The following is a 55,236-nucleotide window of genomic DNA, read 5'->3' as shown; positions in this document are numbered from 1 at the left end:
GAGGCGTGGCTCGACGCCGTCCACATCAACGAGTGGGCCCAGGGCACCTGGACGAACCACCCGCCGCGCCGCAAGCGCAAGCTGCTGCTGCACAAGGCGCAGATCCTCAAGATCCACAACAAGGTGAAGGAGGGCGGGTACACGCTGATCCCGCTCTCGCTGTACTTCAGCGACGGCAAGGCCAAGGTCGAGCTTGCCGTGGCCAAGGGCAAGAAGGACTACGACAAGCGCCAGGTCCTCCGAGAGCGCCAGGACCGCCGCGAGGCGGACCGTGCGATGTCGACCCGCCGCCGCCTCGGAGAGTAGGCCCCGGCGGGCAATGTCCGACGGGTGCCGCGCAAGCCTCTTCTTCGCGCCCCGTGCTTTGGGAGACTGGGGCGCGTGACCTCCCCCGAGAACAGCGCCCCCGCCGCCCTGAGCGCCGCCGACGAGAAGACGCGGTGGCGCGCCTTCGCGGTGAGCGTCGGAGTCGCGGCCATCACGATCCTCGACCTCTCGAAGGTCAACGTCGGCCTGCCGTCGATCGAGCGCTCGCTCGGAGCGGACGCGAGCCAGCTGCAGCTGATCGTCGCGGGCTACGCGCTCGCCTTCGGACTGGCGCTCGTGCCGGCCGGTCGGCTGGGCGACATCCGCTCGCGCCGCCTGCTGTTCCTCATCGGGCTGACCGCGTTCACGGTGACGAGCCTGCTCTGCGCGCTCGCGCCGTCGATCGAGCTGCTCGTCGTCGCGCGCTTCCTGCAGGGCGTCGCCGCGGGAATCCAGATGCCCCAGGTCCTCGGGCTGGTGCAGCAGATGTTCACCGGCGCCGAGCGGGCCCGGGCCTTCGGGGTCTTCGGCGCGACCATCGGCCTGTCGACCGCCTTCGGCCCGACCCTCGGCGGCCTCCTGATCGCGATCGGCGGCGAGCAGGACGGCTGGCGCCTGCTGTTCTGGATGAACATCCCGCTGGGCGTCGCCGCGCTGGTCTTCGCCTGGAAGCTCATCCCGAAGAAGCGCTCGCGGCCCGAGGGGGACCGGTCCCTCGACCCGGTCGGCCTGCTCCTGCTGGCGGTCGCGATCTTCGCGTTCATGCTGCCGTTCCTGCTGACCACGGGCTCCTCCTCGGACTCGCCCTACCGCTGGTTCTGGCTGGTGCTCGCCGCGGCCGCCGCCGCCGTCTTCGTGCGCTGGGAGGCGCACTACGCCGCGTCGGGGCGGACGCCCGTCATCGACTTCCGCATCTTCCGGACCAGCTCCTATCGCAACGGCATCCTGGTCGCGACCTCCTACTTCGCCGCGATCCCGGCGACCTTCCTCCTCACCACGCTCTTCCTCCAGCAGGGGCTCGGCCTCGAGCCGGTGTTCGCCGGCATGGTGAGCATCCCGTTCGCGCTGACCTCGGCGGTGACCGCCTGGTACGGCGGCAAGCTCGTGCAGCGCTATGGCCGCGCACTGGTGGTGCTCGGCATCGTGCTCGTGGTCATCGGCTTCACGCTCGTGCTGCTCGCCGCCGAGCTCCTCCCGGCCGAGACCGCCGCCTACGGCATGGGTGCCGCGATGCTCGTCGCCGGGGCCGGAGGCGGCTTCGTCGTGTCGCCGAACCAGACGCTCACCCTCGCCGAGATCCCGCCGGCGCAGGGCGGCGTGGCGGGCTCCGTGGGCCAGCTCGGCCAGCGCGTGGGCACCGCGGTCGGCACCGCCTGCGCCTCCGCCGTCTTCTTCGCGACCCTGGCGAGCGAGCAGGGGATGGCGGAGGGGCTGGACCGGTACCACGACGCCTTCCGCAACGGCTACTTCGTCACCCTCGGGCTGATCGCGCTCGCGCTCGTGCTGGGTCTGCTCGATCTGCGCCGCCGCCGGGTGACCGCCCGCGGAGCTGAGGTAGACTAGGACCCGTAACTCCACAGTGTGCGACGAACGACCCACTCCAGCGGCCTCCGGGCCGTCGAGTGCTCGCGGGGATGATCGGTTTCGACATTGCCTGCGAAACTGCGAGAAGCGGGTCGAGGATCCAGGGTCATCTCGTCAACGATCCCTGGAAAACACAGGTGCCGAACAGAAGCGCACCGACTTCGCTCTCGCTGCCTAAGCCAGAGTAGATAGTCCGTCAGCCCGTGGGTGCGTCCTCGCCCCGGATCCTGGCGTCATCTAGAGGACTTGCTGCGTCGTTACGCCTGAGGGCGACGCGGGACTTGCACTCGGGCTGGGCCCGTCGACCGATGCGCCGATGGTAACGGTCGGGGCCGAGCAGAACGCTCTCATCGGCTACACCCGTAGAAGGCGCAGAATCACAGCGATGGACGGGGGTTCGATTCCCCCCATCTCCACCACCGGTCGTCGTCGCACACTGGGAGCTCCGCTCCGCCGCCCTCACGACGGTCGCACGTCGAGCTGTCTGATCCGCCCGTAGAGGGTGAGCATCGCCAGCCGGTCGTCGTCGTCGTGCGCCGGGCCGGCGAGAGCCTGCGGCGGGGCCCAGTCCCGGTAGAGCACGCCCGGCGCCAGCACGGCGACGGCGGTGCCGGCCGGGTAGTGGGCGCTGCGGTCCACCGGCAGCTCGGCGAACGCGTCGGGCAGGAGCCGGTGCAGCACGTCCAGCAGAGGACGGAGCCGTGCTGCTCGCGCCTCGTGCACGGAGAGGGTCACGGCGTTCATCGCGGCGAGCGCGGCCACCAGGTGCTCGGCGGCGTCGTCGTCGTCGCACCGCTCGGTGACCAGCAGCGAGACCACACCGCGCGGCTTCAGCCAGCCGAGCGGGGCGGCCTCGTCGTCGCCGTCCACCGAGACGACGCGGTCGGAGGCGTGGGCGTAGTCGTGCAGGAGCCGCGACCAGACGTCGCCCGGGCCGGGCCCGTCGACCTGCGCGACCGCCTCCGCCGCGGCGAGCAGGGAGCTCTGCCGGTGGAGCCTCGGGAACAGGCTGTCCGCCGGTCCCCAGTGCTGCTCGGCCGTGCGCGAGCGCTCGGGGGGTTCCTGGTCGTGCCGGTCCTGCATGTCGACTCCTGAGCCGCCGGTCTCCGCGCCCCCTCGCGCCTGCCGTTCGTCCCTTCACCCTGCGCTCCGACGGAGCGCGTGTCAATGAGCCGAACGGGGGTCGATCGGAGCCGTGGTCAGCGAGCGGAGCCGAAGAGGCTGCCGGTGGTGGAGTCGTCGGCCGGATCGAGGACCGCGCAGACGATCGTGCGGTCTCCATGGCGCCAGCCGACCTCGGAGGGGACGAGCGAGCGGTACTCGAGGGCGGAGTCGCCGTAGGCGATCCCCATCACGGCGCCGAAGTCCGGCTCGCAGCCCGCCTCGGCCTGGGCGAGCAGCGTGTTGCGGCTGGAGTAGCGGTCTCCGGGCTGCGCGAACGTGTGGAAGACCTCCAGTGCGTGCTCCTCGGCGCACGGGACGACGTCCACGTCGGCGATGCGGTCGTCGCCCGGGTCGGCCAGGCAGTCGCCGCGCCGCAGCGAGAACACGTCGGTGACGCCGGCGGTCGCCACCGTGCCGCCCTCGTCACGCACGGCCTCCGGGCCGTCCGGCCCGACGACGGAGGAGCAGCCCGAGAGGAGCAGGAGGAGCGCCGCCGAGGCGAGCGCGGCCGTCCGGCTCCTCATCGCGGCGCCACGATCGCGAGCACCTCGTCGTGCAGCAGGCCGTTGGTGGCGACGGCGCTGCCGTGCCACGGCCCGTCCTCCCCGTCGGCGGAGGTGAAGCGGCCGCCCGCCTCCTGCACGATCGGCACCAGGGCCGCCAGGTCGTAGGGCTTCACGTCGAACTCGCCCGCACCGTCGAGGAGACCCTCGGCGACGAGCATGTAGGGCCACGCGTCCCCGTACGCCCGGTCGCGCCAGACGGCGCCGGCGAGCTCGAGCAGCTGCGGGAGACGGCCCGCGCCCTCCCACTGCTGGATGCTGTTGTAGCTGAAGGTCGCCGAGGCGAGCGTGTCGATCCCCGAGACGCGCAGCGGTCGCGGCTCGGCCCCGGCCTCCAGCTCGACGGCCCAGGCGCCGGAGCCCTCGGCCGCCCACCAGCGCGTGCCGAGAGCGGGAGCGGAGACGACTCCGACGACGGGGACGCCGTCGACCGCGAGCGCGATCAGGGTCGCCCAGATCGGGACGCCGCGGAGGAAGTGGGCGGTGCCGTCGATCGGGTCGAGGATCCACTGCCGCGAGGCCTCGCCCGAGGTGCCGAACTCCTCGCCGAGGATCGCGTCGTCCGGACGCTCGGCGGCGAGCAGCGCGCGGATCGCCTCCTCGACGGCGCGGTCGGCGTCGGTGACCGGGGTGCGGTCGAGCTTCGTGTCCACGACGAGGTCGAGCGCGCCGAACCGCTCCCGCGAGATCGCATCGGCCGCGTCCGCCAGGCGGAGGGCGAGTCGGAGGTCGTCGTCGAAGCTCTGGTCACTGCTCTGCGGGGTCACGCGACCACGATACCGGTGGGTCCCGCGGAGCCTCCGATCGCTGCCGCGGGCGTTCCGTCGCGCTCGATTTGACGAGACGGGGGGAGACGCTGGTAATGTGATCCCTCGGTTCGGCACGCACGATCAGCCGGCCGGAACGCACCTCTAGCTCAATCGGCAGAGCAACTGACTCTTAATCAGTGGGTTCTCGGTTCAAGTCCGAGGGGGTGCACCACCAGCCCCGCACCTCCTCGTGAGGTGCGGGGCTTCGTCGTTCCCGGTCCGAGTCCGTTCCCGACCTCCTCGGAGCGCCCGCGGGGGGAGCGCCGGCCCGTGCTCACTCGCTGGAGGGTGCGGCGGTCGACGGGTCGAAAGGCGGCAGGACTCCGCGGAAGCCGGCGCTCGTGGAGCCGATCCCGACGTCGAGCGCGTCTAAGGCCCGGGCCTGGTCGTCTGCGGCGGCGGTCAGGCTCAGGGTGATGCCCGTCCGCGTGAAGGTCCGGGCGACGGTGCTCCAGGCGAGGTCGACGTCTCCGTCCGCCGACGCCAACAGGCGCCTGAGCATCCGCACGGTGTCCGGCGCAGAATGCGGACCGACCCCCGTTCGCGTGGCAGGATCTCCGTTCGCTTCCGTTTCCCCTCCAGAAAGGACCGATGTGCCCGAAGACGTCCTCCCCGTGATCGGCTCGATCGCGCTCGCCGTGGTGATCGCGGTCGTGATCGCCGTGGTCGCGACCGCCGTCGTCGCCCTCGTGCTGCGCTCGGTCGGCAAGCGCAAGACCTGGGCGCGCCTGCTGATCCGGCGTCTGCGCATCCCGTTCCGCGTGCTGCTGATGACCATCGCGGTCTGGGCCGCGCTCGCCGCCACCGTGTCGGGCGACCCCTGGCCGGGTCTCGTGCAGCGGGTGTTCCAGATCGCCACGATCGGCGCGGCGGCGTGGGTGATCGGATCCCTGTTCGTGTTCCTCGAGGACCTGGGCGCCGAGCGCTACCGGACCGACACGGCCGACAACCGCCGGGCACGCCGCCTCCGCACGCAGATGACGATCATCCGGAGGGTCGCCGTGGCGGCCGTCGTGGTCATCGCGATCGGCGCCTCGCTGCTGACCTTCCCCGAGGCCCGTACGGCCGGTGCGAGCCTCCTGGCCTCGGCCGGCGTGCTCTCGATCGTGGCGGGCCTGGCCGCGCAGTCGAGCCTCACGAACATCTTCGCCGGGATGCAGCTCGCCTTCAGTGACGCCATCCGCCTGGACGACGTGGTGATCGTCGAGACCGAGTGGGGGCGGATCGAGGAGATCACGCTGACCTATGTCGTCGTCCACCTCTGGGACGACCGCCGCCTGGTGCTGCCCACGAACTACTTCACGACCCAGCCGTTCCAGAACTGGACCCGCACCGGGTCCGAGCTGCTCGGCGCCGTCGAGCTCGACCTGGACTGGCGGGTGAGCCCCGAGCAGATGCGCGACGAGCTGCACCGCATGCTCGAGGAGACGGACCTCTGGGACCGGCGCACCAGCGTGCTGCAGGTGACCGACGCGACGGGCGGCTTCGTCCGGATCCGGGTGCTCGTCACCGCGAAGGACGCGCCGACGCTCTTCGACCTGCGCTGCTACGTGCGCGAGCGGCTCGTCTCGTGGCTGCACGAGAACGACCCCGTCGCCCTGCCGCGTCAGCGCGTCGAGATGGAGCGGGAGCCCGCTCGCGCCGCGACCCCGCGCCGGCACGGGTCCTCCGCCCCGGACAACCTGTTCTCGGGCGACGAGCGCTCGAACGAGCGGGGGGCGATGTTCACAGGTCTCATCGACCTGCGGGACACCCCGAAGCGGGACACCCCGAAGCGGGAGCTGCCGCCGCGGGACTGACTCCTGCGAGGACGCCGCTCGCACGGCCGCGCCCGGGGTGCGCGCGGCGAGCGGCGTCCCGCAGAGCGGTCAGCGGTTCACGGAGCTCATGTCGGCGTAGCGGTCGCCGACGGGGGCCTCGAGCGCGCCGAGGACGTCGAGCTGCTCCGCGGTCAGCACGAGGGCGTCCGCGGCCGCGTTCTCCTCGATGCGCGAGACGCGCTTGGTGCCCGGGATCGGAGCGATGTCCTCGCCCTGGGCGAGCAGCCAGGCGAGCGCCACCTGCGCGGCGGTCGCGTCCGCCTCTGCCGCCACACGGTCGACGGCCTCCACGATGCGGAGGTTCGCCTCCAGCGCTCCGTCGGCGAAGCGGGGGTTGTCGCGGCGGAAGTCGTCGCTGCCCAGCTCGGCGACCGAGCGGATGCTGCCCGTGAGGAAGCCGCGGCCCAGCGGCGAGTACGGGACGAAGCCGATGCCGAGCTCGCGGAGGACCGGCAGCACCTCCGCCTCGGGGTCGCGGGTCCAGAGCGAGTACTCGGACTGCACAGCGGTGACCGGGTGCACGGCGTGAGCGCGCCGGATCGTCGCTGGCGCCGCCTCCGAGAGGCCGTAGCCGCGGAGCTTGCCCTCCTGGATCAGCTCCGCGAAGGCCCCGGCGGTCTCCTCGACCGGGACGCCCGGGTCCATGCGGTGCTGGTAGTAGAGGTCGATGCGGTCGGTGCCGAGGCGCGCGAGCGAGCCCTCGACGGCGAGCCGCAGGTTCTCCGGGGAGCCGTCGAGTCCGCGGCCCCCGTCGCCGCGGTGGCGGATCATGCCGAACTTGCTCGCCAGCACCACCTCGTCGCGGCGGCCTGCCAGCGCGCGGCCGAGCAGCTCCTCGTTGGTGTACGGGCCGTAGATCTCGGCGGTGTCGAGGAACGTGACGCCGAGCTCGAGGGCGCGGTGCACGGTGCGGATCGACTCCGCGTCGTCGGTGCCGGCGCCGGTGTAGAACGCCGACATGCCCATCGCGCCGAGACCGAGGCGCGAGACCTCGAGAGCGGCGACGTCGGATCCGAGGGTGATCGTCTTCATCAGTGGGTGGTCCTCTCCTGGTACGCCGCGATCTTGATGTCGATCGCAGCGAGGCTGGCGTGTGTCCGGGCGAGCTGCGCCTCGACCTCCTCGCGGTGCGTCCGGAGCAGCGCGAGGCGCTCCGGCTCCGTGGCGGGCCCGATCCGGAGGAGCCGGGCGTACTCGCGGATCCTCGCGATCGGCATCCCGGTCGCGCGGAGCTTGGTGAGGAAGTCGACCCAGCCGACGTCGGCCGGCCGGTAGCGGCGGTGCTGCGACGAGGCGCGCTCGACCGGGTCGAGCATGAGCCCGGCGCGCTCGTAGTAGCGCAGGGTGTGCACGGTGAGACCGGTGACGGCGGCGACCTGCGAGATCGACAGCACCTCCGGCTCGGCCGGGGCGGCGGTGGCGGTGGACATGGCGTCAACCTACGACTTCGAGTGCGCTCGAGGTCAAGCGGGAGCGGGCGACTCAGCCGACCTCGCGGCTGAAGCCCAGGAGGGCCTCGGCGATGCGGGCGTCCGCCTCCTCGTGGCTGATGGTCGCCTCGCCGTCGCCCGCCTGCGGCCCGTACCAGCCGAAGTCGGCGTGGTTGGCGCCGTCGATCTCGACGAGGTCGGCGGAGGAGGGCAGCCGGACGCTCGCGTCGGCGACCTTCTCCGGCGTGCTGAGCCCGTCCTCCGATCCGCTGACACTGAGGACGGGGAGCCCGGAGCCCGAGAGGTCGTTCGCGCAGTAGCTGCCGAGCAGCACCAGGCCCGCCACCGCCGGGTCCTCGGCCCACTGGCATGCCTTGACGCCGCCGAGGGAGTGGCCGCCGACGAGCCAGCGGTCGACGCCCTCGGCCTGGCTGGTGAAGGTCTCGAGCGAGCGGAGATCGAAGAAGGCCAGGTGCAGGATCGGCCGCGTGATCACGACGGTCGCCCCGGCCTCGACCAGCGGAGCCAGGGTCGCCTCGTAGGAGGAGGCGTCGACCTTCGCTCCGGGGATGAAGACCAGGCCCGTGCCGGCCAGCTCGCCGGTCGAGGTCGGCGTCATCACGTGCGCGTCGTCCGTGCGCTCGACCGCGATCGCCGGATCGGCGCGCACGCGGGCGAGGGCGTCCTCGTCGGGGCCGCTGACGATCGAGCTCCAGGTGAGGAAGCCGAGGACCGCGACTCCGAGGACTCCGCCGATGCTCGCGAGAACGACGCGGCGGCGCCTCATCGGGCTGCCGCGATCGCGTCGGCCGCCTGCACCAGGGCGAGGTGGGAGAGGGCCTGGGGAGTGTTCCCCGCGTGCCGGCGGCCCTCGACGTCGTACTCCTCCGAGAGGAGGCCCACGTCGTTGCAGAGCCCGACGAGCCGGTCCATCAGGGTCCGCGCGTCGTCGATCCGGCCGGAGTCGGCGTACTGCCGGACGAGCCAGAAGGAGCAGGCGAGGAACGGGTGCTCGCCGCCGGCGAGGCCGTCGACCGAGGACTCGGTCCGGTAGCGGTGCAGCAGGCCGTCCTGCAGGAGCACGCGCTCCAGCTCGGCGACGGTGCCCAGCATCCGCGGGTCGTCGGCGGGGACGAAGCCGACCATCGGCAGCACGAGGAGCGACGCGTCGACCTCGGGCGAGCCGTAGGACTGCACGAAGTGGCCGCGCTCGGCGTCGAAGCCCTGGGCCTCGATCTCGGCGCGCACCTCGTCGCGGAGGCGCTCCCAGGTCTCGACCGGACCGGGCAGACCGTTCTCGCGCACGGCGCGGACGCCCCGATCGAGCGCGGCCCAGATCATGACCCGCGAGTGCGTGAAGTGCCGCGGCTCGCCCCGGATCTCCCAGATGCCGTTGTCCGGCCGCTGCCAGTTGGTCTCGACGAAGCCCAGGAGCGCGCGCTGGAGCGGCCAGGAGAACTCCGTCTCGTCCACTCCGGCCACGCGGGCCTCGTGCAGAGCGACCATCACCTCGCCGATCACGTCCGCCTGGTACTGGTCGACGGCGGCGTTCCCGATCCGCACGGGGGAGGCGCCGTCGTAGCCGGGCAGGCTCGGCATCTCCCGCTCGGGCAGGTCGCGCTCGCCGGCGAGGCCGTACATGATCTGCACGTCCTCCGGCGCGCCCGCGACCGCGCGGAGCAGCCAGGCCCGCCACTTCTGCGCCTCCTGCTCGAACCCGTGCGCGAGCAGGGCCTGCAGGGTGAGCGAGGCGTCGCGGAGCCAGACGTAGCGGTAGTCCCAGTTGCGGGCGCCGCCGAACTGCTCCGGGAGCGAGGTGGTCGCCGCCGCGACGATGCCGCCGGTCTCGTCGTCGGTCAGGGCGCGGAGGGTCAGCAGCGAGCGGACGACGGCGTCGCGGTGCGGCCCGTCGTAGTCGATCGCCGACGCCCACTCGGACCACCAGGAGAGCGTGCGCTCCAGCGCGCGGTCGACGTCGAGGCGCTTCGGCGCCCGCTGGTGCGAGGGGAACCACGCCATCGAGAGGTCGACGACCGCGTCCGCGTCGACGTCGAACTCCGCCGCGTGGGCGTGGTCGACGGCCTTCAACCGCACTCCGCGCACCACGACCGCGTCGGGCCCGGCGACGGCGACGAGCAGCGGATCCTCGTCCGTCCCCTCCTGCCGCACCCACGGCATGGTGCGGGCGTAGTCGAAGCGGATGCGCACCTCCTGCCGCATCCGGACGGTCCCCGACACTCCGCGCACCCGGCGCACCAGCTCGGCGCGCTCGTCGCGCAGCGGCATCACGTCGACCACCTCGACGACGCCGGTGGGAGTCGTCCACCGGGTGACCAGCGCGAGCGTGTCGCCGAGGTAGTGGCGCTCGCTCGTCGCCTCCCCGTCCACCGGCCGCAGCGACCAGCGCCCCTGGTCGTCGCCGCCGAGGAGGGCGCCGAAGACGGAGGCGGAGTCGAAGCGCGGCAGGCACAGCCAGTCGATCCCCCCGTCGCGGGAGACGAGAGCGGCCGTGCGGCAGTCGGAGAGGACGGCGTAGTCCTCGATCGGGGAGACCATGCGGCGATCCTCTCAGGTGCGGCTGTGGCCTCCCAGTCAAGGCGGAGCGGGGCTCTTCAGCGCCGCCGTAGGGTGAGCCGCATGGCACAGACCGTCTCGACCCTGCTCATCCTCGGAGCGACGGGGGACCTGTCCTCGCGGCTCCTCCTCCCCGCCGTCGGCCAGCTGCTGACCCGCGAGACCGACCGGCGGGTCCATCTCGTCGGCGCGGGACGCGAGGACTGGACCCAGGAGCACTGGCACGAGGTGCTGACCGCCTCCTTCGCCACCGTCGAGGCGCAGGGCGAGGGCGTGGACGCGCTCACCTCCGGCACGCGCTACCAGCAGATCGACGTCACCGATCCGGAGGCGCTCGCCGCACTGCTCGCGAGCTGCGACGGTCCGGTGGCGGTCTACTTCGCCCTCCCGCCGGCGATCGCGGCGAAGGCCTGCGAGGCGCTCGCCGCCCACGACCTGCCGGAGGGCACCGTGCTGGCGCTGGAGAAGCCGTTCGGGACCGACGAGGCGAGCGCGCACGCCCTCAACCAGCGCCTCGCCGCGCTGGTCCCCGAGGACCGCATCCACCGCGTCGACCACTTCCTCGGCCGCGCGACCGTGATGAACGTGCTCGGCCTGCGCTTCGCGAACCGGATCCTCGAGCCGCTGTGGTCGGCCGAGCACATCGAGAGCGTCGAGATCGTCTACGACGAGCAGCTGGCCCTCGAGGGGCGGGCGAGCTACTACGACGGCGCGGGCGCGCTGACCGACATGATCCAGAGCCACCTGCTGCAGGTCCTCGCGGTGATCGCGATGGAGCCGCCGTCCTCGCTCGACGCGGCCGACCTCCGGGACGCGAAGTCGATCGTCCTGCGCGCCACCCGCCTGCACGGCGACGACCCCGCCGCGAGCTCGCGCCGCGCCCGCTACACGGCGGGGACGATCGACGGGCGCGAGCTGCCCGCCTACGCGGACGAGAAGGGCGTGGACCCCGCTCGCCGGACCGAGACGCTGGCCGAGCTGGTCGTCGAGATCGACACCTGGCGCTGGGCAGGCGTGCCGTTCACCCTCCGCTCCGGCAAGGCGCTCGGGGAGCGGCGGCGCGAAGTGGTCATCCGCTTCAAGCCGGTGCCGCACCTGCCCCGCGGCTTCGTCGGCACCGAGGCGCCGTCCGTGCTGCGGCTGTTCCTCGCGCCTGACCAGATGTCGCTCGAGCTGAACATCAACGGCCCCGGCGACCCGTACACGCTCGAGCGCGCCTCGCTGGAGGCGACCTTCGGCGCGGGCGAGCTGCTGGCGTACGGCGAGGTCATCTCGGGGATCCTCGACGACGACCCGTCGCTCTCGGTCCGCGGGGACGCCGCAGAGGAGTGCTGGCGCATCGTGCAGCCCGCGATCGACGCGTGGCACGCGGACCGGGTGCCGCTCGACGAGTACCCGGCGGGCAGCGAGGGACCCGGGAGCTGGCCGACGCTCTGACGGGCGGCCGGGGGAGGGGCGGCCGCGGGGGATCTCGGGACGGCGGCCGCGCCGCCTCCTCGATCAGCGGGAAGGGCGACGTCGCTCGTCGGGTCGGCCGGAGGGCGAGCCCGCCGGCCGACCGCTCGGGTCAGGAGCGGGTCGCGACGGGGGTGTCGACGGCGACGTCGGCGGGGGCCGGCTCCGCCCAGACGGCGATCGGCTTCGGCTCCCAGGTGAGGGCGGCCGGCTCCACCGGGGGAGTGGAGGCGCGCATCACGGGGATCGCCTCGGTGACCGGGGACGACGTCCGCTCGGCGCCGGCGCGGAGCTGCTCCTCCTGGATGGCGGCGGAGAGCTCGTGGGCGAGGGAGCGCGCGAGCATCCCGTGGAAGATCGGGTCGCGGTCGTCGTGGCTGCGGCGCGTGACGACCCAGGCGCCCTCGGACCCGACGAAGGCCGCGAGCCGCTCGTGGACGACGGCGAAGAGCTCGTCCTGCGTGAGGACGGGGGCCGCCTCGACGACCTCGGGGGCCGCCTTGCGACGCCTCAGACGAAACCTCATGACGAACCCCGTTTCCCGTGCCGGCAGCGACTGGGAACAGTGTCGCCGCCACCGGGTCGGGAGACCGGCTGACACGCCGCCCCGCGGGGAGGCGGCGCGTCAGGAGGGCCTAGCGGTCGCGCTTCCTGCCGCGCTCCTCCTTGACGATCTCCTTCGAGTCGTAGGACACGGAGCCCAGGGCGACGGTGACCGAGATGGCCCAGCTGACCCACTGGAGGGCCAGGCGCCAGTCGCGCGGGCCCTTGCGCGTGGTCTGCAGGATCGACCAGCCGCCGACGATCGCGCTGATGACGCTGGAGTTGAGGATGAACTTGCGCATGCGTGTGCCTCCCGTGTTCACCCCGACGCTAGCGGGTGCGAAAGCTCTCAGAGGAACGCTTGACAGCACCGAGGGGTTGTCCCGCTACGGTGGACCGCCGCCGGGACCCGAATCCTCGAGCCGGGGCACGCCGAGGAGAACGGGAACGACATGCGCACGGCTGTGATCGGGGCGGTGCTGCTCGTCGTCGGGGCGGTGGCCGTCGTCACGGGGGTCCTCCCGATGGACGCGCTGGGCGAGCTGGTCGAGCGGACGGCGCCGATCCTCGGCTTCGTGGTCGCGGTGACCGTGGTCGCCGAGCTGGCCTCCGAGGCCGGCGTCTTCACCGTGGTCGCCGAGCGCTCCGCCGAGTGGGGCCGCGGGCGGACCGCGGTGCTCTGGCTGCTGGTGGTGGCGATGGCCGTCGTCAGCACGGTGTTCCTCTCGCTCGACACGACCGCCGTGCTCCTGACCCCGGTCGTGGTCCTGCTCGCGGCGCACGTGCGCGTCCCGCCCCTGCCGTTCGCGATGGCCACGGTCTGGCTGGCGAACTGCGCCTCCCTCCTCCTCCCCGTCTCGAACCTCACCAACCTGCTCGCGCAGCGGCGCCTGGGGGTCGAGGGCCCCTTCGCCTTCGCCGCGCTGACCGCGGTGCCCGCGCTCGTCGCGGCCGTCGTGCCCGTGCTGATCCTCGCGATCCGCTACCGGCGCGAGCTGGCCGGGCGCTACACCCCGGGGGAGCGGACGCCGGTGGAGGACCGGGTGCTGCTCATCGGCGCGGGGACCGTCGTGGCGCTGCTCCTGCCGGCGCTCGTCTCGGGCCTCGAGGTGTGGATCCCGGCGACGGTCGCCGCGGTCGCGCTGATCGTCCTCTTCGCGGTGCGCCGTCCCGCGGCGCTCACGCCCGCCCTCCTGCCGTGGCAGCTCGTCGTCTTCGCGGCGGGCCTCTTCGTGGCGATGGAGGCGGCGCACCAGCTCGGGCTGGGCGCGGCGCTCGCCGTGGTCGCGGGGGAGGGGAGCGGGACGCTCGACCTGCTGCGCCTCGCCGGCTCCGGCGCGGTCGCCTCCAACCTGGTCGACAACCTGCCCGCCTACCTCGCCCTCGAGCCCGTCGCGGCGGATCCGCTCCGCCTGGTCGCCCTGCTGATCGGCGTGAACGCCGGACCGTTGATCACCCCGTGGGCCTCGCTCGCCACCCTGCTCTGGCACCAGAGGCTGACCGCGCTGGGCGTGCACGTCTCGTGGCGCCAGTACGCGCTCCTCGGACTCGTCGCGGTCGTCCCGACGGTGGGCGGAGCGACGCTCGCCCTCGCCCTCGTGCAGGGCTGATCCCCCGTCCCCCGAGCGGGGCCGGCTGATAGCCTCGACGGGCACGACGACGGCTCGACCGACGAAAAGGGACCACCATTCCTCCGCACTCCGCCTCCGCCTCCTCCGCCGCTGACAGGACCGACGCCGGGACCTCGGGAGGGACCGAGCGCAACGCGTTCGTGGTCGTCTCGAACCGCCTCCCGGTGGACCGCGTCGTGGCCGAGGACGGCACCGCGTCCTGGAAGACCTCGCCCGGCGGGCTGGTCACCGCGCTCGAGCCGGTGATGCGCGCGAACGAGGGCGCCTGGGTCGGCTGGCCCGGCGTGGCCGATGAGGAGGTCGCCCCGTTCGTCGACAACGGCGTGCAGATCGTCCCCGTCGCCCTCAGCGCGCAGGAGCTCGAGGACTACTACGAGGGCTTCTCGAACGACACGCTCTGGCCGCTGTACCACGACGTGATCGCGCCCCCGACCTACCACCGCGACTGGTGGGACGCCTACGTGCGGGTCAACCAGCGCTTCGCCGAGGCGGCCGCGGCCGTGACGGAGGAGGACGGCGTGGTCTGGGTCCAGGACTACCAGCTCCAGCTCGTGCCCAAGATGCTGCGGGAGCTCCGGCCCGACGTCACGATCGGCTTCTTCAACCACATCCCGTTCCCGCCCTACGGGATCTTCGCGCAGCTCCCGTGGCGCCGGCAGATCGTCGAGGGCCTGCTCGGCGCCGACGTGATCGGCTTCCAGCGCCAGGGAGACGCGGGCAGCTTCCTCCGCGCGGTCCGGCGCCTGCTGGGCTACGACACCCGCAGCACGGTCGTCGAGGTCCCGGTCGAGGAGGAGGCCGTCGGCGGCACCCGCCGCGTCAACCGCTCGCGGCGCGGGGCGAGCGTGCGCCCGGTCGTCGCCCGGCACTTCCCGATCTCGATCGACTCCGCGTCGTTCGAGGCGATGGCGCGCACCCCCGAGATCCAGGCCCGCGCCGCCGAGATCCGCGCCGAGCTGGGCAACCCCGCGACGATCATGCTCGGCGTCGACCGGCTCGACTACACCAAGGGGATCGGCCACCGCCTGAAGGCCTTCGGCGAGCTCCTGGCGGACGGCCGCCTCACCTCCGAGGACGCGGTGCTGGTGCAGGTCGCGAGCCCGAGCCGCGAGCGCGTGGACACCTACCGGCAGCTGCGCGACGACATCGAGCTGCAGGTCGGCCGGATCAACGGCGACTACAGCACGCTCGGGCACCCGGCGATCAGCTACCTCCATCACGGCTACCCGCGCGAGGAGATGGTGGCGCTCTACCTCGCCGCCGACGTCATGCTCGTGACGGCGCTGCGCGACGGGATGAACCTCGTCGCGAAGGAGTACGTCGCGTCCCGCTTCGACAACGACGGCGTGCTCGTGCTGAGCGAGTTCGCCGGAGCGGCCGACGAGCTCAAGCAGGCCGTGCAGGTGAACCCGCACGACATCTCGGGGCTGAAGGACGCGATGGAGGCCTCGGCGCGGATGCCGCGCGTCGAGCGCACCCGGCGCATGCGCGCGCTCCGTCGCCGCGTGCTCGAGAACGACGTGGCGCGCTGGTCCGAGTCGTTCCTCTCCGCTCTCGCGGAGCACGCGGCCGGCCAGCAGCTCGACGTGCGGCCCGCCGCCCGCGGGCAGGAGGCGCCGCACGGCCAGGAGGCCGAGCACCGCGACGACGCGGCCCACGGACAGGCGGCCGAGCTCGAGCGGGAGGCCGCCGACGACCGCGAGCTCGACGGCGGCGCGCGATGAGCGAAGGAGTGCCCGAGCGGCTCGCGGCGGCGCTGCGGGAGCTCGCCGCGACCGAACGGCTCCTGGTGGCCCTCGACTTCGACGGCACCCTCGCGCCCGAGGTCGACGACCCCGCCCGCGCGCGGGCGCTCCCCGAGGCGCGCGAGGCCGTGCTGCGGCTCCTCGCCCTCCCCGGCACCCGGGTCGCGCTGGTCTCCGGCCGGGCGCTCGGGAGCCTGGAGGAGGTCTCGCAGCTGCCGGACGAGGCGCTGCTGGTCGGCTCCCACGGCATCGAGATCCGCCTCGACCCCGAGGAGGACGCGGTCCGGCTCGACGACGACGAGCTCGAGAAGGTGGGAGTGCTCGAGGACGTCCTGAAGGGCATCGCCCGCGGGATCGACAACGTCTGGATCGAGGACAAGCCCGCCGGCTTCGCCCTGCACACCCGCCTCGCGACCGAGCGCCACAGCCGCGTCGCCCACGTCGTCGCCCTCTCCGAGGCGCGCGCCGAGGTGCAGGGGGTCACCGTCCGCGAGGGCAAGAACGTCCTGGAGTTCTCGGTCCGCTCGACCACCAAGGGCGAGGCCGTGCAGCACCTCCGCCGCTACACCGGCGCGACCGCCGTGCTCTACGCGGGCGACGACGTGACGGACGAGGACGCCTTCGCGGTCCTCGGCTCCGGCGACGTCGGCATCAAGAGCGGCGAGGGCACCACCGCGGCCTCCTACCGGGTCCGCGGTCCCGAGCAGGTCGCGCACGCACTCCGGCTGCTGGCCGACCTGCGCGCGGAGTAGCAGCCCCCTTCCGGCGGTCAGCGCCAGCGGGTCCCGGATCGCCGACTCGCCGAGGACGGCCGTCCGCCGACGCGGGGAGCGGCCGTTCGCGACGAGTCGGAGATCCGCGGGGACGTCCGCATCCGGTGCCGCTGCCGGAGGCCGGGGCCGGGACGGGTGCGCGGGCCGGTCCGGGTCCGCCCGGCGAGCAGGGGCACCGCGCGCGAGGCGGTAGCCTCATCGCATGCCGGAAATCGATTGGAAGCCCCGCTCGCGCACCGTCACGGACGGCATCGAGGCCACGACGTCGCGCGGGATGCTGCGGGCGGTCGGGATGGGCGATGACGACTGGGAGAAGCCCCAGATCGGCATCGCGTCCTCGTGGAACGAGATCACCCCCTGCAACCTCTCGCTCGAGCGCCTCGCGCGCTCCGCGAAGGAGGGCGTGCACTCCGGCGGCGGCTACCCGCTCCAGTTCGGCACCATCTCCGTCTCGGACGGCATCTCGATGGGCCACGAGGGCATGCACTTCTCGCTCGTCTCCCGCGAGGTCATCGCCGACTCCGTCGAGACCGTGATGATGGCCGAGCGCCTGGACGGCACCGTCATGCTGGCCGGCTGCGACAAGTCGCTGCCCGGCATGCTGATGGCCGCGGCCCGCCTCGACCTCGCCGCCGTGTTCGTCTACGCCGGCTCGATCGCCCCGGGCTGGGTCAAGCTCTCGGACGGCACCGAGAAGGACATCACGATCATCGACTCCTTCGAGGCCGTCGGCGGCGTCAAGGCCGGGATCATGTCCGAGGAGGACGCCAAGCGCATCGAGTGCGCCTTCGCCCCGGGCGAGGGCTCCTGCGGCGGCATGTACACCGCCAACACCATGGCCAGCGTCGCCGAGGCGCTCGGCATGAGCCTGCCCGGCTCCGCCTCGCCCGCCGCCGCCGACCGCCGCCGCGACTACTTCGCCCGCAAGTCCGGCGAGGCCGTCGTCGAGCTGCTGCGCAACGGCACCACGGCCCGCGACATCCTCACCAAGGAGGCGTTCGAGAACGCGATCGCGGTGGCGATGGCCTTCGGCGGGTCGACCAACGTCATCCTGCACCTGCTCGCGATCGCCAACGAGGCCGAGGTCGACCTCACGATCGACGACTTCAACCGCATCGGCGACACGATCCCGCACATCGGCGACCTCAAGCCCTTCGGCAAGTACGTCATGAACGACGTCGACCGCCACGGCGGCGTCCCGGCCGTGATGAAGGCGCTCCTGGACGCCGGGCTGCTCCACGGCGACTGCCTGACGGTCACCGGGAGAACGGTCGCCGAGAACCTCGCCGCGATGGACATCGCGCCGCTGGACGGCGAGGTCATCCGCACCCTCGACAACCCGATCCACGCGACCGGCGGGCTCACCATCCTCAAGGGCTCGCTCGCCCCCGAGGGCGCGGTCGTCAAGACCGCCGGCTTCGACGCCTCCGTCTTCGAGGGTCCGGCCCGCGTGTTCGAGCGCGAGCGCGCCGCGATGGACGCTCTGACCGAGGGCCGGATCGAGAAGGGCGACGTGGTGGTCATCCGCTACGAGGGCCCCAAGGGCGGTCCCGGCATGCGCGAGATGCTCGCCATCACCGCCGCCATCAAGGGGGCCGGGCTCGGAAAAGATGTACTACTGTTGACGGACGGACGATTCTCAGGCGGCACAACCGGCCTGTGCATCGGCCACATAGCTCCCGAATCGGTGGACGCAGGTCCCATCGCATTCGTTCGCGACGGAGACCCGATTCGGGTCGACATCGCCGCTCGCTCGATCGACCTACTCGTCGACGAGTCCGAGCTCGCCGCCCGCCGAGAAGGCTGGGCCCCTCTCCCTCCGCGCTACACCCGCGGTGTCCTCGCCAAGTACGCCAAGCTCGTCCGCTCGGCAGCCGAGGGCGCCGTCACCGGGTGACCCGGCCCGCTCCGGCCGGCCGCGCACTCGCGTTCCCGGGCACTCGCCTCCGGCTCTGCCCGCCGCCGCACCACCTCCTGAAGGAATCGACACCCGCATGACTCCGGATCCGTCCGCCGTGCAGCCCGCACCGACGCCCCAGCCACCCCGACCCGCCTCCGCTCCCGGGGCCGCCCCCGCGGCCGAGGTCCTCACCGGAGCGCAGGCGGTCGTCCGCTCGCTCGAGATGCTCGGGATCGAGGACGTCTTCGGCCTGCCCGGCGGCGCGATCCTCCCGGTCTACGACCCGCTGATGGACTCCTCGAAGATCCGGCACATCCTGGTCCGCCACGAGCAGGGCGCCGGCCACGCCGCCGAGGGCTACGCCTCGGCGACCGGCAGGCTCGGCGTCTGCATCGCGACCTCGGGCCCCGGAGCGACCAACCTGGTCACCGCGATCGCGGACGCCTACATGGACTCCGTCCCGATGCTCGCGATCACCGGCCAGGTGTTCTCGACGCTCATGGGGACCGACGCGTTCCAGGAGGCGGACATCGTCGGCATCACGATGCCGATCACGAAGCACTCCATCCTCGTGACGCGTCCCGAGGACATCCCCTCGGCCCTCGCCTCCGCCGCGCTGATCGCCACCACCGGCCGCCCCGGCCCCGTGCTGGTCGACATCACGAAGGACGCGCAGCAGGACCAGGCGCCGTTCCTCTGGCCGCCGAAGATCGACCTGCCCGGCTACCGTCCGGTCACGAAGGCCCACGGCAAGCAGATCCAGGCCGCGGCCCAGCTGCTGGTCGAGTCGCGGAAGCCGGTGCTCTACGTGGGCGGCGGCATCATCCGCGCCCGCGCGGCCGCCGAGCTGAAGGCGTTCGCCGAGGCCTGCGGCGCCCCCGTGGTGACCACGCTGATGGCGCGCGGAGCGTTCCCGGACTCGCACGAGCAGCACCTGGGCATGCCCGGCATGCACGGCACCGTCCCCGCGGTGCTCGCGCTGCAGGAGGCGGACCTGATCCTCGCGCTGGGCTCGCGCTTCGACGACCGCGTGACCGGCAAGGCGGCGCTCTTCGCGCCCCACGCCAAGGTCGTGCACGTCGACATCGACCCGGCCGAGATCTCCAAGATCCGCACCGCCGACGTGCCGATCGTGGGCGACCTCAAGGACGTCCTCCCGGACCTCACCGACGCGTTCGCCAAGGCCTCCGCCGACGGCCGCGCCGACACCTCCGAGTGGTGGAGCTACCTCAAGGGCCTGCAGACGGAGTTCCCGCTCGGCTACACCGAGCCGAACGACGGCCTGCTCTCGCCGCAGTACGTCATCAAGCGCATCGGCGAGATCACCGGCCCCGAGGGCGTCTTCGCCTCCGGCGTCGGCCAGCACCAGATGTGGGCGGCGCAGTTCATCAAGTACGAGCGCCCCAACTCGTGGCTGAACTCCGGCGGCGCCGGCACCATGGGCTACTCCGTGCCCGCGGCGATGGGCGCCAAGGTCGGCGAGCCCGAGCGCACCGTGTGGGCGATCGACGGCGACGGCTGCTTCCAGATGACCAATCAGGAGCTCGCCACCTGCACGATCAACGACATCCCGATCAAGGTCGCGGTGATCAACAACTCCTCGCTCGGCATGGTGCGCCAGTGGCAGACCCTGTTCTACGAGGGCCGCTACTCCAACACCGACCTCAACACGGGTCACGACACCGTCCGGGTGCCCGACTTCGTGAAGCTCGCCGACGCCTACGGCGCGCTCGGCATCCGCGTCACGAAGCCGGAGGAGATCGACGACGCCATCCGCCTCGCCATCGCCACCAACGACCGGCCCGTGGTGATCGACTTCGTCGTCAGCCGCGACTCCATGGTCTGGCCGATGGTCCCGCAGGGCGTCTCCAACAGCTACGTCCAGTACGCCCGAGACCACAGCCCGACCTGGGACGACGAGGAGTAGACCCGCATGACGCACCACGTTCTCTCCCTGCTCGTCGAGGACAAGCCGGGACTGCTCACCCGTGTCGCCGGGCTGTTCGCCCGCCGCGGCTTCAACATCGAGTCGCTGGCGGTCGGTCCGACCGAGTTGGCCGGGCTCTCGCGCATCACGGTCGCCGTGGACGTCGAGGACCTGCCGCTCGAGCAGGTCACGAAGCAGCTCAACAAGCTCGTCAACGTGATCAAGATCGTCGAGCTCGACACCGACCAGTCGGTCCAGCGCGAGCACCTGCTCGTCAAGGTCCGCGTCGACAACGTCACGCGCTCGCAGGTGCTCGAGGCCGTCACGCTCTTCCGCGCCCGCGTGGTCGACGTCGCGACCGACGCCCTGGTGATCGAGGTCACCGGCGACACCGGCAAGACCAACGCGTTCCTGCGGGTGATCGAGCCCTACGGCATCAAGGAGATCGCGCAGTCGGGCCTGCTCGCCATCGGGCGCGGCTCCAAGTCGATCACCGAGCGCGTCTTCAAGAACTGACCGCGAACTCTCCACTACAGAAAAGGACTCACCACGTGACCGAGCTCATCTACGACGCCGACGCCGACCTCTCCATCATCCAGTCCAAGAAGGTCGCGATCGTCGGCTACGGCTCGCAGGGCCACGCGCACGCGCAGAACCTCCGCGACTCCGGCGTTCAGGTCGTCATCGCGCTGAAGGAGGGGTCGAAGTCGACCGCCAAGGCCGAGGACGACGGCTTCGAGGTCAAGAGCGTCGCCGACGCCGCGGCCTGGGCCGACCTGATCATGATCCTCGCGCCGGACCAGCACCAGCGCGCGATCTACAGCGAGCAGATCGCCTCCGCGCTGACCGAGGGCAAGACCCTCGCCTTCGCGCACGGCTTCAACATCCGCTTCGGCTACATCGAGGCGCCCGCGGGCGTCGACGTCATCCTCATCGCGCCGAAGGCTCCCGGCCACACCGTGCGCCGCGAGTTCGTCGCCGGCCGCGGCATCCCGGACATCATCGCCGTCGAGAACGACGCGACCGGCACCGCCTGGGAGACCGCGAAGTCCTACGCGAAGGCCATCGGCGGCACCCGCGCCGGCGTCATCAAGACCACCTTCACCGAGGAGACCGAGACCGACCTGTTCGGCGAGCAGGCCGTGCTCTGCGGCGGCACCTCGCAGCTCGTCCAGTACGGCTTCGAGACCCTCGTCGAGGCCGGCTACCAGCCCGAGATCGCCTACTTCGAGGTGCTGCACGAGCTCAAGCTCATCGTCGACCTCATGTGGGAGGGCGGCATCGCCAAGCAGCGCTGGAGCGTCTCCGACACCGCCGAGTACGGCGACTACGTCTCCGGCCCGCGCGTCATCGACCCGCGCGTGAAGGAGAACATGAAGGCCGTCCTCGGCGACATCCAGAGCGGCGCCTTCGCGAAGCGCTTCATCGGCGACCAGGACGCGGGCGGACCCGAGTTCCAGGAGCTGCGCGCGAAGGGCGAGAAGCACCCGATCGAGGAGACCGGCCGCGAGCTGCGCAAGCTCTTCGCCTGGAAGCAGACCGACGAGGACTACACCGACGGCAGCGTCGCGCGCTAGTCGCACCGCGTCGACCGGGGGAGCCCCGGCCCGACGAGGGACCCGTCCACCGGGATCCCCTCGCCGGGCCGGGGCTCCTCCGCGTCCGGGGCGCGACTACCGCTCGAGCTCGCGGACGAGACGGCGGAGACCGCCCTTCGGCGGGACGAGGACGGGGTCCGGCCACCGGGGCGAGAGGTGGTCGCCGAGCGTGACCCGGCGCAGCTTGCGGCCGACGAGGGGGAGGACCCAGTCGGCCGCCCAGCGGCGCTGCTCGCGCAGCCGCGCGCGGAGGCGGAGCGGCTCGGGAGCGTCCCAGGGCCCGGTCGAGATCGTGTGCGGCACGCCGAGCGTGTCGAGCACGCGGCCGGCCAGGACGCGGTGGCCGCGCTTGGAGAGGTGCATCCGGTCGGGCGACCAGAGCACGGGGGAGTGGAACTCCCGCATCGCCCAGTAGTCGACGAGGATCGCGCCCCGCTCGCGGGCGATCCGGCGGACGGCGCTGTTGTAGAGGTGGTTGCGGCGCAGGAACATCCGCGGGGCGGGCAGTCCCGGGATGTCGACGCCGGTGAAGAGCACAAGGGAGGCGCCGGTGGTCGCGAGCGCGTCGACGAGCGCCTCGTAGCGGGTGATCAGATCGACGGTGTCGGTGCCGAGGTCGAGGATGTCGTTGCCGCCGGCGTACAGCGTGATCAGGGTGGGGCGGAGCGCGAGGGCGGGCGCGAGCTGGTCCTCGGTGATCTGAGCGAGGCGCTTCGAGCGGACGGCGAGGTTCGCGTACTCCCAGCCCGGCTCGGCCTTCGCCAGGCGCTCGGCGACGCGGTCGGCCCAGCCGCGCACTCCGTTCGGCAGGCGCGGGTGCGGGTCGCCGACCCCCTCCGTGAAGGAGTCGCCGAGGGCGACGAAGCGGCGGCGGCGGTCGTCCATCCGCTCAGCCTCGCCCCCAGGGGAGGACGCGGGGTGTCCGCCGGGTGTCGGGGAGGCGGCGGCGGGCTCCGAGCCTCCTGCGAGGTGCGCGCGGCTAGGGTATTGCGGTGATCGATGGTGGACCGGGCCGCTCCCCGGAGGACGACGACGCGGCGACCCCGCCGGTGGACCGCGGGCCGGACGCCGGCCCGGAGGACGACGCCGACGACGAGGCCCTGGAGTGGGCGGGCGAGGGCGCGGACCCGACGCTCGCCGCGGGGACGGCGCGCGTGCGCCGGACGCCCCGCACGGTCGCGGGGGCGGGCCCGGCGGACGACGGCTCGGACGACGACGACTCCGAGGACGAGGACCCCGACGACGAGGCCGCGTCCTCGTCCGCTCTGCTGATCGCCGCGGGCATCGCGGCCGGCCTCTACCTCCTGTACGCCATCGCCTGGGCGATCACGGCGACGCGGCAGTCGCCGGTCGCCGCGGCCGGCTTCGCGGGCGATGCGCTCGGCGGCGCCCTCTACTCGCTCGGGCTCTGGCTGGCGGTCCTGGCGCCGCCGGTGTGGTTCGCCGTGGCGCTCCTCGCCACCCGCGACGCCCGGGTGCGCATCCGCGTGCTCTGGCTGGTCGCCGGACTCGTCCTCCTCGCTCCGCTGCCGTTCCTGAAGGGGGCCTGATGACCGACTCGACCCGGGCCACCCTCGGCGGGACCGGCCGGCGCGACCGGCCCGGCCGGCGCCTGGCCGCCTCCGTCCTCGTCGCCGTGGTGTTCGCGCTCTTCTTCGCCTGGGACGTCTGGGAGGCGGTCGGCAACCTGATCGGCCTGCGCAGCTACGCGGCCTCCCTCGGCACCGACCTGAATCCGACGGGCTGGGCGGTGCTCCTGCTCGGCCTGGTGCTGCCGGTCGCCTGCTTCGTCGTCGCCGTCCTGCTCGGCCGCCGCCGGGGGCTCCCGGCGCGCGTCGGACTGCTCGCGGCGGCCCTCTGCCTCTCGGCGGCGCTCTCGCTCGACGTGCAGCTCGTCCTCGGCGTCGAGAGCCTGGTCTCGCTGAGCTGACCGGCGGCGTCACACGGCGCGGGGCGCGCGCACCCCTCCGCTACAGTGACGGGGGGCTGCCGACGCCCCCGCCTCGGTGCCCGCTCCGTCCCCTCTCCGAAGGAAGCGCCTCTCGTGACAAAGCCGGTCGTCCTGATCGCCGAAGAACTCTCGCCCGCCACCGTGGACGCGCTCGGTCCCGACTTCGAGATCCGCTCCGTGGACGGCACCGACCGCCCGGCGCTGCTCGAGGCCCTCGCCACGGCGCACGCGATCCTCGTGCGCTCCGCGACGCAGGTCGACGCGGAGGCGATCGCCGCGGCCCCCTCGCTCCAGGTGATCGCCCGCGCCGGTGTGGGCCTGGACAACGTCGACATCACCGCCGCGACCGCCGCGGGCGTCATGGTCGTGAACGCGCCGACCTCGAACATCATCTCGGCCGCCGAGCTCACCGTCGGCCACATCCTGAGCCTCGCCCGCCACATCCCCGCCGCGCACAGCGCGCTCGCGCAGGGCCTCTGGAAGCGCTCGAAGTACACGGGCGTCGAGCTCTACGAGAAGACCGTCGGCATCATCGGCCTCGGCCGCATCGGCGCGCTGATCACCGCGCGCCTGCAGGCCTTCGGTGTGAACGTCGTCGCCTACGACCCCTACGTGACCAGCGCCCGCGCGCAGCAGCTCGGCGTCACGCTCCTCTCCCTGGAGGAGCTGCTGGCCGAGAGCGACTTCATCACGATCCACATGCCGAGGACCCCCGAGACGACGGGCATGATCTCGGACGATCAGCTGGCGCTGATGAAGCCGTCTGCGTTCATCGTGAACGTGGCCCGCGGCGGCCTCATCGACGAGGACGCGCTGCACCGCGCGCTCGTCGCGAAGACCATCGCCGGCGCCGGACTCGACGTGTTCGTGAAGGAGCCGCCGACCGGATCGCCGCTGCTCGCCCTCGAGAACGTGGTCGTCACTCCGCACCTCGGGGCCTCGACCGACGAGGCGCAGGAGAAGGCCGGCGTCTCGGTCGCCCGCTCGGTGCGCCTCGCGCTCTCGGGTGAGCTCGTGCCGGACGCCGTGAACGTCGCCGGCGGCGTGATCGACGAGTACGTGCGCCCCGGCATCCCGCTGGTCGAGAAGCTCGGCCAGGTCTTCTCGGGCCTCGCGGACTCGCCGGTCACCTCCATCGACGTCGAGGTGCGAGGCGAGCTGGCCGGCTACGACGTGAAGGTCCTCAAGCTGGCGGCTCTCAAGGGCGTGTTCACCAACGTGGTCTCGGAGACGGTGTCCTACGTCAACGCGCCGGTGCTCGCGGAGCAGCGCGGCATCGAGGTGCGCCTGATCACGGAGCCGGTCTCGGACGAGTACCGCAACGTGATCACGCTGCGCGGCGCGCTCTCGGACGGCTCGCAGATCTCGGTCTCGGGCACGCTGACCGGCACCAAGCAGGTCGAGAAGATCGTGGCGATCAACGGCTACGACGTCGAGGTCCCCCTCGCGAAGCACCTCGTCGTCATGAGCTACGTCGACCGCCCCGGGATCGTCGCGGTCTACGGCCGCGAGTTCGGCGACGCCGCGGTCAACATCGCGGGCATGCAGATCGCGCGCACCGAGGCGGGCGGCAAGGCGCTCTCGGTGATCACCATCGACTCCCCCGCCCCGGACGGCCTGCTCGAGAAGGTCCGCGTCGCGATCGACGCCGACCTCATGCAGGAGATCGACATCACCGAGCAGTGAGCACGCGGCGGTTCGCTCAGGTCGACGTCTTCGGCGCCGCGCCGTTCCGGGGCAACCCGGTGGCGGTCGTCGTCGACGGCGACGGCGTGGGCGACGCCGCGATGGCGGAGTTCGCGCGCTGGACGAACCTCTCCGAGACGACCTTCCTCCTCCGCCCGAGCGATCCCGCGGCCGACTACCGGCTGCGGATCTTCACGCCGGGCGGGGAGCTGCCCTTCGCCGGGCACCCGACCCTCGGGAGCGCGCACGCCTGGCTCGCGGCCGGAGGGACGGCCCGCGCGGCGGGGGAGCTCGTGCAGGAGTGCGCCGCGGGTCTCGTCCGACTGCGGGTGACGGAGGAGGGCATCGCCTTCGCCGCCCCGCCCCGCCGGCAGACCGGACCGGTCGACGAGGCGACGCTCGAGCGGGTGGCTGCGGCTCTGCGGATCCCGCGCGCGGAGATCCTCGACCACGAGTGGGTCGACAACGGTCCCGGCTGGCTGGCCGTGCGGCTCGCCTCGGCGGAGCAGGTCCTCGCGCTGCGGCCGGACCAGGCTCTCCTCGCCGGGCTCCCCGTCGGCGTCGTGGGCGAGCATCCGGCGGGAGGCGAGTGCGCGGTCGAGGTGCGGGCGTTCATCCCCGACGCCGGTGTGTCCGAGGACCCGGTGACGGGGAGCCTCAATGCGGGGATCGCCCAGTGGCTGATCGGCAGCGGCGTGCTGCCCGAGCGCTACACGGCCGCTCAGGGGGCGGCGTTGGGCCGAGCCGGGCGCGTGCGCGTCGAGAGCACGGACGGCGCGATCTGGATCGGCGGCGCGACGGTGACCCTGATCGACGGGGTCGTCGAGCTGTAGCGGGTCCGCCGGGGCGGCGCGGCTCAGCTCCCGAGGAGGCGCTGGACGACCGCGAGGACGTCCTCGGCCTCGCCGCGCGACTGCGAGCCCGTGGGGAGCAGGGCGGAGTTGTAGTAGAGCCCGTCGCTCATCAGGACGATCGCCCGGGCGACGAGCGGGTCGCCCACGGCGTCGGCGACCACCTCGTTCCAGCTGTCGTGGATCCGCGCGAGGCCGCCGCTGGCGCGCTCGTCGTGCCCCTGCGCGATGCGCGACACGGCGAGGATCGTGCGGTCGAAGGCCGAGTCGGCGGCGAAGGAGGTGCGCAGCAGGTAGGCGACCACGCCCTCGGGAGCGGCGAGGCTCTGCGCGACGTCCGCCTCCCGCCGCGCGTCGAGGCGCTGCAGGAGCCCGTCGACGAGGGCGTCCTTCGAGGGGAAGTGGTAGAGCAGCCCGCCCTTGGAGACTCCGGCCTCGCGGGCGACGGCGTCGAGGGTCGCGGCGCGCTCGCCCTGCTCGATGAGGAGCTGCTCGAACGCGTCGAGGACGCGGTCGCGGGCGGGGGCAGGAGGCACGGCGACCATCCTACGGCGCATCAGTGGCGACTGTACCGGCCGGACGGTATACTCTCTCCGTTCTCTTCTGAAAGGTCGTCCCCGTGTCCGCGCGCACCGCTCCCGTCTCCACCCACGACACCGCCGGCGCCGCCGACCGGGTCGGGCGACGCGCCTGGGTGGCGCTCGCGGTGCTGATGCTCCCGGTGCTGCTGGTCTCGGTCGACAACACGGTGCTGAACTTCGCGCTCCCCTCGATCGCCGAGGATCTGGGCCCCTCCGGCACCGAGCTGCTGTGGATCGTCGACGCCTACCCGCTGGTGCTCGCGGGCCTGCTGGTGGCGATGGGCAGCCTCGGCGACCGCGTCGGGCGGCGGCGCCTCCTGCTGGTCGGCGCGGTCGGCTTCGCCGCCGTCTCGGTCGTGGCCGCGTTCGCTCCCACCGCCGCGGCGCTCATCGGCGCCCGCGCGGCACTGGGCTTCTTCGGCGCGATGCTGATGCCCTCGACGCTCTCGCTCCTGCGCAGCGTCTTCCCCGACCGCGACCAGCGCCGCCTCGCGATCGCGATCTGGGCGACCGGCTTCGCCGTGGGCTCGGGCATCGGCCCGCTGGTCGGCGGCGTGCTGCTCGAGCACTTCCCCTGGGGGTCGGTGTTCCTGCTCGCGGTGCCCGTGCTGCTCCCGCTGGTCGTCCTGGTGCCGATCCTGGTGCCGGAGTCGCGCGACCCGCAGCCCGGCCCGGTCGACGTGGTCAGCATCCTGCTGTCGCTGGCGACCATGGCGCCGGTCGTCTACGCGGTGAAGTCCTTCGCCGAGCACGGGATCGACGCGGTCGGCGTCGCGGCGCTCGTCGTGGGCGTCGTCTCGGGAGTTCTGTTCGTCCGCCGCCAGCAGCGCCGGGCCTCGCCGATGCTCGATCTCTCGCTCTTCCGCCGCGGCTCGTTCAGTGCGGCGATCGTGGTCAACCTCCTCAGCGTCACCGCGCTGGTCGGCGGGCTCTTCTTCCTCTCGCAGCACCTGCAGCTCGTGGTCGGGCTCTCGCCGCTGGAGGCGGGCCTCGTGCTCGTGCCGGGCCTCGCCGTGATGATCCTGGCCGGGCTCGGCGTGGTGCCGATCGCGCGCCGCGTCGCTCCGCGCCTCGTCGTCCCGGCCGGACTGCTGGTCTCGGCCGTCGGGTACATCCTGCTGGCCCTCGGCAGCGGGGCGCCCGGAGGAGCGTCCGCGCTCACCGTCGCCGTCGCCTTCGCGTTCCTCGGCCTGGGCATCGGTGCGGCCGAGACGGTGTCGAACGAGCTGATCCTGGCCAACGCGCCCGCCGACAAGGCCGGTGCGGCCTCCGCCGTCTCCGAGACCGCCTACGAGCTCGGTGCCGTCCTCGGCACCGCGACGCTCGGCACGGTCCTCACCGCCGTGTACCGCGGGGGAGTCGTGCTGCCCGAGGGCCTCGACGCCGCGCAGGCGCAGCGGGCCGGGGAGACCCTCGGCGGCGCCGTCTCGGTCGCCGGCGAGCTGCCCGCCGACTCCGCCGCGAGCCTCGTCGCGTCGGCGAGCGCGGCGTTCGACTCGGGCGTCGGCTGGTCGGCCTGGCTCGGTGTCGTCCTCGTGCTGGCCGCCGCCGCGGTCGGCGCCTGGCGACTCCGCCGGAGCTGACGCTCCTCCTCTCCTCCCGAGGGAGGCCGCCCGGGACGCGCAGCGCCTCCCGGGCGGCCCTCGCCAGCCCGACGGGGGGCGCGTGCCCCGGACCGCGGCGCGGGCGGGCCGCGAGTACGCTGGGGGGACTCCGACCCCGTACGCCTGAGGACCGCCATGCCCCGCACCGTGAAGCTCGCCGTCATCCCCGGAGACGGGATCGGGCCCGAGGTGACCGCCGAGGCCGTCAAGGTCCTCGACGCCGTCACCGCCGACTCCGACCTGGTGCTCGAGACGACCACCTTCTCGCTCGGCGCCGCCCGCTACCTCGAGACCGGCGACGTCCTCACCGACGAGGACCTCGCGGCGATCGCGGGGCACGACGCGATCCTCCTGGGCGCCGTCGGCGGAGCACCGGGGGACCCGCGCCTCCGGGACGCGAACATCGAGCGCGGGCTGCTCCTGCGGCTGCGCTTCGAGCTCGACCACTACGTCAACCTGCGGCCGACCCGTCTCTACGCGGGCGTCCCCTCGCCGCTCGCGGCTCCCGGCGAGGTCGACTTCGTGGTCGTCCGCGAGGGCACGGAGGGGCCCTACGTCGGTACCGGCGGCTCGATCCGGCAGGGCACCCCGCACGAGGTCGCCAACGAGGTGTCGGTCAACACCGCCTACGGGGTCGAGCGCGTCGTCCGCCACGCGTTCGAGCTCGCCCGCACGCGCCGCTCCCGGCTGACGCTCGTGCACAAGACGAACGTCCTCGTCTTCTCCGGCTCGCTCTGGAAGCGGATCGTCGACGAGGTGGGGGCCGCCTTCGAGGACGTGGCCGTCGACTACCTCCACGTGGACGCCGCCACGATCTTCCTCGTGACCGACCCTGCTAGGTTCGACGTCATCGTCACCGACAACCTCTTCGGCGACATCCTGACCGATCTGGCCGGCGCGATCAGCGGCGGCATCGGACTCGCGGCCTCGGGCAACATCAACCCCGACGGCGCGTTCCCCAGCATGTTCGAGCCGGTCCACGGATCCGCGCCCGACATCGCAGGACGGCAGCTCGCCGACCCGACCGCCGCGATCCTCTCGGCCGCGATGCTGCTGGACCACCTCGGCCGGAGCGACGAGGCCGCCCGCGTCACCGCAGCCGTGACCGCCGACATCGAGTCGCGCGACGGCACCCCGCGCTCCACGGCCGCGATCGGCGACTCCGTCGTCGCCCGCCTCCGCTGATCCCCCGCAGAAGGACACCACCACGATGAGCACCGACTCCGCCCCCGCCGACCTCGCCTTCGAGGTGACCGCCGCCCCCGCGCCCCGCTCCGCCGAGGAGCGCGCCCGGATCCTCGCGAACCCCGGCTTCGGCATGCACTTCACCGACCACATGGTCGGCCTCCGCTGGACCCGCACGGACGGCTGGCACAGCGCCCGCGTCGAGCCCTACGGCCCGCTCGCGCTCGACCCCGCCGCCGCCGTCCTGCACTACGCGCAGGAGATCTTCGAGGGGATGAAGGCCTACCGCCACGAGGACGGCTCCGTCTGGACCTTCCGCCCGGAGGCGAACGCGCGCCGCCTGCAGCGCTCGGCCCGCCGCCTCGCGCTGCCGGAGCTCCCGACGGACCTCTTCGTCGAGTCGCTGCGGCAGCTGATCGCGGTCGACGGCGACTGGGTCCCCTCGGAGCCGGAGACCAGCCTCTACCTGCGCCCGTTCATGTTCGCGCAGGAGGCGTTCCTCGGCGTGCGCGCGGCCGAGGACGTCGGCTACTACGTGATCGCCAGCCCCGCCGGCGCCTACTTCTCGGGCGGGGTCGCCCCCGTGTCGATCTGGCTCTCCACCTCCTACGCCCGGGCGGGCAAGGGCGGCACGGGAGCGGCGAAGACGGGCGGCAACTACGCCTCCTCCCTCCTTCCGCAGCAGGAGGCCTACAGCCACGGCTGCGCGCAGGTCCTCTTCCTCGACTCGCAGGAGTCGCAGTGGATCGAGGAGCTCGGCGGCATGAACGTGGTGCTGGTGAAGAAGGACGGCACGCTGGTCACCCCGGAATCGGACTCGATCCTCGAGGGCATCACGCGCGACAGCGTCCTGCAGCTCGCCGAGGACCGCGGCCACCGCGTCGAGCGGCGCCGCGTGAGCATCGACGAGTGGCGCGACGGAGTGGCCTCCGGCGACGTGGTCGAGGTGTTCGCCTGCGGGACCGCCGCCGTGATCACCCCGATCGCCGAGCTCAAGGGCGAGGGCTTCTCCGTCGGCCGCGAGGGCGCGCCCGCCGGGGAGCTCACGATGTCGCTCCGCGAGGAGCTGACCGGCATCCAGTACGGACGCCGCGAGGACACGCACGGATGGATGACGAGGCTGGACGCATGAAGATCGCACGATTCGCCACGCAGCGCGACGGGGACAACGGGGGAGCGATCCACTTCGGGATCGTGGACGAGGACGACCTTGTCGTGCTCGCCGGCGACCCGATGTTCGCCGGGTTCGACACCACGGGGGAGCGCATCCCGATCGCGGAGGCGAAGCTCCTCGCGCCGGTGATCCCGCGCTCCAAGGTCGTCGGCATCGGGAGGAACTACGCCGACCACGCGGCCGAGATGGGCGGTGACGCCCCGGCGGAGCCGCTGGTGTTCCTCAAGCCGAACACGTCGGTCATCGGCCCGGACGAGGCGATCGTCCTCCCCGAGGACAGCCAGCAGGTGGAGTTCGAGGGCGAGCTGGCGATCGTGATCGGCGCCGTGGCCCGCAACGTCCGCGCGGAGGACTACGAGGACGTGGTCTTCGGGTACACGATCGCCAACGACGTCACCGCACGCGACCTCCAGCGCTCCGACGGCCAGTGGGCGCGGGCGAAGGGCTACGACACCTTCTGCCCGCTCGGACCGGTCATCGAGACCGAGTTCGTCTGGAACGAGAGCGCGATCGAGACGCGCGTCAACGGGCGCGTGCAACAGTCGGGCAGCACCGGCGACATGATCCACGGGGTGCCCGAGCTCGTGGCCTACGTCTCGCGCATCTTCACGCTGCTCCCCGGGGACGTGATCCTCACCGGGACGCCCGCCGGCGTCGGGCCGATCGCGAACGGCGACACCGTCGCGGTGGACGTCGAGGGCATCGGCACGCTGTTCAACCCGGTGGTCGTCCGGCGCTGAGCCCGGGCCCTCCTCCGCGGAGGGACGAGCGCCTCCGGCCCGCGCGGATCCTCGGATCCGGCGGGCCGGACACGTCCGAGCGGGACGTCAGTCGGCGCTCGCCGGGTCGCTGCCGACCGCGCCCTCGGTCTCGTCCGGCAGGTCGGCGTCGCCGGAGACGGTGTCCCCTCGGCTGTCGCCGTCGGTCACGGCGTCCGTGACACCGCGGTCGATCGCGGTGCCCCCGGGAGCGGCCCCCGCGGCGGAGGCGTCGGCCGCGTCCTCGCCGGGCAGCACCGTCTGCGCGCCGCCGGTGTTCGGAACGGCGTCGCCGCCGGATCCGGGAAGGTCCTCGTTCACGTTCTGGTCGGCCATGTCGGCTCCTCTCGTCGGGGCTCCAGCCCAGCACGCGACGGGCCCCTCCGCAGGACGTTGACAGCGCGGGGACGAGGGGGCAGAGGCGGGCCGCGAGGCCGGGCGACGCGCCTTCACCGTGCTCCCCGGCGCTGTCAAGCGGACTGCCTCCGGGGCCGTCTGGTCGTAGCGTCGAGCTATGAACTCCTCCCGCACCGACTCTGTCAGCCGCATCGCTCGGGAGGACTTCGGCTGGTCGTCGCTGCTCCCCGGTCAGCGCGAGGCGATCGAGTCGGCGGCCTCCGGGCGCGACACGCTGCTGGTGCTGGCGACGGGCGGCGGCAAGTCCGCGGTCTACCAGATCGCCGGAGCCGAGCGCGGCGGCGTCGTCCTGGTCGTCTCCCCGCTCGTCGCCCTGCAGGCCGACCAGCTCGCCGCGATCGAGGCGGCTCCGGCGGCCCCGCCCGCCGTCGCGATCAACTCCTCCCAGGGCGCCGCGGCCGTCGCCCGCGCCTGGGACCGGATCGACGAGGGCGGCCCGCTCTACGTGCTCCTGGCGCCCGAGCAGCTCGCCAAGCCCGAGAACGTGGCGCGTCTGGCGGCCGCAGGAGTGTCGCTCCTGGTCGTCGACGAGGCGCACTGCGTCTCCTCCTGGGGCCACGACTTCCGCCCCGACTACCTCCGCCTGGCCGACGTGCGCGGCGAGCTCGGGGACCCGCCGGTGCTCGCGATGACCGCCACCGCCTCCGGGCCGGTGCGCGACGAGATCATCGAGCGCCTCCGGATGACCGACCCCGAGATCCAGGTGCACGGCGTCGACCGTCCGGAGATCCGGCTGGTGGTGCACCGCCACGAGAGCGAGAACGAGAAGCGCGCCGCCGTGGTCGAGGAGGCGCGCAGCTGGACGGCTCCGGGCCTGGTCTACGTCGCCACCCGCAAGGAGACGGAGGCCTACGCGGCCGACATCGCGGCGGAGGGGCGCCGGGTCGCGGCGTACCACGCCGGACTCAAGGTGTCCGAGCGCAAGGTCGTGCACGAGCAGTGGCGCGCCGGCGAGCTCGACGTCGTCGTCGCGACCTCGGCCTTCGGGATGGGCATCGACCGGGCCGACGTCCGCTTCGTGCTGCACGCGACGACCACCGAGTCGCTCGACGCGTACTACCAGGAGATCGGCCGCGCGGGTCGCGACGGCGAGCCGGCGACGGGCGCTCTGCACTACCGCGCCGAGGATCTGGGTCTCCGCCGCTTCTTCGCCAAGCGCTCGGTCGACAAGGCCGCGCTGCGCGTGATCTGGGCGGCCGTCTCGGAGCAGCCGGGGCTCGACTCCGCGGCTCTCGCGAAGGAGCTGGGGAAGCCGGCCCGCACGATCGCCCGGATCGTCAACGATCTCGCGGACGCGGGGCTGGTGGAGACCGGGTCCGGTCTGCGCGCCACGCGCGAGGCCTCGGGCGACGAGGCCGTGCACGCGGTGAAGGAGGCTCTGGCCTCCCGCGAGCGGATCGCGGAGTCGCGCCTGTCGATGATGCGCGCCTACGCGGAGACCAGCCAGTGCCGCCGCCGAGTCCTGCTGGACTACTTCGGCGTGGAGTCGGCCGAGTGGTGCGGCAACTGCGACGGCTGCGAGCGGCACGAGGCGAGCGGCGAGACCGTCGAGGCACCCGTGGACGCCCCTCTGAGCGTCGACGAGTCGGTGGAGCACCGCGAGTGGGGCGCCGGCACCGTGATGAGCGTGGAGGCCGACCGGGCGACGATCTTCTTCGAGTCCGAGGGCTACAAGGTGCTGTCGTTCCAGGCGCTCGAGTCCGGCGTCCTGCGCGAGCGCGAGCACGCCTCCGCCTGACCCCGGCTCTCCGCGCCGGCCGATCGCCGCTCGCGGGACGCCGCTCCGGTACGGCAGGCACGGCGTGCCGTGCACCGGAGCGGCGTCCCGCGGAGGGGGTCAGACCTTCGAGACGGCCGAGCTCACGTCGGTGGGCTTCTCGTAGTCGCCGTCCGGGATCGCACGGAGGGCCTCGAGGACGTCGCCGTCCGCGCCCTCCTTCTCCGCGGTCTCGACGATCGTGTCCTTCGAGGCGGGGTAGTCGATGCCCGAGAGGTACTTCTGGATCTGGATCGGGTTGGGTGCGTCCATCGTGCTGTCCTTTCGTCGCCTTGCTGAGTGTTACGAGTGCTCTTCGGCGAAGAGCCGGTCGAAGGCGTCGACGCGCCGGTCGGTGACCGTCGTGGGCGTCTCGAGGTGCACGGCGCCGCTGGGCACCAGGCCCGCGCCGCCGAAGCGCTCCATGACGCGCCACTGCGCGGCGACGTCCTCACCGCTGTGCTCCGGGGGCAGCTGCTCCCAGAAGTCGAAGCCGCCGACGGCCAGGAGGGCGTCGCGGCGGTAGAGGACGCACGCGCCCAGCCAGGCGACCCGGTACGCGCGCCAGGCGCCCTCCGGGACGTCGAGGCGGGCGGCGACGTGCGTGAGATTGGCCGCGTTGTGCAGCGGCCAGCGCTCGAACTCCGGGGTTCCGCGCCGCACCCGCTCGGGCTCCACGCGCTCCTCCCAGGTCTCGAACGACTCCGTCTCGTGCGGGCGCACGTCCTCGAGGTAGGACAGGCCCTGCACCGCGGAGCCGACGAAGCCGCAGTCGAGGCGCTCGAGGGCCTCGTGCAGCCGCGAGAGCGTGCCCGGCTCGAGCCACACGTCGTCGTCGAGGAAGAGGACGGCCGGGGCGGTGGCGAGGGAGAGGAGGTAGTGCCTCTGCTCCGCGAGCCCGCGCCGGGGCAGGTGCCGGCGCACCACCGGAGCCCGGCCCTGCGCCTCCAGCACGCGCAGCATCGCGAGGATCGTCGGGTCGCTCTCGGTGACCGCGTCGTCGGACTGGTCGCTGACGATCACGCGGAAGGGCGGGTCGTCCTGGGCGGCGAGTCCGGCGAGCGTGGCGGCGAGCTCGGCACGGCGGCCGACCGTCGGCACCAGCACGTCGATCAGCGGCTGCCGGGGAGCCTCGTGGACCCCCCAGCGCCCGGACCACCGGCGGCTGGTCACGGCGCGGCCGATCGGATGCGCTGGACCATCTCGGTCGTGGAGTGCTCCGAGACGTAGCCGACCGTGGTGACGACGCCCCCGTAGGAGCGGACGACGGCCGCCTCCGCGAGCATGTCGGGGTTGTAGTCCCCGCCCTTCACGTAGACGTCGGGCTGCACGCGCTCGAGCAGCGGGATGGGGGTGTCTCCGCCGAAGAGCGTCACGTAGTCGACGCAGCCCAGCTCGGCGATCACGCCCGCGCGGTCGCCCTCCGGGTTGATCGGCCGTCCCTCGCCCTTCAGCCGCCGGACGGAGTCGTCGTCGTTCACCGCGACCACGAGCACGTCGCCGAGCTCGCGGGCCTGGCGGAGGTAGGCGGTGTGGCCGCGGTGCAGGACGTCGAAGCAGCCGTTGGTGAACACCACGCGGCGACCGCGGCGCGACTGCTCCGCGAGGACCTCGACGAGGGCGTCCTCGCCGAGCACGACGGCGCCGGGAGCGGCGAGGGAGGCGAGCAGGTCGTCGCCCGAGCAGACGGAGGTGCCGGGGCGCTGCACGACCACGTCGGCGGCGGCCTGCGCCAGATCGACGGCGGTGGCCAGGGAGCGGCCGGCGGCGAGGGCGAGGGTGGCGGTCGCGGCGAAGGTGTCTCCGGCGCCGGACGCCTGCTTCTCCTCCGCGGGCTGAGCGAAGGTGCGGCTGACCGTGCCGTCGGCGTCGAGGGCGGTGGAGCCGTCCCGGTCGAGGGTGACCACGACGTGCCGGGCGCCCGAGCGGGCGCGCAGGTCGTCCGCCGCGTCGCGCACGGCGGCGGCCCGCTCCGTCCCGCGGCCGAGGGAGCCGCCGAGCAGCCGCTCCGCCTCCTTGGCGTTCGGGGTGACGAGGTCCGGCCGGGCGAAGGCCCAGTCGGCGAGCTCGTGCGCGTCGATCACGAGGAGGCCGGGGCGCCCGACGGCGAGCAGGCGCTCGACGGCCTCGCGGAGGATCCCCGAGCCGTAGTCGCAGACCAGGACGGCGTCGGCGCCCGCGGCGGCCTCGGCGGCGGCACCGGCGAGCAGGGCCAGCTCGTCGTCGGCCGGGTGGTGCGGGCCGGAGTCGACGCGCAGCATCACGCTGTCGCCGCCGACCACGCGGGTCTTGATCGTCGTCGCAGCGCCGGTGCGGACGACCCGGGAGGTGTCCAGGCCGGCCCGCTCGAGGGCGCGCACGAGCCGGTCGCCCTCGGAGTCGCGTCCGGCCACGCCGACCGTGCGGACGACGGCGCCCAGCGCGCGCAGGTTGGCGGCGGTGTTGGCGGCCCCGCCCGCGACGTCGACGACGTCCTCGAGCCGCAGGACCGGCGCGGGCGCCTCCCGCGTGACGCGCTCCGCCTCGCCGAGCCACCAGGAGTCGAGGATGAGGTCCCCGATCACGGCGACGACCGGTGGGCGCTCGTGGACGTGCGCCAGGAGGGCGCTCGCCCGCTGGAGCGCCGAGCCCTCGAGGCTCATCGCGCGCCTCCCGGCAGGACGGGCAGACCGAAGTGCACGACCGTGGTCGTGGTCATCTCGTCGAGCAGCTCCGGGCCGTAGCCGAAGCCGGAGCCGGATGCTCCGCGGGGCTGGGCGCTGCCGCCCGGCGCTCCTCCGAAGACGCCGTTGACCTTGACGGTGCCGACCGGCAGCGTCGCCGCGGCCCGATGGGCGTGCTCCATGTCGGCGGTGAGGATCGAGGCGGCCAGGCCGTAGGGGCTCGCGGCGGCCAGGTCCAGGCCCTCGTCGAAGGAGTCGACGACGCGGATCGGCGCGACGGGCCCGAAGGTCTCCTCCGTCATCACCAGCATCGACTCGGTGCAGTCGGCCAGGACGGTCGCGGGGTAGAAGGTGCCGTCCCCGGGAGTGCCGCCGGTGAGGGCGCGCGCGCCGCTGCCGAGCGCCTCCGTGACGTGCTCGTGGACGGCGTCGCGCATGCGGGCGTCGACGAGGCGGGGGAGCGGGCCCGCGCTCCAGCGGTCGGCCTCGGCGACCAGCGCCGCCGTGAACGCCTCGGCGATGTCGCGGTGCACGTAGATCCGCTCGACGGAGGTGCAGATCTGGCCGGCGTTGGCGAAGGCGCCCAGCGCGGCCTGCTCGGCGGCCCAGACCGGGTCGACGTCGCGGTCGACGACGAGCGCGTCGTTGCCGCCGTTCTCGAGGATCACGTGCGCGCCGGTGACGGCGGCGACCCGGGCGAGCGCGCGGCCGGTGGCGGTCGAGCCGACGTGGGCGAGGACGTCGACGCCCTCGGTGCGCGCCAGCTCGTCGCCGACCGCCCCGTCACCCTCGACCAGGGTCAGCACGCCCTCGGGCAGCGCCTCGGCGAGGATGCTCGTGAAGAGGGCGCCCGTGCCCGGGCTGCGCTCGCTCGGCTTGTGCACGACGACATCCCCGGAGACGATCGCGGCGCCCAGGAGGCCCGCGGCGACGGCGACCGGGTCGTTCCACGGAGTGAGGGCGAGCACGACACCGCGCGGGTGCGGCAGGGCCAGATCGACGTTGAGAGCCCCTCCGCGCAGGCTCCTCCCGCGGTGAAGCGGGCCGAGCTCGGCGTACTGGAGCAGCGTGTCGACACCGGCGCGCACGCCGCCCAGCGCGTCGCCGGCGGGCTTGCCCGTCTCCTGCGTGTTGAGGTCGGCGAGCTCCTGCTCGTGCTCGGCCACGCGGTGGGCGGCGGCACGGAGCAGGGCGCCGCGCTCGGCGGGCGCGGTGGCGGCCCACGCGGGGAACGCGGTCCGCGCGCGGCGGACGGCGTCGGCGGCGGTCGTGGCGGGGGTCGTGATGTCGATGGTCACGGTCACCTCTCGGTCGGGGGCGCCCGCGGAGTGGCGGACGCATCCGTCCGGTACCCGGGTGGTGCGCGCCTAGACACCCCGCCTCGGGAATCCGCCCCCGGATCGGCGACGAGGGCTCGCCGCCGATCCGGTTTCGGATCGGTCCCGGCGGGGAAGTGGAGGAGTGCACCGTCCCCGGAGCGGCGCCCGCGCGCCCTCCGCACCTGAGAGGAACCCGTCGTGGTCGCCATCGCCCCCCTCCGAGAGCCCTTCGCCGGAGTCGAGAGGATCGCCGTCCTGCGCGGCGGCGGACTCGGCGACCTGCTGTTCGCGCTGCCCGCCGTCGACGCCCTCGCGGCCGCCTACCCGGGAGCCGAGATCACCCTGCTCGGGACGCCCGCGCACCGGGTCCTGCTGACGGGCGTCGAGTCGCCGATCGCCGACGTCGAGATCCTGCCGGTGGCGCAGGGCGTCCGCGACGGAGAGGGGGAGGACCCCCGGGTCGTCGAGGACTTCACCGAGCGGATGCGCGCGCGCCGCTTCGACCTGGCCGTGCAGCTGCACGGCGGCGGGCGCTACTCCAACCCGTTCCTCCAGCGCCTCGGCGCGCGCCACACGGTCGGGTCGCGCACCGACGACGCCGCGGAGCTCGAGCGCACGATCCCCTACGTCTACTACCAGCACGAGATGCTGCGGGCGCTCGAGATCGTCGGGCTGGCAGGAGCGCCCGCGACACGCCTCGAGCCGGCGCTCGCCGTGGATCCGGAGCGGCGGGACCGCCTCGCCGCGGCGCTGCCCGCGGGCGGCCCGCTGGTGCTGATCCACCCCGGCGCGACCGATCCCCGCCGGCGCTGGCCCGCCGCCTCCTTCGCCGCCGTGGCGACGGAGCTGCTGGCGGACGGCGCGCGCGTGCTGGTGGTGGGCGACGCCTCGGACGTGCCCGCCGCCGACGAGATCGTCGCCGGAGCGCCGGGAGCGGTCTCCTGGGCGGGCGTCGTGGACCTCCCGGACCTCGCTCCGCTGCTCTCGCTCGCCGACCTCGTGCTCGGCAACGACTCCGGACCCCGCCATCTCGCCGCCGCGGTCGGCGCTCCGACGGTCGGGGTCTTCTGGGTGGGCAACGCGATCAACGCCGCGGCCCTCGGGCGGCAGCGCCATCGGGTGCAGCTGAGCTGGACCACGCACTGCCCGGTCTGCGGGCGCGACGCCACGCAGGTCGGCTGGACCGCTCCGCGCTGCGAGCACGACGTCACGTTCGTCGGCGATGTGCGCGTCGAGGCGGTGCTCGAGGACGTCCGCGGGGTGCTCGCCACCACCCGCTGAACCGCGAGACGCCACCTCGGTACGCGACGCGCCGGGGCGTGCGAACCGAGGCGGCGTCTCGCGGAGGGGGATCCGGGGCGCGCCCGGATCAGCGGATCACGGCCAGGACGGCTCCTCCTCGTGCGTGATGACGAGCTCGCGGACCTCGCAGCCGCGCGGCTGGCCGAGGACGAACATGACCGCGTTCGCCACGTTCTCCGGATCGTTCAGCAGCGCGTCCGGACCCGGCTTGTACTGCTCGTCGCGGTCGTCGAAGAAGCGCGTCTTCATGCCCGACGGGATCAGCGTGGTCACGCCGATCTCGCCCTTGGTCTCGGCCGCGAGCGCGCGGGTGAAGCCGAGCACGCCGAACTTCGAGGCGCAGTACGCGGTCGCGTCCGAGACGGCCTTGATCGCGAGCGAGGAGGCGACGGTGACGACGCGGCCGTGGGTCTCGGTGAGGAAGGGCAGGGCCGCCCGGACGACGGCCGCGGTGCCGAGGAGGTTGACGGAGATGACGCGCTCCCACTCCTCCGGCTCCACGTCCACGAGGCGGCCGCAGCGGTCGATGCCGGCCGCGGTCACGACGGCGTCGAGCCCGCCGTGCTCGCGGGCGATCTCGACGACCGCCTTCTCGGCCTCGCGGGTCTTCGCGACGTCGACCTGGTAGGCGGCGACGCCCTCCTTCACCGACGAGACGTCGCGGTCGAGCACGATCGGGGAGCCGCCGGCGGCGGCGACCGCGGCGGCGACGGCCGCACCGAGCCCGGAGGCTCCTCCGGTGATCAGGACGCGGCCGATGGGGGTGGGAGTGGTGCTCATGGTTTCCTTCCGGGGGTGGTCTGCGGGCCTCGTGGGCCGCGGGTCAGCCGACGCGCGCGAGCGCGGCGGCGAGATGGGTGGTCGAGCGGCCCGGGTGGTACGGCACGGTCAGGACCCGGCCGCCCCACTCCGCCACCGTCGCCGTCTCGGGGAGGGACTCGGCGGAGTAGTCGCCGCCCTTCACCCAGACGTCGGGGCGGATGCGGCGCAGCGCCTCGTCCGGCGTGTCCTCGCCGAAGACCAGCACGGCGTCGACGCACTCGAGCGCGAGCAGCAGGTCGACGCGGTCGTCCTCGGGGATGATCGGCCGCGCCGCGCCCTTGAGGCGCCGGACGGAGTCGTCCGAGTTGAGGCAGACGATCAGGCAGTCGCCGAGAGCCCGTGCTGCGGAGAGGGTGCGGGCGTGGCCGGCGTGGAGCAGGTCGAAGCAGCCGCCCGTCGCGACCACCGTTCCTCCTGCCGCGCGGACGGACTCGGCGACGCGCAGGGCGTCCACCCCGCCGCCGTGGAGGGGTGCGGGGTCGGCGGGAGCGGAGAGGGAGGCGACCCCTCCCGCGAGGAGGTAGGCGCCGGCCGCGGCGACCGCCGCCTGCACCGCCTCCGACGTGCTCGCGCCCTCGGCGAGGGCGACGGCGGCCGAGGCGGCGAACCGGTCGCCCGCGCCGCACGGGTCGGTGGGCGGCACGGCGACGGCCGGTGCGACGACCGGGACGCCGGCGCCGCGGGAGCGCAGCAGGGCGCCGGAGGATCCCATCGTCACGGTGACCGCACCGCAGCCCCAGCGCTCGAGGAGGGTGGTCGCGGCGGACTCGGCGCGCGTCACTCCGCGGCCGACGGCTCCCGAGAAGGCGGTGGCCTCGGCCAGGTTCGGGGTGGCGAGGGAGGTGGCGGCGACCGGCTGCGAGCCCCGCGGGTGCGGATCCCACACCAGCGGCACGGTGAGCGCGTCGAGCGCCGTGCGGAGCGACGGCTCCTCGGTCAGGCGGCGGCCGTAGTCGGCGACGATCACGGCGTCGGCGTCGGCGAGCGCGGCGAGCATGGCGTCGGTGACGCCGGGGACGGGCGGCGTCTCGCAGCCGCGGTCGATCCGCACGACCGCCTGACCGGAGGCGGCGACGCGGGTCTTCACCGGCGTCGGCGCTCCCGTGGGTCCGGCGACCAGGCGGACGCCGGACAGCTCGGCGCGCAGCTCCGCCACGTCCGGATCCGAGTCCTCGGCGAGCGCGGTCACCAGCGTCACCTCGTGCCCATCGCGGGCGAGCATCCGGGCGACGAGCCCGGCACCGCCGGCGCGGGCGCTGCGGGCCGACACGTCGACCACGGGGACGGGGGCGTCCGGGCTCAGCCGCTCGGCGGGTCCGGAGAGGTCGACGTCGAGCATCACGTCGCCGACGACGACGAGGCGCAGGCGGCTCACGCGGCGGCCGCCGTCCGTGCGCGGATCCGGTGCTCGAAGGCCCGGCAGAGCGCGTGCACGAGCACCAGCTGCGCCTCCTGCACATTGGAGCCGTGGCCCTCGAGGGCGATCGCCTCGTCGCAGAGCTCGGTGAGCGGGTTCGGCCCCTCGCCGGTCAGCGCCCACGACCGGGCGCCCGCCGCACGGGCGGCCTCCGCGGCGTGGAGGAGGTTCGCGCTGCGTCCGCTGGTGGAGAGCAGCACCACGACGTCCCCCGCCCGGGCGTGCGCGGTGACCTGGCGCGAGAACACGTGGTCGAAGCCGTAGTCGTTGCCGATCGCGGTCAGGCTCGACGTCTCGGCGTGCAGCGAGATGGCGGAGAAGGGGACGCGGTCGCCGTCGAAGCGGCCGACGAGCTCGGCGGTGAGGTGCTGCGCCTCGGCCGCGGAGCCGCCGTTGCCCGCGGCGAGCAGGCGCGCGCCGGAGTGCAGGCGGTCGGCGAGCTCGACGCCCCAGGCGGCGATCCTGTCGGAGTGGCGCTCCAGCTGCGCGACCGCGTCGAGCGCGCGCGCCATGTGGTCGTCGACGAGGCGCCGGCCGGCGTCGGCCGGGGTGTCCAGAACGGTGTCGATGGTCGCGGTGTCGATGGTCATCGTCGCGGAGCCGCCTTCCGGGTGGTGGGGGATGAGGGTGCGCTCGTGGCGCCGGTGAGGAGCGACTCGTCGCCGAGGCCGGCGAGGGTCGTGACGTAGGCGCGCTCGGTGTCGGCGGCGACGCGGTCCCAGGAGTAGCGGGACTCGACGCGCTCGCGGCCGGCGGCCCCGTAGGCGCCGGCGCGGTCGGGGTCCTCCAGCAGCGAGCCGAGGGCGGCGGCCAGGGCGACCGGGTCGCGCGGAGGCACGTGGACCCCGGTGACGTCCTCGACCACGGTGTCGATCAGGCCGCCGACGGAGGAGGCGACGACCGGCACGCCGCAGGCCATCGCCTCGAGCGGAGTGATGCCGAACGGCTCGTACCAGGGCGCGCAGACCACGACGTCGGCCGAGCGGAGCATCGCGGGCATCTCGGTCTGCGAGAGCTGGCCGACGAAGTCGACGCGGTCCGCGACGCCGAGGCTCTCGGCCACGCCGTGCAGCCGCTGGTACTCGGGGTCCGCCGTCAGCGCGTCGCCGGAGCCGGATCCCCCGACGACGACGAGCTCCGCGTCGTGGCCGGCCGCGACCAGGTGCGCGAGCGCCTCGATCGCGATGCCCATGCCCTTGCGCGGCACCAGGCGTCCGATGGTCATCAGCCGCGAGCCCTCGCCGCGGGGCGCGACCGGGCCCTCGACCGAGAACCGGTCGATGTCGACACCGCAGGGCACCACCGAGATGCGCGAGGTCGGCACGCCGAGCCCCTTGAGCTCGAAGGCCTCGTCCGAGCAGGTGGCGACGACGCCGTCGGCCTTCTGGCCCACTCCGGGCTCGAGCCAGGCGCGCTCCTCGGGGCTGGTGTCGAGCGCGCCCTGCTGGCGGCGCTTGACCACGCCCAGCGCGTGGAAGGTGTGGAGGACGGGCACGCGCCGACCCGTGGCTCGCTCCACCCGCTCGGAGGCGTCGAGCGCGGCGACCCCGGACATCCAGAAGTGGCTGTGCACGAGGTCCGGCCGCTCCTGCAGCCACTCCTCGGCGAGGTCGACGGCGAAGTCGCCCATGAAGGGCAGCAGCTCGTCCTTGGACACCCGGCGCGGCGGCCCGGCGTCGATGTGCACGACCTCGACTCCCGAGGTGAAGGGCACGCGCCGGGGCAGGGAGGGGTCGTCGCGGCGGGTGTAGACGACAACGCGGTGGCCGCGGCGGGCGAGCGCGTCGGCGAGCGCCGCCACGTGGACGTTCTGGCCGCCGGCATCGACGCCGCCGAGGGTCGCCAGCGGGCTCGCGTGCTCCGAGACCATGGCGATCGTGAGCGCGGGCGCGGCGGAGAGGTGCTGCTTCATCGGGTGCTCCCTTCCAGAGCGGGCTCCGGCGACCGGCGTCCGGGGAGGTCGGCGAGGACCTCGTCCCAGTCGCGGTGGAACCGGGCGAGGCCGTAGCGCGCGAGCGCGGCCTCGCGGGCGACGGCGCCGGCGCGGGCGGCGCGGTCCGGGTCCTCGATGAGCGCCCGGGCCGAGGCGACAAGGGAGTCAAGGTCGTTCGAGACCGCTCCGGCCTCGGGCGGGACGGCGCGCCCCGCCTCCGTCACGTCGAGCGCGACGACGGGCATCCCGAGGTGCATCGCCTCCAGCAGCGCGAGGCCGAGGGAGGTCCAGCGGAACGGGTGCAGGTAGACCCGGCGGCGGGCCAGGGCCGCGTGCATCGCCTGCGTGCGGACGTCGCCGAGGACCGTCACGTCCTCCAGACCCGGCAGCTCGGCGAGCCGGTCGGTCTTCATCCCGAAGACGTCCAGCGGAGCGACGGCGTCGAAGCGGGGGAGCAGGTCGGTCCCGGCGACCCGGCCCCGGCGGACGGGCTCGTTGACGACCACGCCGAAGTGCGGCAGCTCGCCGGTGTAAAGAGGGCCCGGGTCGTGGATCCCGTGCTCGATCACCGTCGTCCGAGTCGATCCGGTGTCCCACATCAGGGCGTTGAAGTGGGTGACGTGGACGATCAGCAGGTCGTCGCGGTCGGCGAGCGGGTGGCGGTTGTCCGGCACGTCCCCGCGGGGGGTGTTGTGCTCCACGTAGACGGCGGGCACGTCGCGGCCGAGGCGTCGCCCGAGCAGGCGCTCGGCCTCGGCGAGCTCCTCGGGCCTCTGGAGGAGGACCGCGTCGACGTCGGCGTCGTGCAGCTCCTCGGGGGCGATCTCGACGGCGCTCGGCCAGTCGCGGCCGCCGGTGCCCAGGCCCCAGCCGTCGCGGGCCGGAGTCGTGGGGAGCAGGTAGGTGTGGGCGCCGCGGACGAAGGCGTCCGCCCAGCCGCCGTGCACGTGCCAGAGCAGGATCCTCATGCGATGGCCTCTCTCGGGGAAGTCGTGGGTCGGAGTCGGAGGGCGGCGGCGACCGCCTCCTCGGCGCTCACCCCCGCGAGGCAGGGATGGCCGGGGACGGGGCACACGCGGGCGCGCGAGCCGGCGCAGGGCGCCTCCTGGTCGCCGAGCAGCGCGACCGGGACGCCGTAGGGCGCCCAGCGCACGGCCGGGACGACCGGCGCGAAGAGGCTGACCACGGGGGTGCCGACCGCGGCGGCGAGGTGCGCGGGGCCGGTGTTGCCGCAGATCACGACCTCGGCGCCGGCCAGCACCTCGGCGGCGCCGGGGAAGTCCGTCGCCCCGCCGAGGTCGATGCCGCGGGAGCCCGCGACCTCGGCCGTGAGGGAGCGCTCGCCCGGGCCGCCGGTGACGACGACGGCGAGGCCCGCGTCCGCCAGCAGCTCGACGGCGCGGGCCGCGTTCGCCGCGGGCCAGGCGCGGGCGGGGACGGCTGCCCCGGGGTGCACGACCGCGTAGGGGCCGATCCCCTCGAGAGCGGCGGGCAGCACGCCCTCGGGGCGCACGCGGAGCCGTCCGTCGTCGCCGGCGGGCAGCGCGAAGCCGGCCGCCGCCGCGATCGCGAGCGCGCGCTCCGGCTCCGGCTGGTCCTCCTCGAGGGTCTCGCCCGGGACGAGGCGCACATCGAGCAGGGCGCCCGCGAAGTCGACCGAGGCGCCCGTGATGCGGGCGACACCGGCGAGGCGGAGCAGCAGGGCCAGCGGAAGCGGCGACTGGTGGAAGGAGGTGAGGATCACGGCCTCGTCCGGCGCGAACTCCTCGACGATCGCGCGCAGCTCGTCGACGAGCTCGGCGTCGACGGGGCGGGAGGCGTCGCCGATCCACGGGCACCACCAGGTGCGGACGGAGGAGGGACCCGGCAGCAGCGCGGCCGCGGGCGCTCCCTGCGGACCGCTCAGCAGCAGCACCTCGGCGTCGGCCGCGATCGCGCGGACGGCGGGTCCGCACAGCAGGACGTCTCCCGCGCTGTCCAGGCGGGCGACGAGCACGCGGCGCCTCACTCGGCGTCCTCGTCGGGCTGCATCGCGAGCAGCAGCTCGACCGCCTCGAGGAGCGTCGCCGCCTGCAGCGGAGCGGCGTCCACCTCCTCGGCGCGGGTGACCGGAGTCGGCACCAGCACTCCCCGGGCGCCGGCCGCGGCGGCGGCGCCGACGTCGGCCCCGATGTCGCCGATCACGGCGAGGGACCGTGCCGGCAGTCCCAGCTGCTCGGCGGCGCCGAGAACCATGCCGGGCCGGGGCTTCCGGCAGGAGCAGTCGTCCTCCGGGCCGTGGGGGCAGAGCATCCACACGTCGAAGCCGCCGAAGAGCTCGTCCACGCGCCGGTTCACCGCGTCGGCCTGGCCGCGGTCGATGATCCCGCGGGCGATCCCGGACTGGTTGGTGACCACGCCCACGGCCAGCCCCGCCTCGCGCGCCCGCTCGACCGCGGCGAGGGCGGTGGGCATCGGGGAGACCTGCGCCGGGTCGCCGTTGTAGGGCACGTCGACCACGAGCGTCGCGTCGCGGTCGAAGAGGATCCCCCGCAGGCGCGGGGCCCTCGCGCGCTCGTCGGCGCTCCGGGAGGAGGAGTCGTTCACCTTCTCCTCGTACCCCTCGACCGGGGATGTAAACCCCCTTCCGGAGAAGTCGGTCCCTCCGGGCGCGTCGCTCGCATCTGCGGGCGGCGCGTCTGAGGTGCGCGCAGCGGGGTACGGGGACTCCGACAGAAAGGAGGCGCCGTGCGCGCTCTCACCGCCCCGGACGGGACTCCGGAGATCCTCGCGCTGCGCGCCCTCAAGCTCGGCGACCTGCTCGTCGCCGTCCCGGCGCTCAAGGCCCTGCGCCGCGGCTTCCCGGACCACCGGCTGATCATGGCGACCACGCCCTGGCTCGAGCCGATCGTCGACCTCGTCGAGGGCCTGGACGCGCTCGTGCCCACCCTCCGCGGACTCGACGACCCGCTGCCGATGGCCGCCGGCCGGGTCGAGCTCGGCGTGAACCTCCACGGCAACGGCCCGGAGTCGCGGCTGCGGCTGCGCGAGATCGCGCCCGAGCGCACGCTCGAGTTCCGCGTCCCGACGCTGGACCCGGGCGCGGGCCCGGAGGACCCGCGGCCGCTCTGGATCGACGGCGAGCTGGAGCGCGCCCGCTGGGCCCGCCTGGTGAACTCGATCGGTCTCGACGCCGACCCCGAGGACGTCGCGATCGCCGTCCCGGAGGAGCCCGCCTCGGCCCCCGGAGCCGCCGTCGTGCACATCGGGGCCTTCTACGGCTCGCGCGAGTGGCCGGAGGAGCGCTTCGCCGCGGTGACCCGCTCCCTCACCGCCGAGGGGCACCGCGTCGTCTACACCGGGGGCGCGAACGAGGCCGACCGCGCCCGCCGCGTCGCCGAGCTCGCCGGCACGGGCGAGGTGCTGGCGGGGGAGCTCGCGCTCAGCGGGTTCGCCGCGGTCGTCGCGGCCGCCGAGGTCGTGGTGACCGTCGACACCGGAGCCGCGCACCTCGCCTCCGCGTACGGCGTCCCCTCGGTCGTGATCTTCGGTCCGGCACCGCCCGAGGCCTGGGGCCCTCCGGCCTCGGGGCCGCACGTCGTGCTGACCGACGCCTCCCTCCGCCGCGGCGACGTCTTCTCCGCCGAGCCGGACCCGGCGCTGCTCGCGGTCCAGGTCGACGACGTCCTCGCCGCCCTCTCGTCGCTCCCGTCGCGTGCCGAGGGCCACCTCAGGCGGACTTCAGCCGCGTCGCCGGTCGGACCGGAGTGACCGTGGCCACGCGGGCCCGGGGAGCGCGAGGCTGATGGCTGCGCGAGGGGGCGCCGAGCCGGTCGGCGAGCTGCGCGAGGATCCGCCGCTGCAGGCGCGAGACCTGCATCTGCGTCGTCCCCAGCGCGTCGGCGATCTGCTGCTGGGTCCGCTCCTCGACGAAGCGCATGCGCAGGAGCTCGCGCTGGCCCTCCTCGAGCTCGGCGAGGGCCTCGGCGAGCCCGTGCCGCCGGTCGATCTCGAGCAGCCGCTCGTCCTCGCCGCCGAGGGTGTCGCCCAGGCCGACGCCGCCCTCGCCCACGGTCTCGTCGAGGGAGAGCGGATGCCCCGCGAGGCGCGCGTCGGCCACCTCCGTCGCGTCCACTCCGAGGCGGCGGGCGATCTCCTGGTCGGTGGGGTGACGGCCGAGCTCCTGCGCGAGCTCGTCGGCGACGACGGCGGAGCGGCGGTGCAGCTCCTGCACGCCGCGCGGCGGCCGGATCATCCAGCCGAGGTCGCGGAGGTGGCGCTTGAGCTCGCCGGTGATCGTGGGGACGGCGAACGCGGCGAAGCTGTCGCCGCGCTCGGGAGTGAAGCGGCGGGCGGCCTTCACGAGGCCCACGTAGGCGACCTGGCGCAGATCCGCCCAGTCGCCTCCGCTCCGGGAGACCCGGCGGGCCATGGCCTCGGCCAGGCCCAGGTGGTCGAGCACGATGCGCTCGCGGATGCGCGCGCCCTCGGCGGCCTCCGCGCTCACCGCGGCCTGGAAGAGCGAGAGCGTGCGGGCGTCCTTCTCCTCCCGTGCCGCCTCGGTGAGGGCGCTCGGGCGGTCGGTGCGGGGGTCGAGATCGATCGTGCTCATCAGTGCTCCTTCCGGGCACGCTCGCGCGGAGGCCCGGCGCGGCCTGCGGTGCGGCGCTCGGGCCCTCTCGACGAGAGGCCCGGGGTCAGCGCACCACTGCTCCTGCTCGCTCGGGGAGTCCGTTGACTCGGAGCAGTGCTGTCCGGTAGAAGCAGTCGCCGCGAGGCGCGCACCGTGCCCGGGGCGGAGGCGCCACGGCCCCCGCGATCCCGGGCGCCGCACCGGCTCCCGCCGGTAGGATCGGCCTCGTATGTCTGAGCTCACCCCGCCCCAGGAAAGCGCGCCGGACGCGCACCCGTTCACGACCGCGACCGGGAGCGACGTCCGCGTCCGCTTCTGCCCCTCGCCGACCGGGACCCCGCACGTCGGCCTCATCCGCACCGCCCTGTTCAACTGGGCGTACGCGCGCCACACCGGCGGCACGTTCGTCTTCCGCATCGAGGACACGGACGCCGCCCGCGACAGCGAGGAGAGCGTGGAGCAGATCCTCGACGCGCTGCGCTGGCTGAAGCTCGACTGGGACGAGGGCGTCGGAGTCGGCGGCCCGCACGGCCCGTACCGGCAGTCCGAGCGCACCGATGTCTACCTCGACGTGATCGCGCGCCTGACGGCCTCGGGGCACCTCTACGAGAGCTACTCCACGGCCGAGGAGATCGACGCGCGCAACGAGGCGGCCGGCCGCGCGAAGCAGCACGGGTACGACAACCACGACCGCGATCTCACCGAGGAGGAGCGCGCCGCCTTCCGCGCCGAGGGCCGCGCCCCGGCGCTGCGCCTGCGCGTGCCGGACGCCGACCTGTCCTTCGACGACCTGGTCCGCGGCCCGATCACGTTCCCCGCCGGCTCCTTCAGCGACTTCGTCGTGGTGCGCCCCAACGGCCAGCCGCTCTACACGCTGGTGAACCCGGTCGACGACGCGATCATGCAGATCACCCACGTGCTGCGCGGCGAGGACATCCTCCCCTCGACCGCCCGGCAGATCGCGCTGTACCACGCGCTGATCGACATCGGAGTGACGACCTTCGTCCCGCGCTTCGGGCACCTCCCCTACGTGATGGGCGACGGCAGCAAGAAGCTCTCCAAGCGCGACCCGTCCTCGAACCTCTTCCACCACCGCGACCGCGGCTTCATCCCGGAGGGCCTGGTCAACTACCTCGCCCTGCTCGGCTGGTCGCTCACGCACGATCGCGACGTCTTCTCGATCGACGAGATGGTCGCCGCCTTCGACGTCGCCGACGTGAACCCCAATCCGGCCCGCTTCGACCTCAAGAAGGCCGAGTCGATCAACGGCGACCACATCCGCCTCCTGGCCGTCGACGACTTCACCGAGCGGACGATCCCGTACCTCGTGGCGGCCGGAGTGCTCGCGGGCGAGCCGACCGCCGAGCAGCGCGCGGTGCTCGACGCCGCCGCGCCCCTCGTGCAGGAGCGGATCGGCCTGCTCGGGGAGGCCCCCGGCATGCTCGGGTTCCTCTTCACCGCCTCCGAGGCGCTCGAGTACGACGAGGACGCGCTGAAGGGCCTGCCCGCGAACGCCGGCGAGGTGCTCGCCGCCTCGATCGGCGCCCTCGAGCTCGTCCCCGCGTCCGAGTGGCTGACGGCCTCGATCCAGGAGGCGCTCGCCTCCGCGCTGATCGAGGGCCTCGGCCTCAAGCCCCGCATCGCCTACGGGCCGCTGCGCACCGCGGTCTCCGGACGCCGCGTCTCGCCGCCGCTGTTCGAATCGATGGAGATCCTCGGCAAGCAGGAGTCGATCGCCCGCCTCGACCGCCTGGGCGCTCACCTCGGCGCCTCCCGGCAGGCCTGACCGTGGCGGAGACGGTCGGCGGACGATACGACGTCGTCGTGATCGGCGGGGGCCCCGCCGGGCTCTCCACCGCGCTCAACCTCGTCCGGGCGCGCCGGAGCGTGCTGCTGCTCGACAGCAACCGCCCGCGGAACGCTGCGACCCTGCACTCGCACGGGTTCCTCACCCGCGACGGCATCTCGCCGCTCGAGCTGCGCCGCCTCGGCCGCGAGGAGTTCGAGCGCTACGAGGCCGCCGAGGTGCACAACGCCCTGGTGACCTCGGTCGAGCGCTCCGGCGGCGAGTTCGTGGTCGGCGCGCGCGGCGTGCGCGGCAGCGCGGACCGCTCCGTCGTCGCCACCGCCGTCGTGGTCGCCGCGGGGCTCCTCGAGACGCCGCCCGCGCTCCCGAGCCTGCGCGCCTACTACGGCACCGCCGTGCACAGCTGCATGGAGTGCGACGGCTACGAGAAGGCGGGGGAGGCGCTCGCCCTGATCGGCGAGACCGACGACCTCGCGGAGCGGGCCATGCTCCTCTCGCAGTGGTCGACCGACCTGATCGTCTTCACCAACGGCGTCGGGACGGTGAGCGACGCCGACGAGTCGCTGCTCGCCTCCATCGGCATCCGGGTCGACCGGCGCCCGGTCGCCGACCTCGCCGGGGAGCGCGCCGAGATGACCGGCGTCCGCCTCGTCGACGGCGACGTCGTCCCGCGCACCGGGGCGTTCGTCCGCCCCGTCTGGACGCCCGCGCTGGACTACCTGGACGCGGCCGGCCCCGACCGCGACGCCGACGGCTTCCTCCGCGTCGACGCCGGTGGCCGCACGTCCGTCCCCGGCCTCTACGCAGCCGGCGAGGTCACCCCTCCCGGCCCGCAGCAGCTGATCGTCGCCGCCGGATCGGGCGCCCAGGTCGCCTCCGCGATCAACCGCGACCTCGTCCGCGCCCGCCTCGGCGAGGCCGCCCCGGAGTCCGAGGGCAGCGTCGTCCGCGGCTCGATTTGAGCGGGATGCCCGCGTAGGGTACTGTCGTCTCTCGGCGCTCGGGTCTCGATCTGGTCGCCGCCTGGTCCCGGGATCACCTCCGGATGACCATTGGGGTATGGTGTAATTGGCAACACGGCTGATTCTGGTTCAGTTGTTCTTGGTTCGAGTCCAGGTACCCCAGCACTGATCTCCTCTGCGGCACTCCGCGCGACGCCCTCGTTCGTGGCGTCCTCCTCCGGGCCCGCCCCCTCGTGATCCGCTCTCGGCGGCGTCCGCAGTATCCCCCCTCCGGCCGACGCGGCCGTCCGAGGCGCTGTGACACGATGGAACCTGTACGTCTCTCAGGTACCCGCGTCGCGCGGGTCGGACGAAAGGTCGCCCGCCCATGGAACCGGATCTCCTCTGGATCGTCCTCGCCGGAGTCGCCGTCGGCGCACTCCTGCTGATCGCCCTCATCGGCTTCTTCCTCTTCCGCGCCTGGTACCAGGTGCCGCAGGCCGACGAGGCGATCGTGATCGTCGGGAAGAAGCAGAAGGGCGAGGACGGCCTCACCTCGAACATGACCGTCATCACCGGCGGCGGCGCGTTCGTGAACAAGCTGACCCAGCGGTCCGACCGCATCTCGCTGCGCTCCCGCCAGATCAAGATGGAGCCGGTCGCGCAGACCAAGAACGGCGTGACCATCCACCTCGCGGGCGTCGCCCTGGTCAAGATCGGGTCCACGGCCGACCAGGTCCGCGCCGCCGCCGAGCGCTTCGCGTCGCAGGACCAGTCCATCGACGTCTTCACGACCGAGCAGCTCGAGGGCGCCCTCCGCGGCGTCGTCGCGAAGCTCAGCGTCGAGGAGGTCATGCAGGACCGGCAGAAGCTGGGAGACGAGATCGCCGAGGGCATCAAGGGCGACCTGCTCGCCCAGGGCCTCGTCCTCGACTCCTTCGCCATCCAGGGCGTCACCGACCGCAACGGCTACATCGAGGCGCTCGGAGCGCAGGAGATCGAGCGCGTCCGCCGCGAGGCCGACGTCGCGCGGATCAACGCGGCCCGCGAGGTCAAGGCTCGCCAGCTGGCCACGGACGAGGCGAACCTGATCGAGCAGACCGCCTACGACAAGAACACCGCCGCCGCGAAGTCCGAGGTCGGCCGCGCCAACGCCGAGGCCGAGCAGGCCGAGAACCTGGCCCGCGCCGAGCGCGAGCAGGCCGTCCTCGTGCAGCGCGCCGAGAACCGGCAGGCCGAGCTCGACGCCGACGTCAAGCGCGTCGCGGACGCCGAGAAGTACCGCCGTCAGACCGAGGCCGACGCCGACGCCTACGGACGCGAGAAGAAGGCCGAGACGGACCGCCAGGTCGCGCAGCAGGTCTCGGACGCCGAGGCGTACGCCGTCCAGCGCCAGGCAGAGGCGCGCCAGGCGTCCGCCGCCGCCGAGGCCGCCGCCGTGAGCGCCCGCGCCGAGGCCGAGGCCCACGCACTGCGGGCCAAGGCGGGCGCCGAGGCCGAGGCGCTGCGCGCGAACGCGACCGCCGAGGCGGAGGCCATCCGCGCGAAGGGCGAGGCGAGCGCGGCGGCCATCGCGGCCGAGGCGGAGGCGCTCCGCGAGAATCAGGAGGCGATCCTGGGTCGCGAGCTCATCGGGCAGCTGCCCTCGCTCATGGCCGAGTTCGCGAAGGGCTACCAGAACGTCGGCTCGGTGACGCTGATCGGCGGCGACACCGCCGGCACCCACATCGCGCGCGAGCAGGCGGCGGGTCTCGCCGCGACGTTCGACAGCGTCAGGTCGGCGACCGGCGTCGACCTCGGCGCGATCCTCCAGGGCCAGGCCTTCGGCCGGGGGATGGCGACCGGCGGCACCGTCGTTCCGACCGGCGCGTCGGTGGCGACGGGATCGAGTGACGCCCCGCGTCCGTCCGGCACCGGCGACCCGACCGCCGTCGCCTCCACGAGCTGACCGCAGGGTCCCGCCGATCCCCGGCGGTTCCACCACTGCCGCCGCCGTGCTCGTCGGTGGGCGCCCGTCGGCGTCCGCCCTCGAGCACGGCGTGCGGCGTTCTACGCGACCGGGTCGTGCCCCTGCCCGGCGTCGAGCGGCCCCGCTCAGACCAGCGGCTTGCGCATCTGCAGGGACGTCGTCTCGTAGCCGAGCGACTCGTACAGAGCCCGCGCGGCGGTGTTGAAGCCGAACACGTTCAGCGCGAGGGCGGAGCCGCCCTGGGAGCGGACGTGCGACTCCGCGAGCAGCATCGCCGCCCGGCCGAGGCCGCGGCCGCGCGCGGCGGCGTCGATCTGCACGTCCCAGACGTACCCGACGCCCTCGAGTCCGCTCGGGTGCGGGCCGAGCCAGAGCGACCCGACCGCGCGGCCGTCCTCGGAGACGAGGAGCACGTCGTGCCCGGCGGCGGGGGAGCCGCCCGGGAAGTACTTCTCGTACGAGGCGTCGGCGTTGCGGGTCGCGGCCGCCTCGTCGTCGCCCGCCCGCATCCGGTCCTCGATGTACGCCGAGCGCTGGACCCGCATCCAGGTGGCGAGAGCAACGGGGGGCATCGGCTCGAGCGTGACGGTCATCCCCTCACGATCCCACTCCTCACCGCCCCCCGCGATCGATCCGTCGCGAACGGCCCGCACGAGATCCGCGGACGGGCCGCTCGCGACGGATCGCCGCCGGCCCGGATCAGTCCGGGGTCCGCTCCGCGTGCTTCCGCTTCCCCAGGCGGGTGGCGAGGAACAGCAGCGTCCCCACGACCACGTAGCCCGCTGTCGCCAGCCAGACCACGCCCGTCTGCTGCGTCAGCAGCACCACGCTCGCGATGGTCGCGAGCACCGGCACCACGCGCGGCACGGAGTAGTGGGCGTGGTCGACGCGGTCCTTCTTCAGCACCAGCACCGAGACGTTCGCCGCGATGAACACCAGCAGGAGCAGCAGCACCGTCGTCTCGGCGAGAGTGCCGACGTCGCCGATGAGGCTGAGCAGCATCGTGACTCCGCCGACGACCACGATCGACACCCACGGCGTGCGGCGGCCCGGCAGCACCTTCCCGAAGGCGCTCGGCAGCAGCCCGGAGGTGGCGAGCCCGAAGCCGACCCGCGACGCCATCACCATGAACAGCAGAGCGCCGTTCGCGATGGCGACGAGCGCGATCAGGCCGAACAGCCACGGCGGCACCGCCACTCCGCTCGCCGCGACCACGTCCAGCAGGGGGCCGCTGGAGGCCGCGAGCTCGTCGTTCGGCAGCACGATCACGGCGCCGAGCGCGATCAGGAGGTAGACCACGGCGGCGGTGATCAGCGCACCGAAGAGGGCCCGCGGGTAGACCTTCGAGGGGTTCCGCACCTCCTCGGCCATGTTCGCCGCGGCCTCGAAGCCGAGGAACGAGAAGAAGGCGACGATCGAGGCGGCGAACGCCCCCTGCAGCGGAGCGACGTCGGGGTTGAACTCGAGCACGCGGGAGGCGTCGCCGTCGCCGGAGCCGAAGAAGACCGCGGCGCAGACGATGACGATGACCAGTCCGCTCACCTCGATCACCGAGGCGACCAGGTTCGCGGTCAGCGACTCCTTCACCCCGCGCAGGTTCACCAGGGTGAGGATCGCGATGAAGACGATCGCGGTGGGGATCGGCGGCACGTCCAGCAGAGCCCCGAGGTAGTCGCCGGCGAACGCGTTCGCCAGGGAGGCCGCCGTCGTGATGCCGGACGCCATCATCAGGAAGCCGATCAGGAACGAGAGGTACGGCTTCCCGAACGCGCGGTCCACGTAGCGCGCCGCCCCTCCGGCGTGCGGGTACTTGGTGATCAGCTCGGCGTACGTGCCCGCCGTGAGCAGGGCGACGACCAGCGCGATCAGCAGCGGCAGCCAGATCACGCCGCCCACGTCCTCGGCCATCGTGCCGACCAGGGTGTAGATGCCGGCGCCGAGTGTGTCGCCCACGATGAAGGCGAACAGCAGCGGCCCGGTGATCACCCGCTTGAGCGACGCCTTCCCGGGAGCGGTCTCGGCGGTGTCCGTCGTGTCGGTCATCCGGACACTCCACCGAAGCGGAGGGTCCGAGCGCAAGCCTCGCCGCCCGATCGCTGCGAGATTTCTCATCATCGCGACCCGTGTGGCAGGGGCCCGGGCGGCGAGGACTCCCACAGCGCGCGGATCCCGGGACTCGGGCGATCGGCCGCATCAGAGGGAGCGGACCCGGTGCGCACAGGGTGAACAGGGGGCGACCGCGCGTGCCGCCGCGCGCCCGCACTGGGTAGGCTGGAGCGCTTCGTCGTGAGTGGAGCGGTCGCGGAGGAATCATGGGCAAGAAGCGCAACCAGGGACGATCCGGAGGCGGTCAGAGCGGGTCCGGCGGTCAGGGCGGCGGCCGCACGGCCGAGACCGCGCTGATGGTGCGGTTCCGCAGCTGGTACCGCTCGCACCTCGCCGAGGTGGGCATGCAGCACGAGCACCTCGAGGCCGACGAGGCCGTCGAGGTGCTGACCGACCTCTTCGCGATGACCCGCGACCTGCGCCCGCGCGGCTCCTTCGCCCAGCCCGACGCCGAGCTGCTCGAGGCCGTCTTCGACCAGATCGAGGCAGACCTGTCGGGGGAGGAGAGCGAGGCCGACCTCGACGACACCCTCTTCACCGTCGCCGAGGTCGTCGAGCAC

53 protein-coding genes, 2 tRNA genes and 1 other RNA gene (1 of these 56 only partly in view) are annotated in these 55,236 nt (G+C 73.6%); 29 read left to right on the top strand and 27 right to left on the bottom strand.

The features are described from left to right. The 3 genes from smpB to ssrA all read left to right on the top strand — a co-directional run. On the top strand, window positions 1–306 hold the 3' portion of the coding sequence (smpB, locus tag C5C36_RS06790) for an SsrA-binding protein SmpB (RefSeq protein ID WP_104223558.1). The gene continues 171 nt to the left of window position 1, outside the view; 306 of the gene's 477 nt are visible here — the last part of the coding sequence; the start codon falls outside the window, past its left edge; its stop codon occupies window positions 304–306. Between the two features lie 75 nt (window positions 307–381). Continuing rightward, window positions 382–1,869, top strand: coding sequence for an MFS transporter (locus tag C5C36_RS06785; protein ID WP_104223557.1), 1,488 nt, complete (start codon window positions 382–384; stop codon window positions 1,867–1,869). A gap of 67 nt (window positions 1,870–1,936) precedes the next feature. After that, window positions 1,937–2,309, top strand: a transfer-messenger RNA (tmRNA) gene (gene ssrA, locus C5C36_RS06780). Window positions 2,310–2,349: 40 nt separating this feature from the next. Here the strand turns inward: ssrA and C5C36_RS06775 are convergent. The 3 genes from C5C36_RS06775 to C5C36_RS06765 all read right to left on the bottom strand — a co-directional run bounded on the left by C5C36_RS06775 (window position 2,350) and on the right by C5C36_RS06765 (window position 4,384). Next, window positions 2,350–2,973, bottom strand: coding sequence for a hypothetical protein (locus C5C36_RS06775; RefSeq protein ID WP_104287967.1), 624 nt, complete (start codon window positions 2,971–2,973; stop codon window positions 2,350–2,352). Window positions 2,974–3,089: 116 nt separating this feature from the next. After that, window positions 3,090–3,578: a septum formation family protein gene (locus tag C5C36_RS06770; RefSeq protein ID WP_104287966.1), complete on the bottom strand. Its 489-nt coding sequence runs from the start codon at window positions 3,576–3,578 to the stop codon at window positions 3,090–3,092. Continuing rightward, window positions 3,575–4,384, bottom strand: a complete 810-nt coding sequence (locus tag C5C36_RS06765; RefSeq protein WP_104223554.1) for an inositol monophosphatase family protein — start codon at window positions 4,382–4,384, stop codon at window positions 3,575–3,577. Before C5C36_RS06765 ends, C5C36_RS06770 begins: the two co-directional genes overlap by 4 nt. 138 nt (window positions 4,385–4,522) lie before the next feature. On the opposite strand from C5C36_RS06765, the gene C5C36_RS06760 reads away from it, so the two are divergent. Beyond that, window positions 4,523–4,598, top strand: a tRNA-Lys gene (locus tag C5C36_RS06760). Window positions 4,599–4,700: 102 nt separating this feature from the next. Here C5C36_RS06760 and C5C36_RS17550 read toward each other — a convergent pair. Then, window positions 4,701–4,928: a hypothetical protein gene (locus C5C36_RS17550; RefSeq protein ID WP_181127348.1), complete on the bottom strand. Its 228-nt coding sequence runs from the start codon at window positions 4,926–4,928 to the stop codon at window positions 4,701–4,703. Window positions 4,929–5,019: 91 nt separating this feature from the next. Here C5C36_RS17550 and C5C36_RS06755 point away from each other — a divergent pair, with 91 nt between their 5' ends. Then, complete coding sequence (locus tag C5C36_RS06755) at window positions 5,020–6,225, top strand: mechanosensitive ion channel family protein (RefSeq protein WP_258063236.1); 1,206 nt, start codon at window positions 5,020–5,022, stop codon at window positions 6,223–6,225. A gap of 69 nt (window positions 6,226–6,294) precedes the next feature. On the opposite strand, the gene C5C36_RS06750 is transcribed toward C5C36_RS06755, so the two are convergent. Genes C5C36_RS06750 through C5C36_RS06735 form a run of 4 tightly spaced genes read right to left on the bottom strand, consistent with a single transcriptional unit; the run spans window position 6,295 to window position 10,232 of the window. Continuing rightward, window positions 6,295–7,278: an aldo/keto reductase gene (locus C5C36_RS06750; RefSeq protein WP_104226238.1), complete on the bottom strand. Its 984-nt coding sequence runs from the start codon at window positions 7,276–7,278 to the stop codon at window positions 6,295–6,297. After that, on the bottom strand, window positions 7,278–7,676 hold the full coding sequence (locus C5C36_RS06745) for a MerR family transcriptional regulator (protein ID WP_104223551.1): 399 nt from the start codon (window positions 7,674–7,676) through the stop codon (window positions 7,278–7,280). The genes C5C36_RS06750 and C5C36_RS06745 overlap by 1 nt, the downstream gene beginning before the upstream one ends. Window positions 7,677–7,728: 52 nt before the next feature. Continuing rightward, window positions 7,729–8,463, bottom strand: coding sequence for an alpha/beta hydrolase (locus C5C36_RS06740; protein ID WP_104309450.1), 735 nt, complete (start codon window positions 8,461–8,463; stop codon window positions 7,729–7,731). Further along, window positions 8,460–10,232, bottom strand: a complete 1,773-nt coding sequence (locus C5C36_RS06735) for a glycoside hydrolase family 15 protein (RefSeq protein WP_104309449.1) — start codon at window positions 10,230–10,232, stop codon at window positions 8,460–8,462. The genes C5C36_RS06740 and C5C36_RS06735 overlap by 4 nt, the downstream gene beginning before the upstream one ends. Before the next feature lie 81 nt (window positions 10,233–10,313). Here C5C36_RS06735 and C5C36_RS06730 point away from each other — a divergent pair, with 81 nt between their 5' ends. Continuing rightward, complete coding sequence (locus C5C36_RS06730) at window positions 10,314–11,687, top strand: glucose-6-phosphate dehydrogenase (RefSeq protein WP_181127335.1); 1,374 nt, start codon at window positions 10,314–10,316, stop codon at window positions 11,685–11,687. A 130-nt stretch (window positions 11,688–11,817) separates the two neighbouring features. Here the strand turns inward: C5C36_RS06730 and C5C36_RS06725 are convergent, their stop codons facing one another. Further along, window positions 11,818–12,231, bottom strand: a complete 414-nt coding sequence (locus tag C5C36_RS06725; protein ID WP_104233213.1) for a hypothetical protein — start codon at window positions 12,229–12,231, stop codon at window positions 11,818–11,820. A 109-nt stretch (window positions 12,232–12,340) separates the two neighbouring features. Beyond that, on the bottom strand, window positions 12,341–12,550 hold the full coding sequence (locus C5C36_RS06720) for a hypothetical protein (RefSeq protein WP_104226242.1): 210 nt from the start codon (window positions 12,548–12,550) through the stop codon (window positions 12,341–12,343). 150 nt (window positions 12,551–12,700) lie between these two features. Here C5C36_RS06720 and C5C36_RS06715 point away from each other — a divergent pair, with 150 nt between their 5' ends. The 7 genes from C5C36_RS06715 to ilvC all read left to right on the top strand — a co-directional run bounded on the left by C5C36_RS06715 (window position 12,701) and on the right by ilvC (window position 21,801). After that, entirely contained in the window at window positions 12,701–13,858 is a 1,158-nt protein-coding gene (locus C5C36_RS06715; protein ID WP_104247451.1) for an SLC13 family permease, read from the top strand. A gap of 161 nt (window positions 13,859–14,019) precedes the next feature. Continuing rightward, window positions 14,020–15,603, top strand: a complete 1,584-nt coding sequence (locus C5C36_RS06710) for a trehalose-6-phosphate synthase (protein WP_104250140.1) — start codon at window positions 14,020–14,022, stop codon at window positions 15,601–15,603. Further along, window positions 15,600–16,376 carry a trehalose-phosphatase gene (gene otsB, locus C5C36_RS06705; protein WP_104262689.1) on the top strand — a complete coding sequence of 259 codons (777 nt, stop codon included), beginning with the start codon at window positions 15,600–15,602 and terminating at the stop codon, window positions 16,374–16,376. Before C5C36_RS06710 ends, otsB begins: the two co-directional genes overlap by 4 nt. 223 nt (window positions 16,377–16,599) lie before the next feature. Beyond that, window positions 16,600–18,294: a dihydroxy-acid dehydratase gene (ilvD, locus tag C5C36_RS06700; RefSeq protein ID WP_104233215.1), complete on the top strand. Its 1,695-nt coding sequence runs from the start codon at window positions 16,600–16,602 to the stop codon at window positions 18,292–18,294. 97 nt (window positions 18,295–18,391) lie between these two features. After that, window positions 18,392–20,224 (top strand): acetolactate synthase large subunit, encoded by a 1,833-nt coding sequence (locus C5C36_RS06695; RefSeq protein WP_104268713.1) that lies wholly within the window; start codon window positions 18,392–18,394, stop codon window positions 20,222–20,224. Between the two features lie 6 nt (window positions 20,225–20,230). Further along, complete coding sequence (gene ilvN / locus C5C36_RS06690) at window positions 20,231–20,740, top strand: acetolactate synthase small subunit (RefSeq protein WP_104223540.1); 510 nt, start codon at window positions 20,231–20,233, stop codon at window positions 20,738–20,740. Window positions 20,741–20,775: 35 nt separating this feature from the next. Further along, entirely contained in the window at window positions 20,776–21,801 is a 1,026-nt protein-coding gene (gene ilvC, locus C5C36_RS06685) for a ketol-acid reductoisomerase (protein WP_104223539.1), read from the top strand. A 96-nt stretch (window positions 21,802–21,897) separates the two neighbouring features. Here the strand turns inward: ilvC and C5C36_RS06680 are convergent, their stop codons facing one another. After that, window positions 21,898–22,707, bottom strand: coding sequence for an SGNH/GDSL hydrolase family protein (locus tag C5C36_RS06680; RefSeq protein WP_104223538.1), 810 nt, complete (start codon window positions 22,705–22,707; stop codon window positions 21,898–21,900). Window positions 22,708–22,814: 107 nt separating this feature from the next. On the opposite strand from C5C36_RS06680, the gene C5C36_RS06675 reads away from it, so the two are divergent. From C5C36_RS06675 to C5C36_RS06660, 4 genes are all read left to right on the top strand, one after another. Continuing rightward, window positions 22,815–23,372, top strand: coding sequence for a hypothetical protein (locus C5C36_RS06675; protein WP_104309448.1), 558 nt, complete (start codon window positions 22,815–22,817; stop codon window positions 23,370–23,372). Beyond that, the gene (locus C5C36_RS06670) at window positions 23,372–23,752 is read left to right on the top strand and encodes a hypothetical protein (RefSeq protein WP_104309447.1); all 381 of its coding nucleotides are present in this window, start codon (window positions 23,372–23,374) and stop codon (window positions 23,750–23,752) included. The genes C5C36_RS06675 and C5C36_RS06670 overlap by 1 nt, the downstream gene beginning before the upstream one ends. Before the next feature lie 114 nt (window positions 23,753–23,866). Further along, the gene (serA, locus tag C5C36_RS06665; protein WP_104223535.1) at window positions 23,867–25,459 is read left to right on the top strand and encodes a phosphoglycerate dehydrogenase; all 1,593 of its coding nucleotides are present in this window, start codon (window positions 23,867–23,869) and stop codon (window positions 25,457–25,459) included. After that, a complete protein-coding gene (locus tag C5C36_RS06660) occupies window positions 25,456–26,292 on the top strand; it encodes a PhzF family phenazine biosynthesis protein (protein WP_104309446.1) in 837 nt (278 codons plus the stop codon). The genes serA and C5C36_RS06660 overlap by 4 nt, the downstream gene beginning before the upstream one ends. 23 nt (window positions 26,293–26,315) lie before the next feature. Here C5C36_RS06660 and C5C36_RS06655 read toward each other — a convergent pair whose 3' ends face one another. Beyond that, window positions 26,316–26,855 carry a TetR/AcrR family transcriptional regulator gene (locus tag C5C36_RS06655; protein ID WP_208543367.1) on the bottom strand — a complete coding sequence of 180 codons (540 nt, stop codon included), beginning with the start codon at window positions 26,853–26,855 and terminating at the stop codon, window positions 26,316–26,318. Window positions 26,856–26,929: 74 nt separating this feature from the next. Here C5C36_RS06655 and C5C36_RS06650 point away from each other — a divergent pair, with 74 nt between their 5' ends. From C5C36_RS06650 to C5C36_RS06635, 4 genes are all read left to right on the top strand, one after another. Then, window positions 26,930–28,474 (top strand): MFS transporter, encoded by a 1,545-nt coding sequence (locus C5C36_RS06650; RefSeq protein ID WP_258059394.1) that lies wholly within the window; start codon window positions 26,930–26,932, stop codon window positions 28,472–28,474. 156 nt (window positions 28,475–28,630) lie between these two features. Continuing rightward, a complete protein-coding gene (locus C5C36_RS06645; RefSeq protein ID WP_104223533.1) occupies window positions 28,631–29,680 on the top strand; it encodes a 3-isopropylmalate dehydrogenase in 1,050 nt (349 codons plus the stop codon). A gap of 25 nt (window positions 29,681–29,705) precedes the next feature. Continuing rightward, window positions 29,706–30,812 carry a branched-chain amino acid aminotransferase gene (locus C5C36_RS06640; RefSeq protein WP_104226252.1) on the top strand — a complete coding sequence of 369 codons (1,107 nt, stop codon included), beginning with the start codon at window positions 29,706–29,708 and terminating at the stop codon, window positions 30,810–30,812. Then, window positions 30,809–31,594, top strand: coding sequence for a fumarylacetoacetate hydrolase family protein (locus C5C36_RS06635; RefSeq protein WP_104309445.1), 786 nt, complete (start codon window positions 30,809–30,811; stop codon window positions 31,592–31,594). Before C5C36_RS06640 ends, C5C36_RS06635 begins: the two co-directional genes overlap by 4 nt. Window positions 31,595–31,681: 87 nt before the next feature. Here C5C36_RS06635 and C5C36_RS06630 read toward each other — a convergent pair whose 3' ends face one another. Then, a complete protein-coding gene (locus C5C36_RS06630) occupies window positions 31,682–31,948 on the bottom strand; it encodes a hypothetical protein (RefSeq protein ID WP_104309444.1) in 267 nt (88 codons plus the stop codon). 178 nt (window positions 31,949–32,126) lie between these two features. Between C5C36_RS06630 and C5C36_RS06625 the strand changes: the two genes are divergently transcribed. Beyond that, window positions 32,127–33,767, top strand: coding sequence for a RecQ family ATP-dependent DNA helicase (locus tag C5C36_RS06625; protein WP_104239270.1), 1,641 nt, complete (start codon window positions 32,127–32,129; stop codon window positions 33,765–33,767). Between the two features lie 99 nt (window positions 33,768–33,866). On the opposite strand, the gene C5C36_RS06620 is transcribed toward C5C36_RS06625, so the two are convergent. The 4 genes from C5C36_RS06620 to C5C36_RS06605 are packed head-to-tail and all read right to left on the bottom strand — an operon-like array spanning window position 33,867 to window position 37,746. After that, window positions 33,867–34,058, bottom strand: a complete 192-nt coding sequence (locus tag C5C36_RS06620; RefSeq protein WP_104223528.1) for a DUF2795 domain-containing protein — start codon at window positions 34,056–34,058, stop codon at window positions 33,867–33,869. A 30-nt stretch (window positions 34,059–34,088) separates the two neighbouring features. Beyond that, entirely contained in the window at window positions 34,089–34,958 is an 870-nt protein-coding gene (locus C5C36_RS06615) for a glycosyltransferase family A protein (RefSeq protein WP_219814885.1), read from the bottom strand. Beyond that, entirely contained in the window at window positions 34,955–36,427 is a 1,473-nt protein-coding gene (rfaE2, locus tag C5C36_RS06610; RefSeq protein WP_104309443.1) for a D-glycero-beta-D-manno-heptose 1-phosphate adenylyltransferase, read from the bottom strand. Before rfaE2 ends, C5C36_RS06615 begins: the two co-directional genes overlap by 4 nt. After that, window positions 36,424–37,746, bottom strand: coding sequence for an aldehyde dehydrogenase (locus C5C36_RS06605; protein ID WP_258069358.1), 1,323 nt, complete (start codon window positions 37,744–37,746; stop codon window positions 36,424–36,426). Before C5C36_RS06605 ends, rfaE2 begins: the two co-directional genes overlap by 4 nt. Window positions 37,747–37,965: 219 nt before the next feature. Between C5C36_RS06605 and C5C36_RS06600 the strand changes: the two genes are divergently transcribed. Beyond that, window positions 37,966–39,048 carry a glycosyltransferase family 9 protein gene (locus C5C36_RS06600; protein WP_104309442.1) on the top strand — a complete coding sequence of 361 codons (1,083 nt, stop codon included), beginning with the start codon at window positions 37,966–37,968 and terminating at the stop codon, window positions 39,046–39,048. 96 nt (window positions 39,049–39,144) lie between these two features. On the opposite strand, the gene C5C36_RS06595 is transcribed toward C5C36_RS06600, so the two are convergent. Genes C5C36_RS06595 through C5C36_RS06565 form a run of 7 tightly spaced genes read right to left on the bottom strand, consistent with a single transcriptional unit; the run spans window position 39,145 to window position 45,827 of the window. Next, a complete protein-coding gene (locus C5C36_RS06595; RefSeq protein ID WP_104309441.1) occupies window positions 39,145–39,849 on the bottom strand; it encodes an SDR family oxidoreductase in 705 nt (234 codons plus the stop codon). Between the two features lie 43 nt (window positions 39,850–39,892). Then, window positions 39,893–41,257 carry a PfkB family carbohydrate kinase gene (locus C5C36_RS06590; protein WP_104309468.1) on the bottom strand — a complete coding sequence of 455 codons (1,365 nt, stop codon included), beginning with the start codon at window positions 41,255–41,257 and terminating at the stop codon, window positions 39,893–39,895. Window positions 41,258–41,262: 5 nt separating this feature from the next. Further along, entirely contained in the window at window positions 41,263–41,898 is a 636-nt protein-coding gene (locus C5C36_RS06585) for an SIS domain-containing protein (RefSeq protein WP_104309440.1), read from the bottom strand. Next, window positions 41,895–43,220 carry a glycosyltransferase gene (locus C5C36_RS06580; protein WP_104309439.1) on the bottom strand — a complete coding sequence of 442 codons (1,326 nt, stop codon included), beginning with the start codon at window positions 43,218–43,220 and terminating at the stop codon, window positions 41,895–41,897. The genes C5C36_RS06585 and C5C36_RS06580 overlap by 4 nt, the downstream gene beginning before the upstream one ends. Beyond that, on the bottom strand, window positions 43,217–44,209 hold the full coding sequence (locus tag C5C36_RS06575) for a glycosyltransferase (protein ID WP_104309438.1): 993 nt from the start codon (window positions 44,207–44,209) through the stop codon (window positions 43,217–43,219). Before C5C36_RS06575 ends, C5C36_RS06580 begins: the two co-directional genes overlap by 4 nt. After that, window positions 44,206–45,249, bottom strand: coding sequence for a glycosyltransferase family 9 protein (locus C5C36_RS06570; protein ID WP_104309437.1), 1,044 nt, complete (start codon window positions 45,247–45,249; stop codon window positions 44,206–44,208). Before C5C36_RS06570 ends, C5C36_RS06575 begins: the two co-directional genes overlap by 4 nt. Then, on the bottom strand, window positions 45,246–45,827 hold the full coding sequence (locus tag C5C36_RS06565) for an HAD family hydrolase (RefSeq protein ID WP_104309436.1): 582 nt from the start codon (window positions 45,825–45,827) through the stop codon (window positions 45,246–45,248). The genes C5C36_RS06570 and C5C36_RS06565 overlap by 4 nt, the downstream gene beginning before the upstream one ends. Before the next feature lie 141 nt (window positions 45,828–45,968). On the opposite strand from C5C36_RS06565, the gene C5C36_RS06560 reads away from it, so the two are divergent. Next, window positions 45,969–46,991 carry a glycosyltransferase family 9 protein gene (locus tag C5C36_RS06560; RefSeq protein ID WP_104309435.1) on the top strand — a complete coding sequence of 341 codons (1,023 nt, stop codon included), beginning with the start codon at window positions 45,969–45,971 and terminating at the stop codon, window positions 46,989–46,991. Here the strand turns inward: C5C36_RS06560 and C5C36_RS06555 are convergent. Further along, entirely contained in the window at window positions 46,951–47,832 is an 882-nt protein-coding gene (locus C5C36_RS06555; protein WP_104226266.1) for a sigma-70 family RNA polymerase sigma factor, read from the bottom strand. The genes C5C36_RS06560 and C5C36_RS06555 overlap by 41 nt on opposite strands. 250 nt (window positions 47,833–48,082) lie before the next feature. Between C5C36_RS06555 and gltX the strand changes: the two genes are divergently transcribed. From gltX to C5C36_RS06535, 4 genes are all read left to right on the top strand, one after another. Beyond that, the gene (gene gltX, locus C5C36_RS06550; protein WP_104309434.1) at window positions 48,083–49,639 is read left to right on the top strand and encodes a glutamate--tRNA ligase; all 1,557 of its coding nucleotides are present in this window, start codon (window positions 48,083–48,085) and stop codon (window positions 49,637–49,639) included. A gap of 2 nt (window positions 49,640–49,641) precedes the next feature. Continuing rightward, window positions 49,642–50,622 (top strand): NAD(P)/FAD-dependent oxidoreductase, encoded by a 981-nt coding sequence (locus C5C36_RS06545; RefSeq protein ID WP_104276156.1) that lies wholly within the window; start codon window positions 49,642–49,644, stop codon window positions 50,620–50,622. Window positions 50,623–50,713: 91 nt separating this feature from the next. Continuing rightward, window positions 50,714–50,785 (top strand) — tRNA-Gln (locus C5C36_RS06540). A 204-nt stretch (window positions 50,786–50,989) separates the two neighbouring features. After that, the gene (locus C5C36_RS06535) at window positions 50,990–52,549 is read left to right on the top strand and encodes an SPFH domain-containing protein (protein ID WP_104309433.1); all 1,560 of its coding nucleotides are present in this window, start codon (window positions 50,990–50,992) and stop codon (window positions 52,547–52,549) included. Window positions 52,550–52,695: 146 nt separating this feature from the next. Here C5C36_RS06535 and C5C36_RS06530 read toward each other — a convergent pair whose 3' ends face one another. Both C5C36_RS06530 and C5C36_RS06525 read right to left on the bottom strand, forming a co-directional pair. After that, window positions 52,696–53,163, bottom strand: coding sequence for an N-acetyltransferase (locus C5C36_RS06530; protein WP_104309432.1), 468 nt, complete (start codon window positions 53,161–53,163; stop codon window positions 52,696–52,698). A gap of 106 nt (window positions 53,164–53,269) precedes the next feature. Continuing rightward, window positions 53,270–54,613, bottom strand: coding sequence for an APC family permease (locus C5C36_RS06525; RefSeq protein ID WP_104226270.1), 1,344 nt, complete (start codon window positions 54,611–54,613; stop codon window positions 53,270–53,272). A 269-nt stretch (window positions 54,614–54,882) separates the two neighbouring features. On the opposite strand from C5C36_RS06525, the gene C5C36_RS06520 reads away from it, so the two are divergent. Next, on the top strand, window positions 54,883–55,236 hold a 354-nt coding region (locus tag C5C36_RS06520; RefSeq protein WP_146085313.1), incomplete at its 3' end, for a hypothetical protein.

The sequence above is a fragment of the Rathayibacter sp. AY1G1 genome (genome assembly GCF_002932095.1).
In the GTDB taxonomy this organism is placed as follows: domain Bacteria; phylum Actinomycetota; class Actinomycetes; order Actinomycetales; family Microbacteriaceae; genus Rathayibacter.
The sequence above is the reverse complement of the archived record's forward strand: the minus strand, read 5'-3'. Positions and strand labels throughout refer to the sequence as shown.

What these genes read in the sequence shown, in the direction of transcription:
- C5C36_RS06730 (WP_181127335.1), top strand. Translation starts at nt 10,314, where the DNA reads ATGGCACAGACCGTCTCGACCCTGCTCATCCTCGGAGCGACGGGGGAC.
- ilvN (WP_104223540.1), top strand. Translation starts at nt 20,231, where the DNA reads ATGACGCACCACGTTCTCTCCCTGCTCGTCGAGGACAAGCCGGGACTG.
- C5C36_RS06775 (WP_104287967.1), bottom strand. Translation starts at nt 2,973, where the DNA reads ATGCAGGACCGGCACGACCAGGAACCCCCCGAGCGCTCGCGCACGGCC.
- C5C36_RS06595 (WP_104309441.1), bottom strand. Translation starts at nt 39,849, where the DNA reads ATGAGCACCACTCCCACCCCCATCGGCCGCGTCCTGATCACCGGAGGA.
- C5C36_RS06575 (WP_104309438.1), bottom strand. Translation starts at nt 44,209, where the DNA reads ATGAGGATCCTGCTCTGGCACGTGCACGGCGGCTGGGCGGACGCCTTC.
- C5C36_RS06725 (WP_104233213.1), bottom strand. Translation starts at nt 12,231, where the DNA reads ATGAGGTTTCGTCTGAGGCGTCGCAAGGCGGCCCCCGAGGTCGTCGAG.
- C5C36_RS06695 (WP_104268713.1), top strand. Translation starts at nt 18,392, where the DNA reads ATGACTCCGGATCCGTCCGCCGTGCAGCCCGCACCGACGCCCCAGCCA.
- C5C36_RS17550 (WP_181127348.1), bottom strand. Translation starts at nt 4,928, where the DNA reads ATGCTCAGGCGCCTGTTGGCGTCGGCGGACGGAGACGTCGACCTCGCC.
- C5C36_RS06750 (WP_104226238.1), bottom strand. Translation starts at nt 7,278, where the DNA reads ATGAAGACGATCACCCTCGGATCCGACGTCGCCGCTCTCGAGGTCTCG.
- C5C36_RS06525 (WP_104226270.1), bottom strand. Translation starts at nt 54,613, where the DNA reads ATGACCGACACGACGGACACCGCCGAGACCGCTCCCGGGAAGGCGTCG.
- C5C36_RS06640 (WP_104226252.1), top strand. Translation starts at nt 29,706, where the DNA reads ATGAGCACCGACTCCGCCCCCGCCGACCTCGCCTTCGAGGTGACCGCC.
- C5C36_RS06620 (WP_104223528.1), bottom strand. Translation starts at nt 34,058, where the DNA reads ATGGACGCACCCAACCCGATCCAGATCCAGAAGTACCTCTCGGGCATC.
- C5C36_RS06670 (WP_104309447.1), top strand. Translation starts at nt 23,372, where the DNA reads ATGACCGACTCGACCCGGGCCACCCTCGGCGGGACCGGCCGGCGCGAC.
- C5C36_RS06715 (WP_104247451.1), top strand. Translation starts at nt 12,701, where the DNA reads ATGCGCACGGCTGTGATCGGGGCGGTGCTGCTCGTCGTCGGGGCGGTG.
- C5C36_RS06770 (WP_104287966.1), bottom strand. Translation starts at nt 3,578, where the DNA reads ATGAGGAGCCGGACGGCCGCGCTCGCCTCGGCGGCGCTCCTCCTGCTC.
- C5C36_RS06720 (WP_104226242.1), bottom strand. Translation starts at nt 12,550, where the DNA reads ATGCGCAAGTTCATCCTCAACTCCAGCGTCATCAGCGCGATCGTCGGC.
- C5C36_RS06585 (WP_104309440.1), bottom strand. Translation starts at nt 41,898, where the DNA reads ATGACCATCGACACCGCGACCATCGACACCGTTCTGGACACCCCGGCC.
- C5C36_RS06680 (WP_104223538.1), bottom strand. Translation starts at nt 22,707, where the DNA reads ATGGACGACCGCCGCCGCCGCTTCGTCGCCCTCGGCGACTCCTTCACG.
- C5C36_RS06555 (WP_104226266.1), bottom strand. Translation starts at nt 47,832, where the DNA reads ATGAGCACGATCGATCTCGACCCCCGCACCGACCGCCCGAGCGCCCTC.
- otsB (WP_104262689.1), top strand. Translation starts at nt 15,600, where the DNA reads ATGAGCGAAGGAGTGCCCGAGCGGCTCGCGGCGGCGCTGCGGGAGCTC.
- C5C36_RS06535 (WP_104309433.1), top strand. Translation starts at nt 50,990, where the DNA reads ATGGAACCGGATCTCCTCTGGATCGTCCTCGCCGGAGTCGCCGTCGGC.
- C5C36_RS06655 (WP_208543367.1), bottom strand. Translation starts at nt 26,855, where the DNA reads ATGGTCGCCGTGCCTCCTGCCCCCGCCCGCGACCGCGTCCTCGACGCG.
- C5C36_RS06645 (WP_104223533.1), top strand. Translation starts at nt 28,631, where the DNA reads ATGCCCCGCACCGTGAAGCTCGCCGTCATCCCCGGAGACGGGATCGGG.
- C5C36_RS06735 (WP_104309449.1), bottom strand. Translation starts at nt 10,232, where the DNA reads ATGGTCTCCCCGATCGAGGACTACGCCGTCCTCTCCGACTGCCGCACG.
- C5C36_RS06740 (WP_104309450.1), bottom strand. Translation starts at nt 8,463, where the DNA reads ATGAGGCGCCGCCGCGTCGTTCTCGCGAGCATCGGCGGAGTCCTCGGA.
- C5C36_RS06625 (WP_104239270.1), top strand. Translation starts at nt 32,127, where the DNA reads ATGAACTCCTCCCGCACCGACTCTGTCAGCCGCATCGCTCGGGAGGAC.
- rfaE2 (WP_104309443.1), bottom strand. Translation starts at nt 36,427, where the DNA reads ATGAGCCTCGAGGGCTCGGCGCTCCAGCGGGCGAGCGCCCTCCTGGCG.
- ilvD (WP_104233215.1), top strand. Translation starts at nt 16,600, where the DNA reads ATGCCGGAAATCGATTGGAAGCCCCGCTCGCGCACCGTCACGGACGGC.
- C5C36_RS06630 (WP_104309444.1), bottom strand. Translation starts at nt 31,948, where the DNA reads ATGGCCGACCAGAACGTGAACGAGGACCTTCCCGGATCCGGCGGCGAC.
- C5C36_RS06635 (WP_104309445.1), top strand. Translation starts at nt 30,809, where the DNA reads ATGAAGATCGCACGATTCGCCACGCAGCGCGACGGGGACAACGGGGGA.
- gltX (WP_104309434.1), top strand. Translation starts at nt 48,083, where the DNA reads ATGTCTGAGCTCACCCCGCCCCAGGAAAGCGCGCCGGACGCGCACCCG.
- C5C36_RS06580 (WP_104309439.1), bottom strand. Translation starts at nt 43,220, where the DNA reads ATGAAGCAGCACCTCTCCGCCGCGCCCGCGCTCACGATCGCCATGGTC.
- C5C36_RS06745 (WP_104223551.1), bottom strand. Translation starts at nt 7,676, where the DNA reads ATGTCCACCGCCACCGCCGCCCCGGCCGAGCCGGAGGTGCTGTCGATC.
- C5C36_RS06530 (WP_104309432.1), bottom strand. Translation starts at nt 53,163, where the DNA reads ATGACCGTCACGCTCGAGCCGATGCCCCCCGTTGCTCTCGCCACCTGG.